Origin of the sequence: Cellvibrio sp. (assembly GCF_046347455.1) — a bacterium.
GTDB lineage: Bacteria > Pseudomonadota > Gammaproteobacteria > Pseudomonadales > Cellvibrionaceae > Cellvibrio.
In genome coordinates this window covers 288,357-346,027 of the sequence record NZ_JAXMGC010000003.1, presented here as the reverse complement: position 1 = coordinate 346,027, position 57,671 = coordinate 288,357, and the positions used below count along the sequence as shown (strand labels likewise).

Annotated in this window: 42 protein-coding genes and 1 tRNA gene (2 of these 43 cut by a window edge); 15 read left to right on the top strand and 28 right to left on the bottom strand. The window is 44.8% G+C overall.

Translation table 11 applies throughout. The features are described from left to right. Window positions 1–1,692 carry the 3' portion of a bifunctional aconitate hydratase 2/2-methylisocitrate dehydratase gene (gene acnB / locus U1F02_RS08020; protein WP_409989847.1) on the top strand. 927 nt of this gene lie to the left of the window's left edge, so 1,692 of the gene's 2,619 nt are visible here — the last part of the coding sequence; its start codon lies beyond the left edge, outside the window; the stop codon is at window positions 1,690–1,692. A gap of 62 nt (window positions 1,693–1,754) precedes the next feature. Here the strand turns inward: acnB and U1F02_RS08015 are convergent, their stop codons facing one another. The 3 genes from U1F02_RS08015 to U1F02_RS08005 all read right to left on the bottom strand — a co-directional run bounded on the left by U1F02_RS08015 (window position 1,755) and on the right by U1F02_RS08005 (window position 7,376). After that, on the bottom strand, window positions 1,755–4,931 hold the full coding sequence (locus tag U1F02_RS08015) for a flagellin (protein WP_409989846.1): 3,177 nt from the start codon (window positions 4,929–4,931) through the stop codon (window positions 1,755–1,757). A 115-nt stretch (window positions 4,932–5,046) separates the two neighbouring features. Continuing rightward, window positions 5,047–7,161 (bottom strand): flagellar filament capping protein FliD, encoded by a 2,115-nt coding sequence (gene fliD / locus U1F02_RS08010; protein WP_409989845.1) that lies wholly within the window; start codon window positions 7,159–7,161, stop codon window positions 5,047–5,049. A 62-nt stretch (window positions 7,162–7,223) separates the two neighbouring features. Next, complete coding sequence (locus U1F02_RS08005) at window positions 7,224–7,376, bottom strand: hypothetical protein (protein ID WP_409989844.1); 153 nt, start codon at window positions 7,374–7,376, stop codon at window positions 7,224–7,226. A 155-nt stretch (window positions 7,377–7,531) separates the two neighbouring features. Between U1F02_RS08005 and mprF the strand changes: the two genes are divergently transcribed. Both mprF and U1F02_RS07995 read left to right on the top strand, forming a co-directional pair. Continuing rightward, window positions 7,532–10,099, top strand: coding sequence for a bifunctional lysylphosphatidylglycerol flippase/synthetase MprF (gene mprF / locus U1F02_RS08000; RefSeq protein WP_409989843.1), 2,568 nt, complete (start codon window positions 7,532–7,534; stop codon window positions 10,097–10,099). A 29-nt stretch (window positions 10,100–10,128) separates the two neighbouring features. Further along, window positions 10,129–11,538: a virulence factor family protein gene (locus tag U1F02_RS07995; protein ID WP_409989842.1), complete on the top strand. Its 1,410-nt coding sequence runs from the start codon at window positions 10,129–10,131 to the stop codon at window positions 11,536–11,538. Here the strand turns inward: U1F02_RS07995 and U1F02_RS07990 are convergent, their stop codons facing one another. Next, window positions 11,539–14,211: a CHASE domain-containing protein gene (locus tag U1F02_RS07990; RefSeq protein WP_409989841.1), complete on the bottom strand. Its 2,673-nt coding sequence runs from the start codon at window positions 14,209–14,211 to the stop codon at window positions 11,539–11,541. Window positions 14,212–14,345: 134 nt separating this feature from the next. Beyond that, window positions 14,346–16,931: a flagellin gene (locus U1F02_RS07985; protein ID WP_409989840.1), complete on the bottom strand. Its 2,586-nt coding sequence runs from the start codon at window positions 16,929–16,931 to the stop codon at window positions 14,346–14,348. A gap of 502 nt (window positions 16,932–17,433) precedes the next feature. On the opposite strand from U1F02_RS07985, the gene U1F02_RS07980 reads away from it, so the two are divergent. Next, window positions 17,434–17,586 (top strand): hypothetical protein, encoded by a 153-nt coding sequence (locus tag U1F02_RS07980; protein WP_409989839.1) that lies wholly within the window; start codon window positions 17,434–17,436, stop codon window positions 17,584–17,586. A 60-nt stretch (window positions 17,587–17,646) separates the two neighbouring features. On the opposite strand, the gene U1F02_RS07975 is transcribed toward U1F02_RS07980, so the two are convergent. The 14 genes from U1F02_RS07975 to flgB form a co-directional block, all read right to left on the bottom strand. After that, on the bottom strand, window positions 17,647–18,021 hold the full coding sequence (locus U1F02_RS07975; RefSeq protein ID WP_409989838.1) for a flagellar protein FlaG: 375 nt from the start codon (window positions 18,019–18,021) through the stop codon (window positions 17,647–17,649). A gap of 57 nt (window positions 18,022–18,078) precedes the next feature. After that, window positions 18,079–20,445 (bottom strand): flagellin, encoded by a 2,367-nt coding sequence (locus U1F02_RS07970; protein WP_409989837.1) that lies wholly within the window; start codon window positions 20,443–20,445, stop codon window positions 18,079–18,081. Between the two features lie 223 nt (window positions 20,446–20,668). Next, entirely contained in the window at window positions 20,669–20,995 is a 327-nt protein-coding gene (gene fliT, locus U1F02_RS07965) for a flagellar protein FliT (RefSeq protein WP_409989836.1), read from the bottom strand. A gap of 90 nt (window positions 20,996–21,085) precedes the next feature. Beyond that, window positions 21,086–23,077 (bottom strand): flagellar hook-associated protein FlgL, encoded by a 1,992-nt coding sequence (gene flgL / locus U1F02_RS07960; RefSeq protein ID WP_409989835.1) that lies wholly within the window; start codon window positions 23,075–23,077, stop codon window positions 21,086–21,088. Between the two features lie 58 nt (window positions 23,078–23,135). Next, window positions 23,136–25,931 (bottom strand): flagellar hook-associated protein FlgK, encoded by a 2,796-nt coding sequence (flgK, locus tag U1F02_RS07955; protein ID WP_409989834.1) that lies wholly within the window; start codon window positions 25,929–25,931, stop codon window positions 23,136–23,138. Next, window positions 25,928–26,935, bottom strand: coding sequence for a flagellar assembly peptidoglycan hydrolase FlgJ (gene flgJ / locus U1F02_RS07950; protein ID WP_409989833.1), 1,008 nt, complete (start codon window positions 26,933–26,935; stop codon window positions 25,928–25,930). The genes flgK and flgJ overlap by 4 nt, the downstream gene beginning before the upstream one ends. Beyond that, a complete protein-coding gene (locus U1F02_RS07945) occupies window positions 26,936–28,060 on the bottom strand; it encodes a flagellar basal body P-ring protein FlgI (RefSeq protein WP_409989832.1) in 1,125 nt (374 codons plus the stop codon). A 50-nt stretch (window positions 28,061–28,110) separates the two neighbouring features. Then, a complete protein-coding gene (gene flgH, locus U1F02_RS07940; RefSeq protein ID WP_409989831.1) occupies window positions 28,111–28,815 on the bottom strand; it encodes a flagellar basal body L-ring protein FlgH in 705 nt (234 codons plus the stop codon). A 20-nt stretch (window positions 28,816–28,835) separates the two neighbouring features. Continuing rightward, entirely contained in the window at window positions 28,836–29,624 is a 789-nt protein-coding gene (gene flgG / locus U1F02_RS07935; protein ID WP_409989830.1) for a flagellar basal-body rod protein FlgG, read from the bottom strand. Window positions 29,625–29,662: 38 nt separating this feature from the next. After that, window positions 29,663–30,406, bottom strand: a complete 744-nt coding sequence (gene flgF, locus U1F02_RS07930) for a flagellar basal-body rod protein FlgF (protein ID WP_409989829.1) — start codon at window positions 30,404–30,406, stop codon at window positions 29,663–29,665. Window positions 30,407–30,736: 330 nt separating this feature from the next. Further along, window positions 30,737–33,163, bottom strand: coding sequence for a flagellar hook-basal body complex protein (locus U1F02_RS07925; protein ID WP_409989828.1), 2,427 nt, complete (start codon window positions 33,161–33,163; stop codon window positions 30,737–30,739). A 91-nt stretch (window positions 33,164–33,254) separates the two neighbouring features. Further along, entirely contained in the window at window positions 33,255–33,974 is a 720-nt protein-coding gene (locus U1F02_RS07920) for a flagellar hook assembly protein FlgD (RefSeq protein ID WP_409989827.1), read from the bottom strand. A gap of 71 nt (window positions 33,975–34,045) precedes the next feature. Then, the gene (gene flgC, locus U1F02_RS07915; RefSeq protein ID WP_409989826.1) at window positions 34,046–34,492 is read right to left on the bottom strand and encodes a flagellar basal body rod protein FlgC; all 447 of its coding nucleotides are present in this window, start codon (window positions 34,490–34,492) and stop codon (window positions 34,046–34,048) included. A gap of 61 nt (window positions 34,493–34,553) precedes the next feature. After that, window positions 34,554–34,955, bottom strand: a complete 402-nt coding sequence (gene flgB / locus U1F02_RS07910; protein ID WP_409989825.1) for a flagellar basal body rod protein FlgB — start codon at window positions 34,953–34,955, stop codon at window positions 34,554–34,556. Between the two features lie 328 nt (window positions 34,956–35,283). Between flgB and U1F02_RS07905 the strand changes: the two genes are divergently transcribed. Continuing rightward, complete coding sequence (locus U1F02_RS07905) at window positions 35,284–35,676, top strand: VOC family protein (protein ID WP_409989824.1); 393 nt, start codon at window positions 35,284–35,286, stop codon at window positions 35,674–35,676. 56 nt (window positions 35,677–35,732) lie between these two features. Here the strand turns inward: U1F02_RS07905 and U1F02_RS07900 are convergent, their stop codons facing one another. Together U1F02_RS07900 and U1F02_RS07895 are read right to left on the bottom strand one after the other, a co-directional pair. Further along, a complete protein-coding gene (locus tag U1F02_RS07900) occupies window positions 35,733–36,614 on the bottom strand; it encodes a CheR family methyltransferase (RefSeq protein WP_409989823.1) in 882 nt (293 codons plus the stop codon). A 46-nt stretch (window positions 36,615–36,660) separates the two neighbouring features. Then, window positions 36,661–37,614: a chemotaxis protein CheV gene (locus U1F02_RS07895; protein ID WP_409989822.1), complete on the bottom strand. Its 954-nt coding sequence runs from the start codon at window positions 37,612–37,614 to the stop codon at window positions 36,661–36,663. A gap of 357 nt (window positions 37,615–37,971) precedes the next feature. On the opposite strand from U1F02_RS07895, the gene flgA reads away from it, so the two are divergent. The 8 genes from flgA to U1F02_RS07855 all read left to right on the top strand — a co-directional run bounded on the left by flgA (window position 37,972) and on the right by U1F02_RS07855 (window position 46,226). After that, window positions 37,972–38,616, top strand: coding sequence for a flagellar basal body P-ring formation chaperone FlgA (gene flgA, locus U1F02_RS07890; protein WP_409989821.1), 645 nt, complete (start codon window positions 37,972–37,974; stop codon window positions 38,614–38,616). Between the two features lie 184 nt (window positions 38,617–38,800). Continuing rightward, window positions 38,801–39,115 (top strand): flagellar biosynthesis anti-sigma factor FlgM, encoded by a 315-nt coding sequence (flgM, locus tag U1F02_RS07885; protein WP_409989820.1) that lies wholly within the window; start codon window positions 38,801–38,803, stop codon window positions 39,113–39,115. A gap of 78 nt (window positions 39,116–39,193) precedes the next feature. Further along, window positions 39,194–39,670, top strand: coding sequence for a flagella synthesis protein FlgN (locus U1F02_RS07880; protein ID WP_409989819.1), 477 nt, complete (start codon window positions 39,194–39,196; stop codon window positions 39,668–39,670). A 131-nt stretch (window positions 39,671–39,801) separates the two neighbouring features. Then, a tRNA-Arg gene (locus U1F02_RS07875) sits at window positions 39,802–39,878 on the top strand. A 184-nt stretch (window positions 39,879–40,062) separates the two neighbouring features. Further along, the gene (imuA, locus tag U1F02_RS07870; protein WP_409989818.1) at window positions 40,063–40,806 is read left to right on the top strand and encodes a translesion DNA synthesis-associated protein ImuA; all 744 of its coding nucleotides are present in this window, start codon (window positions 40,063–40,065) and stop codon (window positions 40,804–40,806) included. Beyond that, window positions 40,803–42,323 (top strand): Y-family DNA polymerase, encoded by a 1,521-nt coding sequence (locus tag U1F02_RS07865; RefSeq protein WP_409989817.1) that lies wholly within the window; start codon window positions 40,803–40,805, stop codon window positions 42,321–42,323. Before imuA ends, U1F02_RS07865 begins: the two co-directional genes overlap by 4 nt. A gap of 14 nt (window positions 42,324–42,337) precedes the next feature. Continuing rightward, complete coding sequence (locus U1F02_RS07860) at window positions 42,338–45,433, top strand: error-prone DNA polymerase (protein ID WP_409989816.1); 3,096 nt, start codon at window positions 42,338–42,340, stop codon at window positions 45,431–45,433. A 79-nt stretch (window positions 45,434–45,512) separates the two neighbouring features. Further along, window positions 45,513–46,226, top strand: a complete 714-nt coding sequence (locus U1F02_RS07855) for a 16S rRNA (uracil(1498)-N(3))-methyltransferase (RefSeq protein WP_409989815.1) — start codon at window positions 45,513–45,515, stop codon at window positions 46,224–46,226. Here the strand turns inward: U1F02_RS07855 and U1F02_RS07850 are convergent. Further along, entirely contained in the window at window positions 46,223–48,688 is a 2,466-nt protein-coding gene (locus U1F02_RS07850) for a putative bifunctional diguanylate cyclase/phosphodiesterase (RefSeq protein WP_409989814.1), read from the bottom strand. The two genes, U1F02_RS07855 and U1F02_RS07850, sit on opposite strands and share 4 nt — an antisense overlap. A 433-nt stretch (window positions 48,689–49,121) precedes the next feature. Between U1F02_RS07850 and U1F02_RS07845 the strand changes: the two genes are divergently transcribed. Next, window positions 49,122–51,161 (top strand): transglycosylase SLT domain-containing protein, encoded by a 2,040-nt coding sequence (locus U1F02_RS07845; protein WP_409989813.1) that lies wholly within the window; start codon window positions 49,122–49,124, stop codon window positions 51,159–51,161. Between the two features lie 37 nt (window positions 51,162–51,198). Here the strand turns inward: U1F02_RS07845 and U1F02_RS07840 are convergent, their stop codons facing one another. Beyond that, on the bottom strand, window positions 51,199–52,140 hold the full coding sequence (locus U1F02_RS07840) for a chemotaxis protein CheV (RefSeq protein WP_409989812.1): 942 nt from the start codon (window positions 52,138–52,140) through the stop codon (window positions 51,199–51,201). Window positions 52,141–52,315: 175 nt separating this feature from the next. Between U1F02_RS07840 and U1F02_RS07835 the strand changes: the two genes are divergently transcribed. After that, complete coding sequence (locus U1F02_RS07835) at window positions 52,316–53,551, top strand: EAL and HDOD domain-containing protein (RefSeq protein WP_409989811.1); 1,236 nt, start codon at window positions 52,316–52,318, stop codon at window positions 53,549–53,551. On the opposite strand, the gene U1F02_RS07830 is transcribed toward U1F02_RS07835, so the two are convergent. From U1F02_RS07830 to U1F02_RS07810, 5 genes are all read right to left on the bottom strand, one after another. After that, window positions 53,552–53,803 (bottom strand): glutaredoxin family protein, encoded by a 252-nt coding sequence (locus U1F02_RS07830; RefSeq protein WP_409989810.1) that lies wholly within the window; start codon window positions 53,801–53,803, stop codon window positions 53,552–53,554. Between the two features lie 9 nt (window positions 53,804–53,812). After that, window positions 53,813–54,670 carry an FHA domain-containing protein gene (locus U1F02_RS07825; protein WP_409989809.1) on the bottom strand — a complete coding sequence of 286 codons (858 nt, stop codon included), beginning with the start codon at window positions 54,668–54,670 and terminating at the stop codon, window positions 53,813–53,815. 163 nt (window positions 54,671–54,833) lie between these two features. Next, window positions 54,834–55,526, bottom strand: a complete 693-nt coding sequence (locus tag U1F02_RS07820; RefSeq protein WP_409989808.1) for a sensor histidine kinase — start codon at window positions 55,524–55,526, stop codon at window positions 54,834–54,836. 51 nt (window positions 55,527–55,577) lie between these two features. Beyond that, window positions 55,578–57,212, bottom strand: coding sequence for a response regulator (locus U1F02_RS07815; protein WP_409989807.1), 1,635 nt, complete (start codon window positions 57,210–57,212; stop codon window positions 55,578–55,580). Window positions 57,213–57,342: 130 nt separating this feature from the next. Continuing rightward, a protein-coding gene (locus U1F02_RS07810; RefSeq protein ID WP_409989806.1) for a GGDEF domain-containing protein crosses the window boundary here: on the bottom strand, window positions 57,343–57,671 show its final stretch. 1,489 nt of this gene lie beyond the right edge of the window; 329 of the gene's 1,818 nt are visible here — the last part of the coding sequence; its start codon lies beyond the right edge, outside the window — the gene reads right to left on this strand; the stop codon is at window positions 57,343–57,345.

Genomic DNA, 57,671 nt, shown 5'->3' with positions numbered 1-57,671 from the left:
CGCCCCTATGAAGGCAAAATCCTGAACGCGGAAACTGGCGCCGTGATTTCTGAATTCAGCTTGAAATCTGACGTGCTGTTGGATGAAGTACAAGCTGGCGGCCGTATTCCGTTGATCGTTGGCCGTGGTTTGACCACTAAAGCACGCGCTTCTTTGGGCTTGCCACCAAGCACTCTCTTTCGCTTGCCACAAGCTCCGGCTGATACCGGCAAAGGTTACACCTTGGCTCAAAAAATGGTTGGTAAGGCGTGCGGCGTGACAGGTATTCGCCCAGGCACCTACTGCGAACCCTACATGACTACTGTTGGCTCTCAAGATACGACTGGCCCAATGACTCGCGACGAGTTGAAAGACTTGGCATGCCTTGGCTTCTCTGCCGACCTGACCATGCAGTCTTTCTGTCACACCGCTGCTTATCCAAAACCAGTGGACATTGAAACCCAACATACCTTGCCTGACTTTATCATGACGCGCGGCGGTGTTTCTCTGCGCCCAGGCGACGGCATCATCCACTCATGGTTGAACCGTATGTTGTTGCCAGACACCGTTGGTACTGGTGGTGACTCTCATACCCGTTTCCCAATTGGTATTTCTTTCCCAGCGGGTTCTGGTCTTGTAGCTTTCGCGGCTGCAACGGGCGTTATGCCATTGGATATGCCTGAATCAGTTCTCGTTCGCTTCAAAGGCGAATTGCAACCCGGTGTTACCCTGCGCGATTTGGTAAACGCGATTCCGCTTTATGCCATCAAAGCTGGTTTGTTGACTGTTGAGAAAAAAGGCAAGAAGAACATTTTCTCTGGCCGCATCCTCGAAGTAGAAGGCTTACCAAACCTGAAAGTAGAACAAGCGTTTGAAATCTCTGACGCATCTGCAGAGCGCTCTGCGGCGGGTTGCACTATCAAGTTAGACAAGGCTCCAATCATCGAATACATGACCTCCAACATCACCATGTTGCGCTGGATGATCGAACAAGGCTACGGCGATGTTCGCACCCTTGAGCGTCGCGCGCGCAAAATGGAAGAGTGGATTGCGAACCCTGTGTTGATGGAAGCTGATGCTGACGCTGAATACGCTGCAGTTATCGACATCGACCTCGCGGACATTAAAGAACCAATCCTCGCCTGCCCTAACGACCCGGACGATGTGAAAGTGTTGTCTGACGTCCAAGGCGCGAAGATTGACGAAGTGTTTATCGGTTCGTGCATGACCAACATCGGCCACTTCCGTGCTGCCGGTAAGCTGTTGAACACGACTAAAGACGCTCTCTCTACCCGCTTATGGATTGCCCCACCCACCAAGATGGATCAACACCAACTCGTTGAAGAAGGCTACTACAGCATATTTGGCACCAAAGGCGCTCGAACTGAAATGCCAGGCTGCTCATTGTGTATGGGGAACCAAGCACGTGTAGCGAAGAACTCTACGGTGGTTTCTACCTCAACCCGTAACTTCCCAAACCGTTTAGGTGAAGGTGCGGATGTGTATTTGGCATCAGCGGAATTGGCGGCAGTAGCCGCTATTCTCGGCAAGTTGCCAACACCGGAAGAGTATTTAAGCTACGCGAATAAGTTGAACAGCATGAGCAGCGATATTTATCGTTATTTGAATTTCAACGAGATTCAAAGCTATCAAGAAGCTGCGAATGAAGGTAAGCGAATTGCTGCTGTAGAAATTCAAACTGTAGCGATCTAAAACGGTTTGAAGATTGAAAAAAACCCGCTTCGGCGGGTTTTTTTATGTTTTGGATTTATTAATTATCGCAACAGTGAAAGCACTTGTTGTGGCCGCTGATTAGCTTGCGCCAACATGGCCTGGGAGGCTTGTTGTATTACCGTTGAACGGCTTAATTTTGCAGTTTCTTGCGCAAAATCTGTATCTACGATTCTAGAAAGTGCAGCCAAGGTTTTTTCAGAAATATTACTCAAGTTAGCGACTGTAAAATCAAGACGATTATTAATTGCACCTAAATTTGATCTCGTTTCATTGATTGTTTTTAGCGCGTTATCAACTGTACCAATCGCTTTTTGCGCACTCTCTAATGTCATCACATTCAAACCGCTTAACGAGCTTCCATTCATATTTTGTGTTTGCAAATTCATTTGCATTAAACCCGTGGCGGCCTTTCCATTGTCAGTCACCGTCAGCCGAATCGCTTCACCAGATAAAGAAGTAAGTTGTATTCTCGAATTGACTTGTATGCTTTCGTCCGTCAAGAGATTGTTGTTCGTAGTATCCGATAAATCTGCACCGCTTGATGCCAAGCTCACACTCAGACCTAAAGCATGTAAGGTTTTTAGACCTTTTGTATTACCTAAAGCGATATTAAATGCAGACGATCCCGATAAAACTATACTCCCGTTATCATCTATTTTTGCATGAACGCCTGTTTGCGCCTCACGCGAATTTAATTCAGACATCATCGTTGCGGAATTAGTGATGTCAGTAAAATTAATTTCAATTCCTTTAATTTTGACGGAGCCGGTTGTTCCGCTATCAGCAATCAAACCGAGCGCAGTATAAAAACCCGTTGAATCAGAGAGATTAATTGCTCCCTCCGAATACAAATGAAACAACCCATTATCATCTACGTATGCTGTAACTCCGGTAGCGCCGGCAGCATTGTTAATATTGGCAGCTATTGTCTGTAGGTTATCGCCGGCTGTTATCGCAATGCCAAGACCATTTATCCCAATGACGCCCGTAGCCGGCGCTGTAACACTAGCGTTAGCAGCACGAATCTCTTTCGTAGCACCACCATTAAACCTGCTGGTTAATGTTGCTGTTAAGTCTGCTCTAACAGACGTTTTCTCTGTTAATTTATTGATCGCATCAACTTTAGCCTGCAAACCCAAACCAGATGCAACGGCGCCAACATCTATACCATTAATTGTTAAATCATTGACCGCAAGAGCATTAGCTTGGTTAGACACCGAAACAGCGTGACCTACGACAGTGTCATTCGAGGATTCAAGAAAACCAAGATTTTCCAAAATGGTGTCCGAACCAGCAGCACCTTTTGAAATGATAATGGGATCACCATTCTTGGATTTTAGAACCAGCTGAGCGTCAGCAGTTATGGTTCCACCGCCATATGCGGCGGGGATGACTAGATTGAAATTAATAGGAGCTTGATTCGTCGTATTAGGCATAACAGTAAGCTTATTTTTGGCAGGCAAACCATAATCCGATCCACCAATAGAGCCCGTGTCCACCTCATCACCAGCAGTAAAATTCAGCTGGGTAGTCATAAAAGAAAAGCCGTTAGCTGATATATCTGCGTTTAAGGCAGCGAGATTTGCATAACTCGTATCACCAGATCCATTCAAGCTTGTTATGGCAGCATCCAACGACATTCCTAATTTTAACTTATCGAACAACAACTTAATTCCCGCCGTATTTCCGCTCGCTGTCACTATGTCTTTATGCAACATTTTTACCGCGGCATAACCGGCGCTGTAGCCAATGGCAGATGGAGAGCCAACTGCTTGTGCTGCAGTGAAAGCCGCTTGAAATTCACCGATGGTATCCAACGCCCCCGATGCTATGTCAGCTTCAACACGTTCATCTGCGCCATGTATAAACTCAGCAACACCTTCAGTAAACCACCCAGGTAATGTCGCCATTTGAATATTGTTTGCCGGACTTAACATTACCGCATGAACCATTTCGTGTAATAACACGCGATCAGCGTAAAACGAATTTCCTGCGTCAGGGCCCGACGGCAAGAAGGAACTGAAATTAACAAAATCGTCCAAGTCAATGTTTAACGAAAAGTCGCTGGGATCTATATAAGCCAGAGAACCACCAGCACCTTCATGCACCAGATCCAATAGCAAATCGGAGCCGTCACCCGATATCCCAAAATAATTTGCAATTATATTTTCAGCTTCAGCAATCCAACTGCCTTGTAATGTTTGTACAATTGCTGAAATATCAGGATCTGGATTACCCGCCAGACTAATGCCTGATGCAACACCACCTGAACTATCCACCACTGTGAATGTAGCCAAACTGCTGCTACTCAGTTCAAGCTTTCCGTCAGCCCCTATGGCTGCTTGTATCAAATTGCCGGTCTTTTCATTGATCCTGGCAACTAGCTCTTCCATATTATTTGTATTGCTGACGGAGTAAGTTACCGAGTCTCCTTGAAGGGTAACTGCCGTTATACTTAGTGATTGAGCGCCGCTCAAAATACCAGTACCCACATCTTCTGCTTGTGTTACCACCATCGCGGATGCTTCTATGTCCGCAAAGGACGTATTTATAGATGTAAGTAAATCCGAAACCTTTGTACCAACTGGCGCAGGGTCAATCGCCTTTCCATTGATTTTAATGGCCGATGCTGGAATACCACTCGACAGACTTCCATGACCATCGACACTCATCTGGGCGCCCATGAGATCACCTGAATTACCAGTAATCCCTAAGGATTTAGTATCCATTTTTGGTATTTTGAAACTTACGGTTTGATTGGCTTCCGCACCAACTTGCAAGTCAACCTGCGAGCCACTACCGTCGAGAATTTTTCTACCATTGAATTCTGTATTGTTGGAGACAAAATCAATCTGACTTAGAAGCTGCTTAACTTCGGCGTTCAGAGTTAATCGGTCACCATCGCTGTATATACCGTTCGCCGCTTGAATCGAAATTTCCCGAATACGCTGCAACATATTGGTTGTTTCGTTGAGCGCACCCTCGGCAACTTGAATCATTGAAATGCCATCATTCGCGTTGCGAACAGCTTGATCCAAACCACGGATTTGCGAGGTCATTCGGCCGCTGATAGCCAAACCGGCAGCGTCATCTGCCGCAGAATTAATACGCTTACCCGACGACAATCTGCTTGTCGCCAAATCCAGTTCTGAGCCGGATCGCATGATTTGGCGCTGAGCGCTCATCGATGCGGTATTGGTATTAATAATAAGAGCCATTAGTTAAAACTCTTCGTGTGTGTGTTGAACTCCAAGCTCCTCTTTAGGAAGCTTGAAGGCTCGTATCTATCTATCGACACATGAACGAAAAGCTTTAGGCGAAAGTGAATTATTTTTAGTTATCTGATGATGAGTTGGATAGGGCTTTGAATGCGCCGGTTAAAAACGTGCCCGTAGATTTCAAACTACGAGTAATTGCTTCCATTGCGCTAAACTGAGCCTGTAATCTGGCGCGATAGGATTGGCTTCTCCGATCCAGGGTCGCCATATCTGTTTTAATTTTTTCTACGTCTTTATTAATGCTTGTTTCGCGATTTTTTATTAATCCGTTTGTCTTTAAAAAATTATCAATCATGCCCTTGAATGTACCGGAAAAGCCGCGCGAAAAAGTGATGTTTCCCGATGTGGCGCCTGCGGTTATTTGCATGCTTAATCCCTCCGCCTTAGAGTTCAGAGCAGGCAAAAGCACGTTACCAAATCCGAAAGCAGCCGCACCGTCCACGGTTCCTGCAACATCTGCCCCAGTAGTTCCGGAAGCAACGCTCAAACCTATATCCGCCATATCAGCGCTTGCGGCAGTAATATCGACCTTACTGCTGCTACCGTAAGCCGCAGACGTAAACTCAAGTTTTCCGGTAGAACTATTGAAAGCCACACTTACAGTAATCTTCGACGCAGCGAGATTAGCATCGAGGTTAATGAGTGATTGCAAGTCAGCAGCCAAGGCAGAACCCGACGTATAATTTTTTGCGGGTATGTTTATAGACGCTGTTGCAACACCATCAATTTTTGCAGTGAAACTATAGGTTTTACCTACAGAACCAGTATCCACTGCAATCACATCGCCCGCGGCCCCCGCTATAGCTGCACCTATAAGCTGCCCTTTACTGGGTTGTGTTGTTATGTTTACGGCATAAGTACCAGGTACACTTTTATCTGTATATTTGGTTAGCGCAATTTGTGCGTTACTCGATGAAGTTTTAGGAATAAAGAGATCTCTAACCTCATCAAAATGCTTATCAATCGTGGAGCGAAAACTAGTCTCAGTTGCAGAGTCATCAATTGTTAAGGTACCGTCGGTGCCCAGATCAGTTCTAATACCTAATGCAGAAAATGAGTTAAAACCGCCGCTAACACCAGTAATAGCGGCGCTCATTTGAGTACGAACCTGTTGAACCAAGTTTTTCGCCATAGGATCTTGGCGCAAACTCCCGTACTCGTTTTTCTCTGAATCGAAACCTATGAGCTTCTTGGTATCTGCTAAAAATGTGTTGTACGCAGTTACATAATCTCGTATTGCCTTTTCAGCAATAGATTTGTCTGCCGTGATTCCGATATTGACAGTTTCTGTCGAGGACTTATTGAACAAATCAAACTCAAGCCCTTCGATTACATCAGTGACATGATTGGTTGAACGAGTAACTGTTAATCCATTGACACGGATTACTGCATCTTTACCCTCTTGTTGCTGAGTCAAATTTTTTGTCGAGTTGTTAAAATTAAAGCTCGCTAACCCTGGGGCACCCGCAGCTTCAGTAGCGGTGATTTCAATCTCATTACTCTCACCAGATGGAGCTGTAACAAGTAATTTATAGGCCCCGGCTTGCCCTACAATACTGGCCTTAACACCTACATTTGATTTATTAATAGCATCCCGCAAACCAGCCAGTGAATTATTGCTGTCGTCAATCGTGATAGTCGCTCCGGTCTTCGAACTGTCGACGGTAAAAGCATCGGCAACGGGTGGCGACGCCAAAGGCAACACGTTGCTCCAACTACCAAAACGGATCACCAAGGTACCTTTGCCTATAGGCGCGGTTTGAGATGCAAAACTTCCAGAAGTCACCGACTGAGCTTGCGCGATTTGATCGACGTTCAAACTAAATTCACCAATGGAAGCCTTGGCGTCCAACTTGGTTATACCCAGTAAAGTGGTGGTGGGAACAGATGCAGATTTAGCGTTAAAGGTATCGGGATTACCCAGCAATGACGACGCGCTTTCTAGCTTACTGAATGCGGAACGCAGCAATCCAAAATCGGATATTTGGGTCTGGAGCAAGGATTCTTTTTTAGTCAGGCGATTTGTTTCTGGAAGTTTATTTACATCTACCAGTTGATTGATCAAAGCAGAGGTATTGATGCCCGACCCCGATCCCAAGGCACTAATGATGGAGGACCCAGTGCTGGCATTGCTCACCGTGGAGGGGGTTGTGCTTGAAACTGATGCCATAATGATTACTCCAAAAACAATTTCGCTATCAAGTTAGCGGCAAGTGTTGAATAAACTTTAGCCTAAATAACGTTCAATAGTGGATCTTTACAATTGATTAATCGTAACCGGATTTGCTCGCCGCGGTTCCCTTTTGCCGCTGCAGTACGCGTGAGCGGCAAGTGCATGCCGTAGCTACTGCCCAGCTGAATGCTATAACGCACAAAGAACGGCATTTCACCCACTTTAGTGGATGCTATGCACAGACCGCACCAATCAACTCAAGCCCCCGGTAATAAAGATTAAATATGCTTTTTGCACACCGTAGACTAGCGCCTTGGTGATATTATTCGCCACCGAAACAACCCTCTCACTACCCCAAAGATTTAACATGCCGCTAAACACAGATTTGCTAAAAAAGTTAACACCTTTTATCAGCTTGGTACTCTTTGGTATTGCCGCCTATAGCGTGCATCACCAAATTGCGAACTATGGCTGGAGCAATCTATGGGTGGATCTTTTGGCCACCCCATCGCAAACGCTCGAAGCCATGTTTTTTATGAGCGTTTTTGGCTACATCACCTTAAGTTTTTGTGAATGGATTGCCATTCGTTATACCAACGAAAAAATTAATTATCGTTTGATTCTGCTTGGGTCATTTTTAAGTAATGCCATTAGCCATAACGTGGGCGCCTCACCGATTACCGGTGGCGCCATACGCTATCGTTTTTATAGTGAATGGGGTTTGAGTAACGGAGCAATCGCAAAGGTAACCCTGTTTGGTACGCTGAGTTATTTTTTAGCGGCGTTCACTTTGTTAGTAATCGCCTATTTGTTTCAAGCTGGTTCAGTGCCCGTTGAGTCTGCGATTGCACAAAACACCATTCATCTTTTGTTAGTCATTGGCATAGTGTTTATTGTTTGCTGGATCGGCATATCTTTTTTTAGCGGAAAAGAATTTCGTGTAAGCTCGTTTGCCATTTCTCCACCCAAACCGGCTCTTGCGCTTCAACAAATCGTTATGGGCGCAATTGATCTCAGCATAGCGGCTATTGTGTTCTATATACCGCTACTTAATTTTATGGACATCAGCTTCAGTGAGTTCTTGGTTTATTACGTTGTTGCGCAATTATTTGGCTTGATTAGTCAGGTGCCCGGCGGAATTGGCGTTTTTGAAAGTAGCTTTATGTTCCTTGCAGGCGATCGATTTCCGCCAGAACAATTATTATCGGCGCTGATTATTTACCGAATTGTGTATTACATCATTCCGCTAATATTTGCTGGATTATTAATCGCTGGCTACGAAACCAAAAGTCACCGTTTTGTTTACACGCTTAAACTCCATTATCTGTTCAAGCTAATCTACCTTGCGACACCTAAAATATTTTCTGTGCTTCTACTCCTTGGCGGATGCATTTTGCTGGCATCCGGCGCAACGCCGGGCATTCAAGAGCGGCTAGACTGGCTGCAGTTTTTCATACCCCTGCCGCTGATTGAATTCTCGCACTTGATAAATAGCCTCGTTGGTTTGGGGATGATTTTTCTTTCGCGTGCGGTAAGCATTAAATTGGATTCGGCTTACTACGCAACCATTATTTTATTATGCATTGGCATGGTTGCATCGCTCGCGAAAGGGTGGGATTTTGAAGAGGCATCCATTCTGGGCTTGATGCTAGTTACCTTTGTTCCAGCACGTAAGCACTTTTACCGCAAATCTGCTTTATTGCAGTTGGAAATCCCCTTCTCACAATTTTTAATTGGTGCTGCGATTGTGGGCTTGTCCACATGGCTGGGATTTTTTTCTTACAAAGATGTGGCCTATTCCAACGAACTCTGGTGGCAATTTTCTTTAGACAGAACCGGCGATGCATCGCGTTTTTTACGTTCACTGTTTGTGATTTCAGTGGTATGCGGCGGCGTACTTATCTACCGTTTGCTGAGCAAAACCACAATTGATTTAACCTTGCCAACCAAAGAAGACTTGGATATAGCCACCAAAATTGTCCACGACTCCAATACTACCGATCACCACTTGGTATTGACCGGCGACAAATATATTTTGTGGAGCGAAACAAAAAAGAGCTTTTTAATGTTTGGTGTAACTAACAAATTTTGGATTGCAATGGGCGACCCCGTAGGCGACCCCACAGAATTTGAAAGTTTGGTATGGCGCTTTCGCGAAGAGGCAGACAAAGTTGCCGCTCAAGTTGCGTTTTATGAAATTGGCATTCAACAAATCCCGCTCTACCTGGATTTGGGTTTAAGCCTCATTAAATTAGGCCAGCAAGCGTTAATTCCGCTCAATTCATTCGGACTTGAAGGTAAAAAGCGACAAAATTTCCGCAGTGCTATTAACAAATACCAACGTGAAGGTTTTAGCTTTGAAATTGTTTATTCTCACCAAGTAGAAGCAATACTGCCTAATTTAAAACGTATTTCCGATGCATGGTTAGAAGAAAAAAATGCAAAGGAAAAACGTTTTTCCCTAGGTTTTTTTAACGAAGAATATCTACGGCACTGCGAGCTGGCAGTTGTTAAAAAAGATGGCGAAATCTATGCATTTTGTAATTTGTGGGCACTGAATAACCGTCGCCAAATCTCTATTGACCTGATGCGCTATTTGCCCGGAACTCCCAACGGAATTATGGAATATTTAAATATTAGCCTTGCACTCTGGGCCAAAGAGCAAGGCTTTACCTACTTCTGCTTGGGCATGGCGCCCTTATCGGGATTGGAAAACCATGAGCTAGCTCCGCTGTGGCACAAAGTGGGCAATACGATTTTTCGTAACGGCAGCGATTTTTATAATTTTGAGGGCGTCTATTTTTACAAAGATAAATTTAACCCTGAATGGCAACCGGTTTATTTAGCAGCACCACCGGGCCTACAAACTGCTTCAGCGCTCTTGGCCGCTACCACGCTTATTTCCGGCGGAGTAAAAGGCATTTTCTCCAAATAACATACTGTATTAGCTCAGAGTTTTATTCGATGCGTTTAAAAACCAAACTAGCTCTTTCACTGTTGACCTCTGTCGTTATAATCGCCGGCACATTCCTTTTGTTTACCCAAAAAAATAAGCACCCTGTCGACAACACAATTAAAACAGACCACGTAAAAATCGGTAACGAAAACATTCCGGTCTATCGCGCAACTCGCCCGGAAAAAGGTTTAATTATTTATATTGCCGACAAACGTCAAAGCGACCAAACAACTAAATACGCAAAGCAATTCGCTGCGCTAAGTTACTATGTGGCAATGATTGATAACGAAGCCCTCTTGCGTTCAGAACCCGACGGCGCAGGCTGTCTCAACCTTGCTAAAAAATTAGCGGACGTAAAAACCGTGCTACAGCAACATTACAAGCTGGATGAGGATGAATACCCAATACTCGTCGGAACTGATCAAAGCTCATCAACCGTGTATGCCACTTTAGCTCAGACAAAAAGCCACGAATTTCATGCGGCCGTTAGTGTTAATCTCACCACAGAACTCAAATCTCACACCGAGCTGTGCGAAAAAGATACTTTTACACACTCTTCAGACCAAGGCACGGTTTTAAAATCTATCGATCGTCTTCCAACCAGTTTTTACGTATTTCAAACAAAAGATTTCTTTCCGGAAGCAAAGCAATTTTCAGAACATATTTCTAACCTTAAATTCACCTTAGCTGAGGGACCAACCCAAAACGCTGCGGCCGAGGCTATTCAAATTTTGCAATGGCTCGACCCCCGCTTGGCAGACCAAATTTCATCAGACGCAAGCGACAGCGACCTCCCCTTAATTGAAATCCCTGCAGTGACTTCAAGCGAAAATCAAATTCCTTCTGATTCATTAGTTGTGCTTTTAACGGGCGATGGCGGCTGGGCAGAAATTGATAAAAGCTTGGCAAAAATTTTGGCTGAAAAAAATGTACCGACTGTTGCGCTGGATTCTTTGAGCTACTTTTGGAAATCTCGCACACCCGAAGAAACAGCAACTGATATAGAAAACATCATCGCGGACTACTTACAGAAATGGAACAAAAAACGCGTCATTTTAGTGGGTTATTCCTTCGGTGCAGATGTACTTCCTTTTGTGGTCAACCGTTTAAATGATGAAACTCGTCAAAAAATTTCGCTGGTCGCCTTGCTCGGCATGGGTAAAACTGCTGCGTTTGAGTTTCGTTTATCCAGCTGGATGAATGCCGATACTCACGCCAGCCGTTTACCCATAACACCAGAGATTAAAAAAATGAACGTAAATGCTATTTGCATTTACGGCATAAAAGATGATGCAGCTAATTGCTTACCCAACGTCGAGTTCGGTGTAAAAGCTATTAGCATGCCTGGCGACCACCACTTTGACGAAAAATACGATGAGCTGGTAAAACACATTTTGGAAAACGCACAGAGCAAATAATTAGTTATGCTTTTCTTCAGTTTTTATTGGGAAACTAAAGAAAAAAGTTGAGCCTTTATCAACTTCTGTGGTGTAGTCAATAGTTCCGCCCATTCGTTCTACTATTACTCGCGAAATACTCAGCCCCAGCCCAGTACCGTCCCTTTTTCGTGTATCTGAGCTGTCGGCCTGCGCAAATTTTTGGAAAATTTTGCTACGAAATTCCTCCGGAATGCCAGTTCCAAAATCCTTAACATAGACACTAATATGCTGGTTTTTTGCATCAGCAAAAATTTCCACTACTCCATCCATATGTGAAAATTTCACGGCATTTGAAATTAAATTAGACATAACCTGCAAAAACCGATCTCGGTCAACTTGTATTTCCATCCTCCTATTTGCAAACGCACCGACATTCAATTCAAGCTTTACGCCGTATTTCAAAGCGTAACCCACATTTTGATCTATAGCCTGGGCTAAAAGCTCGCAAGTGTCGTACGGGCGTATATCCAGCGGCAAATTACCAAGCTCAAGTTTTTCCATATCCAACAGATCATTCACAAGACGCCCTAAACGTTCAGCGTTATTTTTTGCAATAATCAATAGATCCATTGCTTTATCAGGTACTGCGGGTACGGCACCGCCAACCAAAAGCCCCAAAGCACCAGTGATGGATGTTAAGGGTGTACGCAACTCGTGACTTACCGTTGATACGAATTCATTTTTTAAGTTATCTACTTTTTTTCGCGCTGTTATATCGTGAATAAGGCATATATAAATTCTACGATCCGGTAAGTCCACTTTACTTACACCAATTTCAACAGGGATAGATTTGTTGTCATTGGTAATCCCTTGAGTTTCAAAAGCTTTCCACACCAAATGATTGCCGGAGCGTTGGTATTCGCCGTTGGGCGCAACTAAAAGATCCGCGAGCACAGGAATAAAATTCTTTGCAGATCTCCCCATCATTTCTTGTTCTGTTGATTTGAATAAGCGACATGCGGCTGGATTAGTTCTTTCTATATCGCCCAATTCATTGATAATGATAATGGCCTCTACCGCTTCATCGACAATAGATTCTAGCTCCAGTGTGCGACGCTCAACTAATGAGCTAATGTATTGGGTACGCCCTGTTACTAATAATAAAAATCCACCCAACATGCTTGCGAAAAGCAGCCCACCGACCAATACGTACCACGATTGGCCGTTAAGCTGTTTGTCGATAAATTGCTGCGTTGGCGTCACACTTAACCGCAAGGTTCTTCCACCTATCACCTCTTCAAAATTCCAAACAAACAATTTTGAAACGGCTGAAACAGGGCGAGCGTCCTCGTACAAGCTAACAGATTTTGACTCTGTGACGTCAGTCAGCGAAATTGAAAAATCAGCCTCCGGAAATTTATTATGGATGAGATCAATTTGGCGGTTAACGGTTATTAGCGCAGTAACGTATCCGCGCAAAAGTTGGTCACGCATCTCGCGTGTTTTGGGAACATCAAGCGATTTATACACAGGCATAAAAATAAGATAACTTAGCTCGCCCCCCGAAGACTGAACCAAATGCAGCGGTTCCGTCATTGCAGGCTGCCCCGTTTGATCGGCCGTTCTCAAAGCACGTCTACGAATTTCTTCTGACTCGATGTTAAACCCATGGGCTTTTGAGTTTTTGGAATGCGGTTCTATGTGAGTTACAACGACGTATTGCTTTCGCTCCGGCGCATTAATGAGGTTATGATTTACATCAGTTTCTTTAATTGAAAAATCAGTAAACCCCTGAGCAACAAGGGATTGCTCATAGTCTCGGCGTTCGTAATCATAAACCTTTTGATTCCATGACAAGGCATTTATGCCGCTTTCAAAACGCAATAACTCAACCGTGAACAATCTGAAGTCTTCTGCCGTAACTTCGTCTGATGCCAAATACAAACCTTTGAGTGACGTTAGTGCTGAAATTGATGCGTTAAAACCAAAAAACAATTTATCTGCAACTGCTTTGGCATTTTCTTGGTGAGCGCGCTGAATTTTTTGTTGTTCATTGCGGCTCGCATTAAAAAACACCGCTACAATCAACGCACAGCTAATAAGTAAAGGTAGCCCCACCGTTTTAAAACGCCCGCTCCAAAGTGGTCGAGGTTGGGCAAACAAAATTAAAACGAAAGGCGCTGCTATAAGCACGCCTATTGCGTCACCTGTCCACCAAGTTAACCAACTACGAACAGCCTGCGACAAAGGAATTATGTCGTTAAAACACAGGGCCGCAACGCCTAGCGTCGCACTAACGGAACTCGCAACAGGTCCACCCAAAATAAAAAATAAAAAAATACTCCATTCATCGAGCAGACTATTGGGAAAGCCAACGAATTTTCGAATAAGTCTGGAGCCGACCCAGGTAGCAAGACAACTTCCCAATGCAATTTGTGCAGCGACAAAAACAGTGGAGAGATTGAAGCCAGCTCCACTGGTAAAAGCCACACTTGTATTAAGCATAACTGAACCAAGAAACACACCAAGTAACATGGGATTGCCCCACAGCAGAACGGCTGCGAGCGAAATACCAAGCGGAGGAAATATGGCAGATGCAAATCCGGGGGGTAAGGCGAGCAACAACGAAAGGCGACCCGCTAATACGTAAGTAAACGCCAGAAGAACTATCCTGATTGTCAGCATGGGCGTCGAAGCTAGTGCCAGCGGCATAAATCCCTCTCTCTCACTCAAATATCACTAAGCCTAGCCGAAAAATCTAAATCTGAGTACAAGCATTTAGGATTAAACCGCAAAAAAAAACCGCTGAGAGCATCAGCGGTTTCCGTAGCATACCCATTGAAAGATTAGCCTTTAAGCAACGACAGCACTTGTTGCGGACGAGCGTTGGATTGCGCCAACATGGCTGTAGCCGCTTGTTGTAACACTTGCGCCCTGCTCATTGCTGCGGTTTCTGCCGCAAAATCTGCGTCGGTAATACGCGAACGTGATGCGGATGTTTTTTCAGAAACGTTGGCTAGGTTATTGATGGTGAATTCCAAACGGTTGTTAATCGCACCCATTTGTGAACGCACGTCGTTAATGGTATCCAAGGCTTTATCAATAATACCGATTGCTTTCTGAGCACCCGCTTGGGTAGCAATGCTAATGCTATTTAGCGAGCTACCAAAACCAACACCGGCCGATGCTTGGTTTTGCGATTGCAAACCAGTAGCGAGTTTTCCATTAGCCGTAACCTCAAGACTAATGGGTGTGTCATTCAATGAATTCAACGAAATAGACGCCAATACATTCGTTGCTCTCAGCCCACCCATTGGGCCAGCTAGGGTTGTATCGAGCCCAAGGTTTGCCAGGGTTTTTCCACCATTTACATCACCAACATTTATTGAGAATGCGGAATTCGAATTCAAAATTAATTGGCCGAGATCGTTCAATGAGGCAAAGACACCTGTGCTAGCTTGTTGTGCGTTGATTTCGCTAATTACTGTGGTCAAGGACGTTATGTCGGACAAAGAAATTTGTGTGTTATTCAGCACAACACTACCCGTTGCACCTACCGCCGGTGAGTTGTTACCTACGGTTAACCCCACACCGACAGCTGCACCTGCCGTCTCGTTAATGTTGATTTGACCATCGGAATACAGATGCAACTTGGCCGGTACAGCATTATCTTGGAATGCAATAACACCCGTAGAGGCGAACTGCGCGTTAATTTTGGTAATGACTCCGCTCAACGAATCTGTCGCCAGTGTGGCTACGTTAACACCATTGATAATAATGTTGCCTGCTGTTGCGGCAACAAATGCACCGGCTGTCACTTCAGTCGAAAGCTTGTTGCCGTTAAAGTTACTCACGTTTTCTGCTTTGAGACTTGCTATTACACCCGTGGTGTCACTCACTTTGTTGATGTTATCGACTTTACCTTGCAGCGTTGAAGTATTTTCACCGCTAATGGTCTCACCATTAATTTTTAAATCGCCATAAGCCAACGGAGTTGTAGATTCGGGAGCAGTAATATGCTGCCCAAAAATCGAAGCGTTTGATCGCGTCTCTTGGAAGCCCAGAGCTGCCAGTAAAGACGGTGCCTTGGTCGTTGCCGCACTCAAACCTGTTGCCGTTAATGTTGCAGCTGTTCCGCTTATAGTAATATCACGGCCTTTGGTATCAACCAGCTTCAAGCCTCCATTTACACCTGCCGTAACAGTGGCAACCACACCTGTAGTAGCGCTTACCGCATTAATCTTAGTAGCACTAGCCGCGGGCGTATCAGCCGCAACCAAAGCAACGGTTACACCATTTATAACCAGGTTACCGGCACCACCTGCGGTAATTGTGCCTGCCGGGAAATCAGAGCTAGTAACAGTTGTCGGTTGCTGGGCATTTGGTCCTTGCGTAATGACTATGTCCTGTCCATTTTTTGAAGTCAGCGCAATTTGACCATAGCTAGGTGACGTAATTGCACCCAGACCTGCCGCGGCACCGCCTCCTGAAATGGTCATGGTGGCACCGTTTGCATTAGCAAGAGTCACTAAACCCGCTTCCGTTTTTGTGGCCACGATCAAACCACCTGATTGCACATTAATTGCGTCAATCAGTTCGTTCATATTATTCGTATTGTTAATAGTAAATTGACTGGTTGTACCATCGGGGTTGGTCAACTGAACATTGATAGGGTTGGCAGAGGTAGTTACACCTGTTCCAACAGTAGTCGTAGTGACCTCGTTGAAAGCGGTTGCAGTAATACCTTCAACTTTTTCGTTAATATTCGCCAAGAGTTTTTCAAAGGTATCTGGCGGAATCTTTGTTCCGTCGAAGGCGCCAATACTTTGGCCATTAATTAAAATGTCACCGTCTTTAAAGCTGGTAGATGTGATTGCCTGCCCGAGGTGAGTTCCTGTCACATCGCCACCCGTGGTACCCATCCCCAGGGTTTTGGCATCCATCTTCGGAATTTTCATCGTAATGGTCTGACCAGCATCCGCACCAACCTGCAAATTCACTTTACCCAAAGTACCATCGAGTAACTTCTGGCCGTTAAATGAAGTTGAGGTCGCGATCCGGTTCAATTCCGCCGTAAGCTGTTGCACCTCTGCATCGAGAGTTTTACGGTCCGCATCACTATAAATACCGTTACCTGCCTGAATGGATAATTCACGCATACGTTGCAGAATATTGGTTGTTTCCTGCAGCGCGCCTTCGGCGGTTTGAATAAGCGAAATACCATCGTTCGCATTGCGAATTGCCTGATCCAGCCCGCGTACTTGTGAAGTCATGCGGTTGGAAATTGCCAAGCCCGCGGCGTCATCTTTCGCAGAATTGATACGTTGGCCAGACGACAAGCGTTCTGTTGCCTTATCCAATGCGCCACCGGAATTCATCAATTGACGTTGAGAGTTCAGAGACGCAACGTTTGTGTTAATAACTAAAGACATGATTTATCTCCTAAGGATTTTTCCTGCTCAGAGTTTTAACTCTCTGCAACAAGTCAATGATGAAGCCCGCAAGAAACTTGAAAACTTCGCGGCAGATCCCGGCAAGCTCACATGGTTAGTTGCGTCAGGATTTTGTTACTTCTTTGCCTAAGTGACTTTTTGCACAGACTGTGCCAAAAACAATCAAGGAGATTTTTTGAGAATTGTCTTGTAAGGGAATTTGCACAATTTTTTTGACTTTTTCCGCGTTAAATTTGCTGTGAAATCCACATCAAAACTTAGTAAAAAGCTAAACGCTCCAGCCATAAAAACACCAAAGCCGCAAAAAAGCGAAGGGAAAATACCCTTTAAATACAACAGGTTGAGCGACATAGGAAAAAGCCAATCAGTTTAGCGATGATGGGTACGGAATCAAACCTGGCTTATATAAAAACAACTAAATAAAACATCTAAAATCGAATAAACAATATCAACAAACCAAAAAAACAAAACGAGAAAAATAATGAAGACTGAAGGGATATTAGCCAAAAATTTACAAGGAAAAGAAGCGCTGGAATTTTGCCGCTTGGCATTTGAACGGCAACGGATTGCCGCCCCCAATGAATTAACCGGCGGCAAATGCGGCAGCTATAAGCTGAGGGAGAGCTTTAAATAGGTTCTTTCGGCAAAAAAAAAGAGCAGCCTTAGCTGCTCTTACCAAAATCCCGGATTGAATTTAAGCTTGCGCACTGAATAACTGAAAGTTGCCATCAGCATCTTTGCTGTGAGCAAGCTTCAGGAAGGTTTCATCGGGAATTTGACGAATAACTTCCTGAGTAGATCTATCCAATACTTTGACAACTGTTTCACCTGAAGCCTTGTCGTAACTGAAGTGTAAATCGCGCTGTGTCGACTGAATATATTCATTCATTTGCGCTACAGCAGCTTCTACGTGCTCTTGAATATCCTTGACATCATGTTGGGCTTTCTCTGGCTTTGGCATAAAAGTATCGAGACCTGGATTCTTTTTGCCGCTAGCACCAACAGATGAAGCGGATTGTGCTGGCTTTATCTGAGCAATTGAAGATGCGGCTTTTGGGATCTCATTCATAATGCAGCCCTCATTAAAGAATTCACCAGAGGTTTCCCTCTGGTGAGGTTAGCCAACTTATCTCAACAGTGACAACACGTTTTGTGGACGTTGGTTAGCTTGAGCCAACATTGCCGTTGCTGCTTGTTGCAACACAGTTGAACGGCTCAGGTTTGCAGTTTCTGAAGCGAAGTCCGCGTCAACGATACGAGAACGTGCTGCAGTGGTTTTCTCAGAGATACTGGTCAAGTTAGATACAGTAAAGTCAAGACGGTTGTTGATAGAACCTAATTGAGATCTTGTATCGTTGATAGTATCCAAAGCAGTATCAATTGATTTCAGAGCTGCAGTAGCGCCGGCTTTAGTGGAGATAGACAAGTTTGAAATTGCGCTACCTGTTACCGCACTGGCCAAGCTGGTGTTTTGGTTTAACAACTTGGTTGCCGATGCACCAGCAGAAGTAACCTCAACACTGATTGGGGTGCCGCTACCACTCTTCAAATTGATCCTTGGATCAATTACTAGCGTGTCGTTAACCGAATCACTACCGATGGTGTCGCTGGTGAATGTAATACCCAGCGCTTTAGCAGCTTCAAATCCATTAACACCTGATGCCTTCAAAGTAATTGTTGAAGCAGAAGAAAGCTTTAACGCACCATTTTCATCAATCCGAGCCGTTACACCCGTAGTCGCAGTCTGGGCGTTAAATTCATTTACGATCGTATCTGAGTTTTGCAAAGCTGTGAACGAAATAACCTTTCCGTTAACTTCCAGATCACCAGTCGCTTGCGTTGCTTCCGCGACGGTACCTACAGCGATACCCGTATTAGCGACGAAAGTACCAGCGGAAACGGCCAAAGTAATTGATCCTTCACTAAACAGGTTTAATCGGCCGTTTTTATCAATGGATGCCGTTACACCATGTGACGCACTAGTCGAGTTGATTGCAGCAGCAATTGCCGTTTGAGAGTCACCGTCTGCAATTGTTGCTGCAGCAACGCCGTTAATCGTCAAGTTACCGCCGGTTGTAACTGCGGCATTTGACGTAGCCACAAGCTGAGTAGTCGTAGCAGTGGAATCTAATTTCAAAGACTGTGTAGCTTGTGTAAACGCAGTCACCCCGGTGACATCACTTTTTGCATTTATAGCACTTACCTTGGCAGCCAAACCAGCGTTTGCTGCTATCACACCAATATCCGTTCCGTTAATTTTTAAATCACCTGCAGCCAAAGCAGCATTTTGGGCAGTAGAGTCCAACCCGGCGCTGAGCACTTGGCCTGCACCTTCTGTTCTTCTAAAGCCTAAAACCGCCAAGTCTGCATCTGTACCATTGGCACCAGTAGTAATGGTAATTGCTTTACCGTCATTTGATTTTAAAGCGATGCTACCGTTGTAAGTTTCTGTACCGTCTGCACCTGTGTCAGACAAGCCTGTAATAGTACCCAGGCTAGCGCCCGATTGAGCGGCAGCAAAGGGGGCAGCGTTGTCATAGGCTACTGTAATCGAACCGCCAGTTGTATTGGACAAAGACAACTTACCAGCATCATCAAGCGAAGCCACTACACTACCGCCTGTCGCCGCGTTAATTTTTGAAACCAACTCTTTCATATCGGCTGTATTACTTACATCGTAATTTACAGACGCACCACCATCCGCAGAACCTAAGGTGATACGCAATGTTTCAGACGCACTGAGAACACCAGTACCCGCATTCGCTGCTTTCGCGATATTGAATCCAGAAGCAGTCACGCCAGTTACGTTGTCATTAATATCTTTAATTACATCACTTAATTGAGTATCGGTAAGAGTAGCACTACCAATATTGGTAATGGCTTTTAAACCAATGCCATTAATAACGATGTTACCTTGGCCTACATCAGATGAGCCGTTGTATGTAATACGATCACCACTCAAATCTGCGCTGGTAGAGCCTAAGCCAAGGTTTTTACTGTCCATTGCTTTAATGGCGAAAGTAATTGTTTGTCCAGCAGATGCACCCACCTGCAAATCTACTGAACCCAAAGTACCATCCAACAAGTTTCTGCCGTTGAACGATGTGGTTTTAGAAATACGATCCAATTCAGCAATCAGTTGTTTGTTTTCTGCATCGAGAGTTTTACGGTCGCTATCACTGTAAATACCGTTCGAAGACTGTACCGCTAGTTCACGCATACGTTGCAGAATGTTGGTTGATTCTTGCAAGGCACCTTCTGCGGTTTGAATAAGTGACACACCGTCGTTCGCGTTACGAACAGCTTGGTCAAGACCGCGAACCTGTGAAGTCATGCGAGTTGCAATTGCCAAGCCCGCTGCGTCGTCTTTTGCTGAGTTAACGCGCAAGCCAGAAGATAAACGCTCTGTAGCACGATCAAGAGTCATGCCTGAGCCAGACAACTGACGCTGAGCGCTTAATGAAGAGATGTTTGTGTTAATTACTAAGGCCATGATGAATCTCCTAATGGTGATTTCTTCTACAGGACTGATGCTGTAGCAAGTCGGTTAGTGAAGCCTGAACAGATTGCTATCAGCACTTCTGTAAAGGTTATCGCCCGACTTTTCACTTGCTTTAGGAGATTTTTATAAAAAACTTAAAACATTTAATGCACAGATTACGGAAAAACAATAAAGACAGTTATATAAAGAAACTTAAACCATCAAAAACGCCAAATTAACGACCATAGGCATCCATAGCCTTGCCAGCTTGAGCTAGCTGACGTAACTCTGACGCAATTTTTTCGCGCTGCAAACTAGTATGGATATCAAGGTCATCGTTCAAACCCTGAATTTGGCCAATAATGGATTTAGCCGCATCGACCAAATCGGCATCTTGCAGAGCCTTGATATAAACGTTGTCATCCAAAAAAGTGACGTGTTGTTGATATTTGGCGGCGGCAATGTCCATGGCCTCCCAATCTTCAGCTTGCGCGAGCTGCACCAAATCCTTAACGCGATCCAGTATTTCGTAAAGCGGCTTTAAGAGTTCGTTGTTTTCCATTTGGGTTCACCTTGAGATGTTAGGTCTTATAAAGAATGCGGTTTAATATCGGAAAACTCAACCACGATTAGTACTTTCAACAAAACGTGCTTACATATATTTGAATAAATTGAGCTCACTGATTCGAATAAAGCTTTGTTGGGCTGCACTCAATACAAATGTCTGCATTTGCAGGCGAGTTGATGCTTCTGCGTAATCTAAATCTTCTAATTGAGACAAAACAGTTTTACTGTTCAGTTCGATATCTGAATTAAGATTACGGGTGCTTTCCAACATATTCTGCCGAGCCCCCACATCCCCCTGAACAGAAGAAATATTACTGAGTACGTTTTCAAAACTTGCCAATGTTTTTGAAACCAGCTTCGCGAATTCATCCTTACTCGCTTGCGTGGTATCGACACCTTTCATGGCTTCACTGAAACGAGAAACGGTCGTCAACAAAGATTGTTTACCTGTAGACTCAACAATAAATTTATCACCGGGTACGGCCAATACTCCCTGCGACGATTTAACAGGATTACCGCTAACCCCCATAGCTGCCAACACATTTGTACCAGCATTTGAAAGCGATATGACTGAATGATTGACTGACGAAAAACCTTGTGGAGTTGCAATCACACCAAGCTTTGCCAACTCAATTGCATTAGTGCCGTTATTAAATGCGGCTGCAAGGCTTATTGGATCTGTTACGTTTGTAGAAAGTGTTAAGGTGACAGTTTTTCCATTAACACTTACGTCTACCGTTTCAGGCGCGGCTGAAAAATTGAATGTTGATGCACCAGGGTAAGAAAAAGGGATATTGGCGGTTGTTGTACCTGCACCCTGTGTCACTATACCAGTGATATTAGTAATGGCCACTGAAGAACTATTTTTAATCGTGATATTTAACCCGGTTGGTGACGTGAACACTCCAGTATCCGACAAGGTAATACCCAAGTTTTGTAACTTTTTATAATTGGCGGCCGCTGATGAAGTGTTCGCAGGCGGTGTAGTGTAAAAGCTTTTATCAGCTGCGCCCCCCAGGTTGCTTATCAAATCATTAAGCCCAGCTGGAACCGTGCTCACCCCGGAGCTTGTCAGCATGTTTTGATCCAGGGTTAATGTTTCCGTTATACCTCCGACAGTAATATCTAAAAAGCCGGGTGTTACGGAAAAATTCTTGTCTGCCGCAGTGGCTCCTGAAAACGATGCTGCATTCAAAGACAAAGTTGAAGGTATAGCTGGTAGACCAGAAAAAGGAGTTCCTGATATTGAAAACTTTGCACCACTAACTTTGATGTCTTGACCAGACACATACACTTGCTTATCAACCAAAACTTTTCCAGTGGATCGCTCTGTTATCGTGTAATTAGGTGAAGGAGGATTAACAGCCGAATTAGCGTTAAAGGTGACAAGTAAATCCTCCGGAAACAATTTATCGAAAGAGGCTTGATCATATACATCACCCACACTAATCAAGGCGGGTGGCGTTGCTTGGTTAGATGCGCTAGGACGTGTTATAAAAGTATTATGGCTTGCCGGAATATCGACAAATATTCTTTTACCTGAATCGCTAACGGCGACTGTAACTGTGGTTGATGCCTGTACACTTAATTGCCCTTCATCACCCTGATAGGTGTAATTGCCTCCGCCATTATTTACAAAAGGCTGAGTTTCACTTTGAAAGCCTGCAAAAATATATTGACCCGATGCATTGCGTGTATTTTGCAAGTTCATCAATTCACTCAAGCGACTATCCACTTCGGCCGCCATCGCTTTGTAATCTGAAGGAGTTAATACTGCGGTGTTACCCGCATTGACCGCCAATTCTTTCAAACGTTGTACAAGCGAAACCACTGATTGCAAGGTGGTATCTTCTAATGTCAAATTGTTATCGGCAGTATCAATATTTTTTGTAAATTGAGTTGTGCGTGCCAATTCCTGATTCAACATCAAAATAGCCGTAGCGGCGACCGGATCGTCTGCTGGCGACAATACACGCTTACCGCTCGATATTTGTTGATTGGTTTTATCAACAGCAACCTGAGCATCACGCATACCGATATTGGCGACGTTATATATCTGCGAAGTTGATACACGCATAAACTTTTCTCCTCCAAGTACTCACCCTGGAATTAACTCACATTCTTCAAATCGGCAATCAACCCATTGAGCGCAAGAGTGCATCAAACAAATCTTTTGCAACCGTAATCACACGAGCATTCGCCGTATAGAGTTGTTGAAACTGAATCAAATTGGCCGCCTCTTCATCCATATTTACACTTGAAACGCCATCTCTCATGGTTTTGGTTTGCTCTAACAGGCTGCGGCTTGCTTCCGTATTAATTTTTGACAAATTACTTTTGGTTCCCACCTCTTCCACTAAACGTCCATACCCCTGACTAAAACTCATGGTTTTATTTTGCATGGTTGCGTTGGTTTCCAAAGCAGTCATTGCCAAGGCATTGCGGTTATCATTTTTTGAATTCGTATTAAAATTAACGCTGAATGAGTCCCCGGCTTTGGGTTGTCCGGATATTTTTACTTGATACCCGAGGTAAGACGACTTGGCAAAATCAGCAGCACTGGAATCACCCAGTAATTGGCTATCTGTCGGCGATGTCGATAGAGTCACGCCATCTTCTAAAGTAATATCTAAACGTCCACCTACTGTAATAGCACTTTGCTCAACTGTTGGCGTTAGACTTGAATCGACACCAGTCAAACGAACGTTTGGATTTGTAGTACCGTCGTTCACGCTAATGGTATTAAGTGTAGAGTTTGTCGCCGTAAAACGAATATCCAGATCCACACCGGAAGATGCAGTCAATCGAAGTTCTGGTCTTCCAGTTACGGGATTGCTACTACTTTCTGCGCGAATACCCAAAGCTTTTAGGTTTGCATTTGAGTTTATTTGGTCGCGCAAGTAATTATTAAAATTTGTCTCCCCAAGATAAGGCTCTGTGGGTGTGGAATAGTTGGGATCAGGAACACTGGTGTCCAAATTCACACCGTTGTAGCGCAACAAATTTTCACCGTTTAACCTTAACTGCAAAGGTGCAGCCAATGCTGTGGGGTCTATATGGACATCCGTCAGAGTTGCGGTCGTGTAGGCGTGAGCCGTTACACCTTTAATGGTGTTTAATTGCGAAGCTGTTTGCGCCGCCGTGGCGTTTGAGCCAGTCATCATCACTTGAGTGTTAACCAGCCCTGTTGTTTTATCTTGCAATGAAAACGTGTATTGCTCTGCCGGATAACCATTTGTTTGCGCAGCCAAGGCAGAATTCAGCGTTGATGCAGTTCGTCCCACTGGCAATCCTATTCTAGAACCATTACTGATAATACGAGTCTCGCCCTTATTCGTCGTAAAAATTGCGTTTTCACGATTAGGATAAAAAATTTGCTCTGTCATTGCCGGAATCAAAGGCTTTGGATGTGCTGGATCAGAGTTATCTAGAACGTCATATGTTGTATCTGATGTGAAACGAATAATGACAGGTGGAGATAATTTTCCTAAATTTGAAAATGCGGGCAGTAATTGATTGTTGGCGTCATAAAGACTCAACACCTCACCAGCACTAACGGTTCCATTACCCGTATTTGAACTTGCTTTCAGCGTGCGAATAGGAGATGCGAATGCCAACTGATCTGGTGATTTTAGCAATGAGTGAATATCGCGCGCACCGTATCGCGTCGGTTGCAAGGTAAATGTATCACCACCTTGGAAAGAACCACTCTCCAGCGTTAGCTTTAATCCTTCAAATTCGATTGATTGAGGATACCCACCTGACAATATTCCTTGGCTTACAATAGAGTTATCCGAGGCTCGTTTAATACTGTAATTGTTTGTACCGGCTGCAATATCGAATTTGTAGTCGTCAATTGTAATTGCACTTGGATCTTCAATCGTTAAAGATAAAACACGATCATCAGGTTGAGCGTTATTGCCATGAAGAATACGTGTATAGCTGTTAGGGTTTTCATTAATGCCAGAAAACATGGCCTGACCATAACTACCGTTAGAATCCAGACCCTGCGTTTGCACTTTATTGAATGCGTCGCTCATGACTATGGCTATGCGACCCAATTCATTAAGGGACGGTTGCAATACATCTGATTTGAATTTTAATAGGCCACCTAACTGCCCGCCGGTGATTGCATCGCTGATGTCAGACGAAGCCGCATTGGTATTTAAATAAATCTTTCCGCCATTACGCACAGAAAAGCTACTTACATTCGGGCCAACAACCAGAGGTTCGCCGTTACCGATAAAGACATTAATATCGCCTCCGTCTTGTTTCACCAATTGTATGGAGGCGAGTTCTGATAGCTTCCGCAATGCTTCATCGCGTTGATCAAGCAAATCATTTGGCTGACTGCCAGACCCCGACGCGTTTTTCTCCGCTATGGATTGATTCAAATTTGCGACAGATTTTGCCAAACTATTGATTTGGCCCATCACTGTGCCAATTTCATTGTCTACGCTTTTCACTGTGTCAGCCAAACGATCGTAAAGCGTGTTATAGCGCAATGTAAGGCTTTCAGCTTGCGTAATGATCAATTGACGAGCGGGTGACGACGACGGGTCACTCGCGCCGTTTTGCAATGCAGCAAAAAAGCTTTGGAAGCTACCAACCAGTCCCGTTGCAGAATCTGAAAAAAGCTTATCTACTTTGCCGATATTTTGGTTGTACTTATCCAACTGATTAAAATTGGCAGTATCCAAGCGGATTTGCGTATTTAAAAATTCATTTACAACACGCTGAACCGATTCCGGGTTAACACCCGCACCCAAGAAGCCTGCGTTACCAAACTGTTGCTCTGGGCGCGTGGCAAAATTTACCTGCTGGCGGCTATATCCAGCAGTATTCGCATTGGAAATATTATTGCCTGCGGTGCGCAGCGCAACCTGACTAGCTTGTAAGCCGGAAATGGCGTTGGAAAGAATTCCACTCATGATTGTGCCTCGCCATTATTACTCAGTGCACTGGTATCGGTAACCGAACGAATAGAGTCGCTATTCAAGATCCGTTTTATTTTGTCCGCATAATTAGGATCTGTTGCGTAACCTGCTTTTTGTAAAGCATCCGCAAAATTTTCAGAATCTCCGCCAGCAGCTAAGGCTTCTTTATAACGGGGATTATTTTTGATAAGTGATACATAGTCTGCAAAGCTATCGGCGTAGTCGTCGTATTGGCGAAATGCAGCGCGTTCTTGCTGGGTTACACCTTGTTTGTTTTCCAAGGTATTAACACTTACGCTCTTTCCGTTCCAGCTTGTTGCTTTAATATTAAAAATATTAAAGGTGTTATTGCCTTGCGTATCGTGAATTAAATACTTACCCCAACCTGTTTCCAAGGCTGCTTGCGCAAGAATAACATCCGCACCTACATTGAGTTCAGCGGCTGCTTTTTCCGCGTAGGGCTTTAATTTTTCAACAAAATCTTCTGGTGTAGCAGCAATGGCCGTTTTATTTCCAATGCGAGGGTCTTTACTAACAGATGATAATGGCTTTATAGGGGTTACAGATGACCTGAAACTCTTTTCCAATGTCTTCACAGGCTCTGACTGACCTTTTATATCAACAGGTTTGCCATAGGATTTTTGCATTTGCTCGAACATCGCTTTAGCTAAACCTATGCCTTCACCGCTTGTCAGATTGAGCACCATTTGTTGGTCCATCATATCTTGGTGAAATTTCACCTCTTCGCTCGAAAACATATCGCCATCAGAAAAGACGGCGTTAGCTTCGCGCATAGACTTCAACATTTGTTGAACAAACATGGCTTCAAATTTCTTGGCAATCTCTTTCAGCGCGGCCGGGTCGTTGTGACGACCCATTGCTTTTACAGAATTCAATGAGTTTTGATCAAAGAAATTGTCTTTAATCGCTGATGCGCCTCCGGCCAGCGATGTGCCGGCCAGTGCATTTGTCATTGAGGTTTTATCTATAGCAGTCATTTATATCACCACCAATTCGGCTTTGAGTGCACCCGATTGTTTTAGGGCTTCCAAAATCGCCATCAAATCGCTGGGAGATGCACCTACGTTATTGACGGAACGGACTATGTCATCAAGTGATGCACCGGGCGCAAACTTGAACATGGGATTGGTTTTTTCAGACGCACTGACTTTGCTGCTTGGAACCACAACAGTTTGGCCTTCACCCAGCGGATTGGGTTGGCTCACCGTTAAGCTTTCTGCAACCGTAACAGTCAAACTACCGTGTGTAACTGCAACGGGTGATACGCGAACGTTTTTACCAACAACAATCGTGCCGGTGCGCGAATTGATAATAACTTTTGCCGCTTCTTCGCCAGGAGTAACCTCAAGATTTTCCAACATCGCAATAAAATCCACGCGTTGCGCAGGATTTTGCGGTGAATCCACCATCACAGAAACAGAATCTAACGGACGAGCAACATCTGGCCCCAGAAGAGTGTTAATACTTTTTGCCAATTGATTGGCAGTGGTGAAATCAGCGCGATTTAAGTTGAATACAATCGGTTGGCCACCCGCAAAATTAGTTTCGACTGCGCGTTCAACCAAAGCGCCGCCGGGAATACGGCCTGCACTCGGAATATTAACTTTAATACTTGAACCGTCGGCACCTTGTGCACCGAATCCACCCACTACTAAGTTACCTTGAGCTACCGCATATACTTTTCCATCCAAACCTTTTAAAGGTGCAACTAATAAACTTCCACCGCGTAAACTTTTTGCGTTACTAATAGAAGACACAGTCACGTCTAAAGTTTGGCCAGGTTTTGCGAACGCAGGTAGCTCGGCTTGAATCATTACAGCTGCCACGTTTTTCATTTGCATACGCGCCCCTTCTGGTACCGCTATGCCGAATTGTTTCAACATGGAATTAAATGATTGCGTGGTAAAGGGTGATTGTGTTGTTTGGTCACCTGTTCCATCTAATCCAACAACCAAACCGTAACCAATCAATTGGTTTGCGCGCACTCCAGCTACGCTGGCAATGTCTTTAATGCGCTCTGCAGAAGCAGCGAATGAAAATTGAAAAAGCAGACATGCAAATAATATTTTTGCAACGACTGATTTTTGAATAAGTGCTTTCATTGCTACAACCTCAATTAACGATTTTGAAAAACGCGGTAAAACAGTTGTTGTTAGAACGGCCAAATTGGGCTATTGAAGAATTTGGCTAACCAACCCATATTTTGCGAATCAGCCATTGAACCCGTGCCACTATAAGAAATTTTTGCGTTAGCTAAACGTGTGGATAACACAGTGTTGTCTGGCGCAACGTCATCCGGGCGAACAATTCCACTGATGCGAATAAATTCATCACCGCTGTTTAACGTCATCCATTTTTCACCGCGAACAACTAAATTTCCGTTAGGCATAATTTCCGCAACAGTCACTGTGATATTGCCTTGCAGACTGTTGCTTTGATCTGCACCTGAGTTACCACCAAACTTTCTGTTTTGTGCAACGTTGGTACCTAGATTTAATTTGCCCAAAGTCGGATCTGTACCCAAGAGAGTTCCAGCACCACTGTTGAATACTTGGCTATTGTCTTTTTTAACGTTGACGTTCGCGCTCTTTTTGGAAACGGTGCTCTCACTCAGCGTGACCGTAAGAATGTCACCCACAAAATGTGCTTTTCTGTCGCCGAATAAACTTAAACCGTAGGAGTCTTGATACAGCGAACCATCTGTACGTTGCTGCATCGCCTGCGCGGGAGAAACAGTTGGCGCGTAATAAGGATCACCTGGTTTTGGTTTATTGGTCGCACCGCAAGCCGACAACAAAATCGCACAAGCTAAGGCGATAATTGTTTGGGACGATGAGATCAGCACGGTGAGTTTCATAATGTTTTACTCAATGAACATTAAAGATTTTGCGCAATGTTTTGCAGCATTTGATCTGCAGTGGAAACCACTTTGGAATTCATTTCGTAGGCGCGTTGCGTGGTAATCATGTTGACCATTTCTTCAACGATATCCACGTTTGAACTTTCCAATTGGCCTTGCAACAAACTACCCATTCCGTTTTCACCGGGAGCGCCTTGCGTGGGGGTTCCGCTCGCCACTGTTTGCACAAATAAATTTCCGCCAATTGCTTGCAAGCCTGCAGGGTTTACGAAATCTGCAAGTGTGATATTGCCTAATTGCTGTGGTGTAGCTTCAGCACCTTGCGTGTAGGCATTCACGGTACCGTCTTTGCCAATAGTAATTTTGCTGGTGCCTTGCGGAATGGTGATGGCTGGCTCTAACACCAAACCATCGGAATTAACGACCTGCCCTTCTTCGTTCACTTCTAATTGGCCATTGCGCGTATATGCCAAGGTGCCGTCTGCTTGTAACACTTGCAAAAAGCCACGGCCGTTAATCGCCACATCCAAAGGTTGCTCTGTAACTTGCAAATTGCCTTGCGTAAATTGCTTTTGAGTTGCAACAACGCGCGCGCCTGTACCAATTTGTAAACCGGAAGGTAATTTTGAATCTTGCGTTTCTTGCGCGCCGGGTTGACGTTGCACTTGGTAAATCAAATCTTCAAACATGGCGCGGTCACGCTTGAATCCCACAGTGCTGGTATTTGCCAGGTTATTAGAAATAGTGGACAGCTGTTTGTCTTGCGCTGCCAATCCGGTTTTGCTTACGTAAAGTGCAGAAATCATGTTGGAATCCTCGCGAGCTCAGGCTCAGCAATTAATCATTAAGACATTTGTAAAAGTTGCGCAGAGGCAGATGCGTTATCCTCTGTGGTTTTCATTAATTTCAATTGCATATCGTATTGGCGCGCCAAAGACAAAATTTGGGTGAATTCGCTCATGGCGTTTACGTTACTGCCCTCCAATACACCGCTGGCAACACGCACGCTGGCATCGACTGCAGCGGGCAGCCCGTCACGCTGACGAAACAAACCGTCCGGCCCTTTTTCCAAATTTTTAATGTCGGGCTTCACGAGTTTGATACGGTTGGTTTCCACCATGGTTTCGGCTGTTTGACCAAGAGCAATTACAGAAATAGTGCCGTCACTACCTATCTCCATTTTGTCCATGGGCGGCAAACTAATAGGGCCGGAATTACCCATAACCGCCAAACCATTGGCGGTACGGAGGGTTCCGGAGGCATCTATGTTGAGGTTTCCTGCGCGGGTATAGGCTTCACTACCATCGGGTGCTTGGACAGCTATCAGACCCTCACCCAAAATAGCCACATCCATCGGGTTTCCGGTGGTTTGCATAGGGCCCGATTCAAAATCAGCTTGTGGGGATTCAGTCAGCGCATAGGCTCGAGTGGGCTGTCCATCACCGTAGTACACCCCCATACTGCGAGATTGCTCAAAATCCGCCTTAAAGCCGGCGGTATTCAGGTTAGCCATGTTGTTAGCGCGCACAGCTTGGGCGGCCATGTTGTTTTTGGCACCGGTCATGGCGATATAAAGTGCTCTATCCACAATGCGTTCTCCGCAAATTTCTGTTTACAAATCCAGCGCTATTTTTTTGGCAGATTTGTGGTTAAACAAGGTTTTGCAAGAGGGGTGCCAAGTGGGAAATATTAGATAACCCATTGATAAAAAATGAGTTTTTAGAGGATAAAAAGCGGCAGGAAAATGATCAAAGCGGCAAGCGGCAAACAACTTCCGCTGTTTGCCGGTGGAGCAAAAGATTAACCCCCTCCCAACCTCCCCCTTGAAAAAGCGGGGAGGAGCTGATTCCCTACTTACTACAGGTGCAGTTAGCCCCTCCCCCTTTTCAAGGGGGAGGTTGGGAGGGGGTGCAATTTATTATCTCAAGTTAATAATCGTCTGAGTCGTAGCGTTAGCTGTCTCGATGGTTTTGGCGTTGGCCTGATAGTTACGCTGGGCAATAATCAGGTTTACCAACTCCTCCGACAAATCTACGTTAGATTCTTCCAAGGCACCTGAGGTTATATTCCCTAAGGATGATGAACCGGGTGCACCTATGATCGCCTCGCCGGTTTCAAAGGTTTGCGCCCACATGGAGTTACCAACGGGTTTCAGGCCTTCTACGTTATTAAAGTTTGCGAGGGCTACCTGCCCCAGAGTTTGCGCTTCACCGTTGGTAAAGCGGGCAAAGAGAATACCTTTGCTATCTACATCCAAACCGGCCAAACGTCCCGTTGTGTAACCATTTTGATCGAGGTTTTCGACCGAGAAGGAGGAGCCGAACTGGGTAGAACCCGCCAGATCAATGACAAAGTTGGAACTTGATGGCGGTTCAGCAACCGGTGTGGTCCCCCCCTGAAGTACATTCAAAGGAGGCAATGCACCAACAGGGTTACCGTCTGCCCCTATGGGTGTCCAGTTGGAAATAAGCAATGTATCAGTCAAGGCAGTATTTAATGTACCGTCGGCTGAGAAATACAAATCATAAGACGCCATAGTAGGTTTAGTGTTGTCGGGAGACGGTAGACTTGGATCTGGGTCACCTACGTTTTGGCCGTCAATCTGTACAAACATTTTCCAATGGTTAGCGGCAGTGGCATCTGGCTTTTCTTTAACAAAGTAGGAACGCATGATATGGGAATTTCCCAAGCTATCGTAAACAGTGGACGAGGTCGCATGGTTATAGGATTTTGGGTCAGCCGGATCAAAAGCGTTAATCAATACAGGGGTAAAACTAGTTGGTGATAATGGTGAGAACAAATTACCTACTACGGGAGTAGCGCTTTTAATGGAGTAGCCTGATTCCATTACAATCTTCAAGCTGCCACCAACAACAACTGCATTTACGGCGTCAGTAAGTGGAGGCTGAGGAGTACCACCACTTCCGCTTATGGTCACCGAGCCGTATACGCCTGGCACAGCCGGGGCAATTGTTGCGCCCGCAGCATTTTTGTCGCTGAACGAAAAGCTTAAATCGCTCCCTACTTTGGATTCAATTTCCAAATCACCTGCGGCATTAACAACAGCCGCTGTGACGCCCGGCAAGGTAGACGAAGTCAACGCGTTGATTTGAGTTGCCAAGGCTGATGTGGTTAAGGCTGTTAAACGCACGCCGTTAAGAATGAGGTTGCCATTGGTGTTGTCAAAGCCTGCCGCTTGAATGGTGGCTTTAGTAGTAGCTGTAGCGCTAATACCTGCAAGGCCGTTTAATTTGGATGCCGTAGCGGCTGCCGTGGCGCCAGCATCACTCACAAAATTCACACTTGCACCTGTTGGCCCCTGAATGACCAGTGTTTGCGGTAAATAACCGTTAGTCACCTGGGGGACACCGGCGGTGGTTTGAACCATACCTGCCAGGCCTGCCGTCAAGGCGCTTGCAGTGGCTGCCATGGCCACAGCAGGAGGAATAGGCCCTACGGTAATAGTGGAGGCCACACCTTTGGTTGCGTCTCTGAATTCAATATTGCTGCCATTCACAACAGCAGTAAAGTTCACAGGTGTTGCAGAAGCAAAGTTGGCGCTGTTAATTAGGTTTGCCACCTCCTGCAATTTAGTGGCTGTACCCGCATTCAAGTTAATGTCTACACTGCTAGCCACACCCGGGGCTGGTGGAGTTAGTGTTAAACGAAAAGACGTTGGATTGCCACCAACAGTATTAAAATTCAAGGGAGTAGTCAGTACACCTGCTGTTGCAGGCAGAGGGGGCGTCAATGTATAAGTTTGTGTAGTAGCCGCTTTTAAACCTGTTTTTGCTACACCCACTGCGGAACCATCACTAACAAAACTATTGCCCGTTGTTTTCAACACTTTTTCATTTGCGTTCAAGTTGTAAGCAGCTTTAACACCTGTGGTTTGACGTGGAGCTTGTGTATTCACATCCACTTTCAATTTAGTGAGGATTCCACCCACATTGCCGTTTGCATCAGCGGCAAAACCTTGCAGGCTTGCGCCGGTGCTATTAACAATGTTGCCATCTTTATCCAAACCAAACGCACCTGCACGGCTAAATAATTGCCCGTCTTTACCATCCAACACAAAAAAACCTGCGCCGTTTACCGATAAATCCATTGCATTTTGCGTGAACTTTAAGTTGCCTTGGCCAAACGCCTGACGCAAGGTTAAGGTAGTAACACCGCTACCCGGCACCGTAGAACCGCCACCCAACAAAGAACTGGTGTACACATCGCCAAATTCAGCGCGCGAACTTTTAAAACCGATGGTGCCGGCATTTGCAATGTTATTGCCGGTCACACTTAAATCTGTGTTTGCTGCGCGAATACCACTGAGACCTGTGTTAAATGACATGACGTGCTCCTAGTGTTGAGTTGCTAGTGCTAATGCATAGCGGCTAGTCATTAAAAATTTTTTCGTCGTTAAAGAGTTGTGACATCAACCCTTAGTTAAATTGTTTAACCTTGTTAATATCCACGGCGCCATAACCGGCAAGGTTAAGCACTAATTTTCCGTCGGTTCCAACCGTTACGCTGTTAACGTTGGCGCTCATACTGGTTGCCAACTGCTGGGTTTTTCCATCTTGCGTTGCAAGCACTTCAAATTTATAGGCGCCGGGTGATAAAGGTGTTTTCGATGTCCAATCAAGAAGCTGACCATTCACTTCCATGCTCTCACCATCAAAGCGGAAATTCATATCGCCTTTTTCAGCGGAACCGACTGGAATTTGCGCTGCTAATACGCCTTTTGAATCGTATACGTTAACTTTTAATTCGGATGTCGATGCTGGAACAGTAATTGTTCCCGAAATAATTCCACCCTGCGCCAGCGTACTTTCTTTACCTTCTACGCTCACCGAACGACCTACAAGTGAGGAGGCTTGTAATGCCTGATTAGATTGGAAGCTGCTGCTGAAGCTATTGAAATTGGTATTCAATTTTTCCAAGCCTTGAACTGAACTGAACTGTGCTAATTGCGCAACGAATTCAGAGTTGCTTTGAGGTGCAAGTGGATCCTGGTTTTTCATTTGTGTGATCATCAACTGCAAAAATGCATCCTGACCAAGGTCATTGGTTTTTTTAGCAGGCGTTGCCGCTTTATTCTTGTCGATACCATAACCAGTAAGAACATCTGAAGGCGATTTAGTACTTGATACATCACTCATTTAATTCACCCTAATCCACTAACCTGTTATTACACTTTCATCGCCGAACTTTATTACTCGCCGAGTCTAGATTACTGACCCAATGTCAAAACGCGTTGCACCATTTGCTTGGCAGAATTCATCACCTCGACGTTCATTTGAAATGAACGCGACGCAGAAATCATATTGGTCATTTCTTCCACCACATTTACGTTTGGGTAATACACGTAACCATCTTTATCAGCTTTGGGATGTGTTGGCTCATAGCGGCGTTGTAAAGGCGCATCGCTCTCAACAATTCCTAACACTTGCACACCGGCATTGGCATCATCTTCGTTGGCGGCTTTATCTCCACTCAATGCTTGTTGCATGGCTTGCTTGTGCATAGCAGCAAACACAGGTTGGCGGCTGCGATAAACTTGATCGACACTGGAGCTGGCCGATTGCGCGTTAGCCAAGTTGCTTGCGGTTGTATTCAAACGCAAACTTTGTGCGTTCATACCTGTGCCAGCGATGTCAAAAATTGTTCCCAGTGCCATGATGTTTTCTCGCGTTAAAAAATGTTTTTCCAGTGAATTCCGCAATACTTAGTCGCTAGGTTTAGTCGCCACGTATGGCCGTTTTTAAACCTTGAAATTTACTGTTTAAAAATTGAAAGCTCGCCTGAAACGCCAAACTGTTTTTCATGTATTCCGCATGTTCAATTTGATCTTCCACCGTGTTTCCATCGATAGAAGGCTGTTGTGGTGTGCGATATAACAAATCAGGATCTTCACCAAACATAGTGTCGGCAGACATATGACGCTCATTGGTCATTTGCGCGGCGAAATGGTTACTACCAGCGGTTTGTTGATTAAGTAATGCTTTGAAGTCGAGATCGCGCGCCTTGAAGTTTGGGGTATCGATGTTAGCCAGGTTGTTCGCCAAAATACCTGCGCGCTGGCCGCGCAAGCGCAGTGCGCTTTCGTGAATTCCCAAGGCTGATTCGAATGAAATTGACATGGCAGCGTTTCTCTCTAAGCGATCTGGTTAAGCAATCAGGTAAGCAATTTGGTTCTCGGTGATTGCCGATGTACCTTTGTTACAAATTAGATTGCAACGCCTATGCCAATGGCTTAAAAATTTTTATCTCATTGTTTTTATTGATTTTTTTGAAATAAGATCACCTGAAAAAACGGCAAGTTCTCCAGCGGCAAATCAAAAGCGGCAAGGCTTTTCCGCTATGGATTTGCCCCAATCTCTTCCCTTTTGAATAACACTTTATGGCAAAGTGACACTTCGCCAGCGCCCAGATATCGCCACTAAAAATCCATCCACAGAGAAACTCACTATGTCGCTTTTAGCCATACACCATGTTGCGATTATTTGTTCAGACTACGAACGATCAAAACACTTCTACACCCAAACTCTTGGACTTAAGGTGATCGCCGAGGCTTATCGCGCTGAGCGCCAATCTTATAAGCTGGACTTAGCAGTGCCAGATGGCAGCCAACTGGAGCTTTTTTCATTTCCAAACCCACCTTCCCGTCCATCCCGCCCGGAAGCCTGCGGGTTGCGCCATTTAGCATTTGCAGTTGCAGATGTGGAAAAGCAGAAACAGGACTTGGAGCATAAAGGCGTGAATGTCGAACCCATTCGGGTAGATGAATACACAGGAAGGAAATTTACGTTCTTTGCAGACCCGGATGGGTTGCCGCTAGAAATTTATGAGGTTGCGGATTAAAAACGAGAGCTGCTTATGCCGCAGCTCCCAATACGAGATAAATAGTTTTGAGCGGATTAAATAGCTTTGTACAAAATGCCTGGATCGCAGCGCACCATCTCAAACAAATCGGCGGCGCCAGCCAACCCTTCTGAAGAGCCCAAATAAAGAATGCCTTGCGGTTTTAAAGACGCATGTATCTTTTGCAGAATTTGACGCTTTAAATCGGCATTGAAATAGATAAGCACATTACGGCAAAAAACTATGTCGAACTTGCCTAAAGCCGCGTAGGAATCCATCAAATTGATGGGCCGAAAATCTATTCGGTCACGAAGAACAGATTTTACTTTCCAGTTGCCTTGCGGGGTTTTGTCAAAAAAGCGATCCAGACGATCATTCGACAAGCCGCGCATCACCGACAATTTGTCGTACTCGCCTGAACGCGCTTGCTCGAGCACAGTGGTGGATAAATCGGTAGCAACAATTTGTACTTGGCGCGGCAAGGTGCCCATGTTCTTGAGCTTGAACTCTTCGACCATCATGCTGATGGAATAAGGCTCCTGCCCAGAGGAACAGGCCGCAGACCAAATGCGTATGGGTCCAATCATTTTATTGGCTGGCCCCATGAGTTGTGGAAAAAGGCTATTTTTGAGGTGATCGTAGGGGTAAATATCGCGAAACCAAAAGGTTTCGTTGGTAGTCATGGCATCAATCACTTGCTCTTTTAGCTTGCGATTCAGGCCATGCCTTAAATTACGAACCAGCTCGCCAAAATTGGCAATTTTGTGGTCGTCCATTAAGCGGCGCATACGGTTAGTCACAAGGTATTGCTTGTTATCACCCAGCGAAATACCACACGCATCCTCTAAAAACTGTCGAAACTGATCAAATTCAGCTTGGTCAACGTTGCCCTGCGTTGCAAGCTTGGCAAATACATCGTTGGAATCTTTATTAATCATAAATGCCCTTAGAAGTACTACATCGCGTTAAGTGAGCTGGGCTCTATTACTCTTGGTCGGGCAACAAACTTTCGCCCGTAATCGCAAGCACACGATCATTTACGCGGCGCGCCAATTCGTCGGGATGGAACTTCGCCAGAAAGTCATCGGCGCCTACTTTACGCACCATTGCCTCATTAAATACACCGCTCAAGGATGTATGCAGCACTATATGGAGATTCTTTAAATCTGGGTGATTGCGCACTTCAGCCGTGAATGTATAGCCATCCATTTCCGGCATTTCGATGTCACAAATAATCATTACCAACTCAGCGTAAGGGTCTTTGCCTGCTGCCAGAATATCTTTGAGGTATTGCAGCGCTTCCGCACCGTCTTTCTTAATGGTGGTACGGATACCCATGCCCTCAACCACACGCTGAATTTGTTTGCGCGCAATAGTTGAGTCGTCGACGATAAGCACATGTTTTTGAACAACTTTATCGGCAATACCATCCTCAATAACGCCCGCCGAAACTTCTTCTTTCATGGGCGATACTTCAGCCAGGATCTTCTCAACGTCAATAATTTCAACTAAGTGACCTTCAACCTGTGTCACCGCCGTCAAGTAGTGTTCTTTCCCCGCACCCTTTGGTGGCGGGTGAATGTCACCCCAGTTCATATTGACGATGCGCTCGACCGAGCGAACCAAAAAGCCCTGAGCGGTACGGTTGTATTCAGTGATGATGACAAAGCAGTTATCAATGTCGGGCAACTCACGGCGGCCAATAGCGAGGTTCATATCCATAATTGGAATGGTGCCGCCACGGATGTGAGCCACACCGCGTACCACAGAGTTACGGCCAGGAAGCGCATTTAAAGGCGGGCACTGCAAAACCTCTTTCACTTTAAATACGTTAATACCGTACAGCTGCTCGCTGCCCAGTCGAAATAACAATAGCTCCAAACGGTTTTGCCCAACCAATTGCGTACGTTGGTTGACGCTATCCATTACTCCGGCCATGCCACACCTCTTCTTGCAGAATTTACGTTCAAGCTGCACTTATTTTGCAACTTGCCTGAATTTTTATACTGATGCTGTCTTTTTCATTATTCGAGAAAACGGCATAGTCTTTGCTTTTGTCATGCTTAGTAAGCTTTTTCGGCTGAAAGCCGTCACTCTTTAGGTCGATTGCAGACGAAACTCGTTTAAAGCAGCGTCCGCCTTATGAGGATAGGACAAATTATGAGATTTCGTAGTTTTTATAGAATTTTCTTTTTGAAATTCGTTGGTGCCCTAACTAAACAAGGCATTAGCAGGTTTTATAGGGTGGGAATTCTCTTGGTTTGTGCTGGGTCAACCGCTAACTCCCACGCTCAAATGCAAGCATCCATTGAGAATATTAGCCAGATACAAGGCCAGGTTGCCCAATTTTTGACGGATGAGTACACCAAAACCCAAGCAGTGAAAGTGGAAGTTAAAGTTGGCAATTTGGATCAACGATTGCGTTTGGCGCGCTGCGACCAAAAGTTAGCTTTAAACCTGAAAGACCCGCTCAACAGCGGTGGAAACTTAAATGTTCAAGTGGCCTGTAAAGGCGGTACGTCCTGGACGATTTTGGTCCCGGCTCAGGCAAAAGTTTACCGCTCGGTGGCAGTTGCCAGCCGCACCTTGCAGCGTGGCGACGTAGTAACCGAGGCCGATTTGGCGCAGGATGTGAAAGACGTTAGCGAATATCGCTTGGGTTTCGCACTTACTCCTGAAGCTATCGTGGGTAAGGAAATTAAGTTTACGGTAAATAAGGGCGAAGCTTTCCGTAATTCCGCCCTTGATGCGCCAATGGTTATTAAGCGTGGCGATGCCGTCACAGTGGAAGCCGCCGCAGGCGAGATTAGCGTGAAAACCAACGGAACAGCCATAACTGATGGTCGTGTTGGACAACAGATTCGAGTTAAAAACAACCAATCGTCGCGGGTTGTGAATGCCAGAGTTGTGGCAGCAGGCAAAGTTCAAAGCATTATGTAAGCGTGGGGCTTGATGCCAAAGGGTCAAATAGGCCTAAACGCATGAAGACAATGAAGTTAAATCGTAAAAAAACCAAAAATATTGCTAAAGTTCCAAGACAACTGGCCGACAACCCTTCTAGGGAAACTCTGATCGCAGATCATCAGTCTCTTTGAACACATAGCAATCGTTGGGGAACGACATCATGGTTATAGATACAAACAACATCAATTCATCTGGCGGTGCCAACCGCAGCCGAAGTTCGGCCCCTGTGGCACCCTCCAGCCCAAAAGCAGTGGCTGCACCAGCCGCCAAGCCTGAGCCCAGCACTAAAGACAATGTAGTACTGAGTTCAGAGGCACAAAACCTTGTGCGCCTACAAACCAAAATCAGCAACCTACCTGATGTTGACCTTGATCGCGTAGCCGCCATCAAGCAAGCCATCGCCGAAGGTCGCTTTGAGATTAACCCTGAACGCATCGCTGAAAACATGCTTAATCAGGACGAACTTTTGGGCTAACAACTTACTCCCAGCGCTTTTACACCTTGCTCGGCCATCCCCCAACATGGCTGGGCTCACTAAACCAGTGAGGTTGCTATGTCTCTTAATATTCAATTTTTGCGCGACATGCTCGCTCAAGACACCAGTGCTATCCAAGAATTAAAAGGCCTATTGATGAAGGAGCGCGAGCTTCTTGAGCAGCGCCAATTGGATGGCATGCAAGAAATTGTCAGTCAAAAAGATCACCTTCTCGGTAACCTTTCCTACACCGCACGCCAACGTGAACAACTTTTAAGAAGCACCGGTTTAACCACCGATTTAGCGGGTTGGAAAATGTTTTTAGAGCGTGACGCTTTAACGATTAGCTTGATCCCCGCCTGGGAAAGCCTGACTGCTGAGTTCGCTGAGTGCCAAGCCGCTAATGAAGTTAACGGAAAAATGATTAACCGCTCAAAACAAACCTTGTCGCACTTACTCAATCTTATTCGCGGCCAAGTTGCAGCTCCTTCGCTTTACACCCAAAAAGGCGCCACTACTAACTACGGCACCAGCCACACTGTAGCTAAGGCTTAACTGTCAAAAGCTTTGCTATCTTGTTGATAGTAAAGCTTTCTGTTGAACCTTGGTTTATCCCCCAAAAATCCCTACAATGCCCCGCACGTTAAGTTAGGCTCTCGCCTACTATTCTCTTAACGCTCTCTTTTGTCCTCGTAGCTCAGCTGTATAGAGCGTGTGCCTCCTAAGCGCAAGGTCGCAGGTTAGAATCCTGCCGGGGACGCCATCTTAATTAATTCAATAAGTTAGTATCAAAATATAAAGTCCCGCCTGAACTAGTCATTCTTCTTTTACTTATTTAGATAAGTAAGACCATACTTTATTTTCAATCCTCAAAAATTCTAAGCATTTGTTGTCGCCTTTTAGGCCTCCTGCATTATACTGTATATAAAACCAGTATATTGGCATTTATGATGGCAATCGAAATTCCACCCACATCAGAGCTCAGCTTGGAGCAACTGCTCAATCGCAGCGATATTTGGCGCGGCGATTCCTACCGGCCTGCCCCTCAAATAATGCTGGATACAGGTTTTGCCGAACTCAATGGTGCGCTTTTGAATGGAGGCTGGCCGCGATCCACGCTCATCGAAATATGCCAGAAGGGTTTGCAGCAGTTTGAATGGCTATTATTTTTGCCTTCACTAAAAGTTATTGAAGGTTATATCCTTTTACTGAATCCCCCGGGCGAGCCGTTTTGCCAGGCGTTTATTCAGGCGGGCATTGACCTGGAGCGAATTATTGTTGTTCGACCCACAAATAAAGCTGACTTTCTTGCGAGCTTTTCTGAACTTGCTCGCACCCAAGCATGCGAAGCGCTATTCGCTTGGCAACAACAGCAACATTTGAGTTATACCGAATTACGTAAATGCCTTTTGGCCGCTAATGATGGCCCTGGCTTGTGCGTGATGTTTCGGCCGGAAAGTGCCCAGCAACAAAGCTCACCCGCCAGTTTGCGCGTACAGGCACAGCTAACCCAAACTCAAATTCAACTCAATATTTTCAAACAAAAAGGTGTTCTACAGCAGTCTAGCTCACCTATTGGTTTACCTTTACCTCACACATTACAAAGGTTTTTGCCGCATCCATTATTGGATCAACCCGCCGTTGCGCCGAAAAAATCAAATGTGTTTTTACTGAAGCGGAGCAATAAATGAATTCCGCACAAAAACATTCACGTCTGTGGCTAGCACTGCGCTTACAAAAGCTAACGCTTGCGGCTTTAAATATAGATGATGACGAGCAAAAGCCTCTTGTTGTAACGGATAAGCAGCGGGTCATTTATCTTAATAGCACAGCACAAAAAGCCGGTGTGATGGTGGGAACGGATGTGACAACGGCGCAACTGCTCAGCAATTGTGAATCCTATACGCGCGATCGCATAGCAGAAAAAAAAGTCTTAAATGAATTATCTGCGCAGCTTTATCAATTCACACCTTATCTAGAAACCTATGAATGCGAATACCAACCTTATTCGGGTTTGTTGCTTGAAATTTCTAGCTGTTTACTTTTGTTTGAGGGTATGCCAAATCTGGTAACAGCCATTTTTAAAAACCTAAACGATATGGGACATTCGTTTGAATATGGTTTTGCTCACACCTCAAAAGCGGCTTGGTTGTTATCCTTCAGCGAGCAAAACATTATTGGCAATCAAAACAAAGATGGATTTATAGAACAGCTAAAATTGTTGCCGATTCACCTACTGCACGATTTCCCTTCAACAATAGACGCATTGCAGAAAACAGGTTTCAAAACTCTTGGCGATATTGCCAAGCAAATTGATTCACAGAAAATCACCAGCATTAAAAAGCGGTTCGGTGAAAAATTTTCAGAATACCTTTGCGATTTATTTGGTGTTGAACAGAACCTTCAACAAGTTTCCTTGTTCACTAAACCTTTACCCAATTACAAACCAGCAGAGTTTTTCAGCGAGAAAATTCAGTTTGATTACCCAATCACTCAAAATGATCAGCTTTATTATCCTGTTGAATCCTTGTTGCAAAACTTGAGCAACTATTTACGGAAGCACCAGCTCGAATGCCAGCATATTGAATGGACTTTATCCGACATTTATCGCAATAAATTCAGCATTAATGTTCATAGCGACACACCCGAAAGCCATTGGCAGCTCCTCTATGACTTAACACTCATTCAACTGGATAACAGAGAATTACCTTTTGAAGTCGATTCGCTCACACTCTCATGTACCAACACCCAAGCCATTCAAAATAGAAACCAACTGCTTTCCTTTAGCCAAAAAAAAGCTCGCGGAACCACGCGAAACTTCACTATTACTATGGCGAAACTCAAAGCCCGCTTGGGCGAAAAGGCTATTTATAAGCTAAGTTATCAGGATGCCTTATTACCTGAAGAAACCCATTCAAAAATCGCAATCAATGAAGTGCCTAATCAACGATTGCCCACCGTACATAAAAAATCGCCTCGCCCCGCTTGGTTATTATCACCACCAATTTTTATTGAAGAACGCAAACAAAGTTTGTATTGGCGTGGAAAATTAACACTCTTATCTGGCCCGGAACGTATTAATGCGAATTGGTGGGAAAAACCTACTGCACGAGATTATTTTGTCGCGCAGCGGCATGATTACCTAAGACTGTGGATTTTTTTTGATTTACACCAAAAGACATGGCACGTGCACGGAATTTTTGCATAAGAATCAGGTGCATCATGCGTTACGCTCATTTAAACACAACCACTAATTTTACTTTTTTGACAGGTGCATCTCATCCGCCGGAATATATCTATCGCGCTGCTGAATTGGAATATGATGCCCTCGCTATAACCGATGAATGTTCTTTAGCAGGCATCGTTAAAGCCTTTGTTGCCGCTGAAGAATTAAATTTTAAGCTAATCGTAGGTAGCCGTTTCACATTAACGAATGGCATGCAATTAATTGCTATAGCACCCAACCGTATTGCCTATGCCGAATTATCGGGTTTTATTACCCTGGCTCGCCGTCGTGCCAACAAAGGAGAGTACGAAGCACATTTTGATGATTTGCGTTTTCGTTTACAGCATTGCCTGATTATTTGGATTGGACAACTAGCAGAAGATATTATTGAACCAGAAGCCATCATTAACCAGCTTTACAATGCATTTAAAGAGCGCTTATGGATTGGCATAAACCACCAACTTCAAGGTGGCGAGCAAGCGGAATTTGCGCGCTGGATTAGTTTAAGTACACAAAAAAATATTCCTTTGGTGGCATGCGGCTCAGCACTTATGCATGAAAAAAAGCGCAAACCACTACAAGATTTGGTGACGGCTATTCGCCACAATACATCCGTCACCGAAATGGGAACCAAGCTGGAAATTAACAGTGAAGCCTATCTCAAATCATTGGATCAATTAAAAAAACTTTACCCTGAAAGACTGCTGGAACAAACCTGTGTGATTGCGGATTTATGTCAATTTTCAATGACAGAGTTACGCTATCAATACCCTAAAGAATTAGTTCCAGAAAAATTAACGCCTATTATGCATTTGCGCAATCTTGTTGATGAAGGAAAAAGAAAAAGATGGCCGAAGGGAATATCAGCAGAGCATCAGGCAATTCTCAATAAAGAATTAGACCTTATTGAAGAAGTAAAATATGAATACTACTTCTTAACCGTTCACGACATTGTTAATTATGCTCGCGCACAAGGAATTTTATGTCAGGGGCGTGGTTCTGCCGCTAATTCTGTTGTCTGCTATTGTTTGTTTATTACTGAAATTGCCCCAGGCCAAATTAATGTACTTTTTGAACGCTTTATTTCAAAAGAACGCGATGAGCCGCCTGACATAGACGTTGATTTTGAACATTCACGTCGCGAAGAAGTGATTCAATACATTTACCAAAAATATGGCCGTGAACGCGCCGCTATTGCAGCTACTGTTATTACCTATCGTTCGCGCAGTGCTGTTCGGGATGTAGGCAAAGCCTTGGGAATGGAGCAATCATTAGTCGATCACTTAGCAAAATCAATGGCATGGTGGGATCGCAAAGAAGATCTATCAAAGCGAATCGCAACTTCTGGCCTAAATATACACCATAAATTATTGCAACATTTTTTTATTTTAGTAGACCAAATTCGCGGATTTCCTCGCCATCTATCGCAGCACGTGGGTGGATTTGTTATTTCGGAAACCAAAATTAGCGATCTGGTTCCTATTGAAAATGCATCCATGCCAGACCGCACACTTATCCAGTGGGATAAGGAAGATTTGGAAGCAATGCGTTTATTAAAAGTGGATGTACTTGCTTTAGGCATGCTTACAGTATTACGCAAAAGCCTCGACTATATTAATAGCTATGACAACAGAATTGATTCCATTCAAGATATTCCACCTGAAGACACTGCCACTTATCAAATGCTATGCGATGGCGATAGCGTGGGTACATTCCAAGTGGAGTCGCGCGCGCAAATGGCTATGTTGCCGCGCTTACAACCGCGTACTTTTTATGATTTGGTGATTCAAATTGCGATTGTTCGCCCTGGCCCCATTCAAGGAGGAATGGTTCATCCTTATTTGCGCAGGCGAAATAAATTAGAAGAAACCACCTACCCCAAAGAAGAACTCAAAAGCATTTTAGAGTCCACTTATGGCATTCCGATTTTTCAGGAACAAGTTATTCGTATTGCCATGGTTGCCGCAGGTTTTAGTGGTGGTAAAGCAGACCAATTACGACGCGCAATGGCAAGCTGGGGAAAAACCGGCACACTCATGAAGTTTGAAAATAATTTTATTGAAGGTATGTTGGCAAATGATTACGAATTAGATTTTGCACAACGCTTATTTGAACAAATAAAAGGTTTTGGAGGATACGGATTTCCTGAGAGCCATTCAGCAAGCTTTGCATTACTGGCTTACGCTTCTGCCTGGATTAAATGCCATCATCCTGCGGCATTTTATTGCGCACTATTAAACAGCCAGCCTATGGGTTTTTATTCACCATCACAATTAATTCAGGATGCTCGCCGCCACAAAATTCCTATTTTGCCTATAAATATCAATATCAGCTGTTATGAGCACAAGCTGGAAAACGTAAAATCAATTTGGGGAGTGCGTTTGGGATTTTGTGAAATAAAATCTCTGGACAGCAATAAGGCACAGATGATTGAACACTGGCGAAACAGCGAACCTTTTACATCATTAAAAGACTTATCGCGTAGAACACAATTAACTGCTGTTGATTTGCAATATCTTGCATCTGCAGATGCGCTAGGTTCTTTGAGTGGTAATCGACATCAATCACGCTGGGAGGCAGCGGCGATTGAACCTTTTTCTGCATTACTTGAAGATGCCGAATCAAATCATCAAGACGATCTATTAACACCTGCCCCCAGTTTAGAGCAAGACATTCTTACAGACTACGCCACAACCGGTTTCAGTTTACGCCCCCACCCAATGGCCTTATTGCGAAACGAATATCCTTTCAATAAATGCACTCGATACTGCGATTTAAAAAATTTACGTCATGGTGGATTTGTACGGGTCGCCGGGCTTGTTACAGGTCGTCAACGCCCAGATACAGCAAGCGGCACTTTATTCTTAACCTTGGAAGATGAAACAGGAAATATCAATGTAATCGTGTGGAAAGGTACCCAAGAGACGTTTCGGCAGCCCTTACTCACATCCAGATTATTGCTAGTAAAAGGCACAGTGGAAATTAATACGGACAATGTTTCCTTCCCTGTTGTGCATGTTATTGCAGGCCAACTTCACGATTATTCCGCACGGCTGGAAAGCTTTTCATTAAAATCGCGCGATTTTCATTAAGGAGTGACGAGGCTTGTGTGGCTGATTTTAAATAGCAATTATATACTGACCACCCGAATATACAGCCCACAACCCCATTATGAATATCGTACTATTTTCAGAGGCGGATTTTATTGGCGATAATTTAATAGCCATTCGCGATGCACGCCGCTTAGGACATATTTCGCAAATTCACCAAATTAAATTAGGTGAAACACTTAAGGTTGGGTTGTTGAACGGCAATATGGGTTCGGGACTTGTAGTATTTTTTAATGAGGCAGAAATTCAGTTACAAGTGTCACTGACCCAGTCACCGCCAGCTCCTTTACCGGTAACTCTTGTACTGGCATTACCTCGCCCCAAAATGTTGAAACGTACATTGCAGACCATTTCAACCTTAGGCGTGAAGAAAATTTATTTAATCAATTCCTACCGCGTTGAAAAAAGCTATTGGCAAACACCGCTGCTAGAAGCCGACGCCATACACGAGCATTTATTACTTGGATTGGAACAAGGCTGCGATACAATTCTGCCAGAAGTGCATTTAATTAAACGCTTTAAACCATTTGTTGAGGACGATTTGAACACCATAGTGGGTGATACAAAACCGCTCGTCGCACACCCCTACACAGATCTCCCCTGCCCCGCACAAATTGATTATGGGATTACTTTGGCGATTGGTCCCGAGGGCGGCTTTATTCCTTATGAAATTGATTTGCTGCAAAAAAACGCAGGCTTCACCGCAGTGAATTTAGGCGAGAGAATTATGCGGGTTGAAACTGTTGTGCCTTACTTACTGGGCAGGCTTTATTAAGAAACGTCTTCTGCACGGTTTTTAGTATCTGTGCGAAGCAAGTCTTCAAACTTATCAATACTGATGGCGGGGCTAGACAAGTAACCTTGGTAATAATGGCAACCAAATTGACGTAAGATTTTTAGCTGATCTGTTTGCTCCACGCCTTCTGCAACTAATTCCATATCTAACAAACGACCCATGGTAATAATGGTCTCCACTAAAACACGGTCGTTTCGGTCTTCAATAATATCGCGAACAAAACCTTTATCAATTTTTAGTGTACTCACCGGCAAACGTTTCAAATAACTGATGGATGAATAGCCGGTACCAAAATCATCAAGCGAAAAGCTAATACCGTACTCAGACAAAATCGTCATAGTGGTAATCGCTTCGTCGACACGCTGAATAACGATGCCTTCGGTAATTTCCATATCCAATGAATTGGCGGGAATTTTGTGTTTATTCAAGGTTTGAACAACATCATCCACAAACGCGGTGCGACGGAACTGACGTGGGCTGATATTAATACTTAAGCGCGCATTTTCTCGCCACAAACCCAGCTCATGCCAACGCTCCAAGGTTTTGCAGGACTCTTCCAGCACCCACTGTCCCACATCAATAATCATCCCTGAAGTTTCCAACACAGGAATAAAGTCGATGGGTGAAATAGTACCTTTGGTTGGATGTTCCCAACGCAAGAGCGCTTCGGCACCAACAATGCGGCCGGACATTACATCTATTTTGGGTTGGTAATGCAGCTTGAATTGATGCTCTTCCAAAGCTCGGTGTAAATCGCCTTCCATGACCAACTGACGGCTAACTTTATCAGCCATAGCTTCATTGAAGAACTCAATGGAATCACGCCCTTTTTCTTTTACCTGATACATGGCGGTATCGGCATAACGTAACAATTCATGCACGGAATTATTTTTATCGGGATAAACCACCACCCCCACACTACAAGTCACGCGTAATTCCATGTTGTCGTACAAGCACGGCTGGGAAATAACGGTACGAATTTTTTCGCTGATTTCACCCGCACGCAATGCAGCCGTTTCAATATTCTGATCTAGAACAGTGAGTACGACCACAAATTCGTCACCACTCAAGCGAGCCACCAAATCTTCATCGCGAACTGTATTTTGTAAACGAGTTGCAACCTCTTGTAATACGCGGTCGCCTACAGGGTGCCCTAATGAATCGTTAATATTTTTAAATTGATCGAGATCGATAAACAAAACGGCGCCGTAATAACCATGGCGCTCAGCGCGACGCAATTCGTGTTCAAGACGTTCAACCAGCTGCAGCCGATTTGGTAAACCCGTCAATGAATCGTGGTGCGCCATAAACTCCATTTTTGCCTGCGCATGTTTACGATCTGTAATATCAACGGACACAATAAGCGCAACTTTTTCATCATAAAATGCCAAGGGCATGATATGAGTTTGCAAAAATAATTGGCGGCCGGTTGCAGTAATAAAGCGTTCTTCAATCACATCCAACTCTTCGTTGCCGCGAATAACGCGGTAATCGTTTTGCAGCATGGTATCTATATCGAACACAGAATTTTTAAGCAGCTGGCGAACATGCAAGTTACGCATTTGTTCGGGTGTAAAACCCAACTCATCGGCTAGGGCTTTATTTGCGAACAGGTAATAACCGGCGATGTTACGCGCACCAATCATCACAGGGAGGTTATCGATGATTTGCCGTAAATGCTCTTCGCTTTTACGAAGCGCTAATTCCACCGCACGACGCTTAGCGAGAGATAGCTCAACAATATCCAATAAATGATTTGAGTTAACGATAAGCTGTGCCAACTCATCCCGACGTTTGCGCGGCAATAGAGTTAAACGATGAACGCCGGGATGATCGGGATTAATATTATTAATTTCGCGGGATAATTTAACGAGAGGTTTAGTCAGTGTGAAATAAAAAACGAAAAACAATAACAACACTAAGACCATGTTACGCAACACCCCGAAAATGAGGTTGGAGTAAGCACGCGCATAAAATGGAGCGAGCCACTGATCCATATCGACTTTAAAACGAATACTACCCGCGTTACCTTCGGGATAGCCGGGAATAGCCAGAACATCGCTGTATTCGACAATAGGTTCAGAAATTTTTTGCGTAAACCAGCGCGTTGCAGCAGTGTCACGTTTGACGCTCGCCTGCGACAAAATATTGCCTTGCTCGTCTGCAATCACAACCTCATAAATAAAACCGTACTTCAGCAAGCCATTCACAACTTCGTCAGATAGCTCTTCATCCAAGGTTGCAACGGAACGTGCAGCAGGTGGTTTTGCCACCGCAATGACTTGATCGATAAATTTTGCCAGCTCGCGTTGCTGCTCAAAATAATCGAAGGAGGTTTGGATAAAGCTCATTACAAAACTGAGCACAAAGGCCAAGATAATACCTATCTTGGCCAATTGGAAAGAAATGCCATGAATAAACGATGGAGTCTTATCTTGCATGGATGGGTGCTTTCCGCTCTTTGTTTTGTTTCATGGATGAATAGATACGACTCTTAAGGCATTACCGAAGGAAAATCTCGAGCACGGCGCTTCTAGCAGTATAGATTAATCTGGCAGCTTGGTACCAAGAAAACGGGAATTTATCTCAGTTGATTACTAAGCAAACGATCGCATTCAAAAGCACAAGCTAATTATTGGACAATTTATAATCGACCAGATCTCATCGATCAATTTCCATCCAGCTGGCATCAAAGAGAATGCATATGCCATAAAGAGACACGCACTCGGTATAAAGTAAGTTACGGAACGACAACGCTTTTGTTCATTTCCCACGCGTACTAGAATGAGGCCATCTGATCTATTCGCAAGACTGTGCCATCACCATGATTCGCAGAGCTAATAGAAATATCGCCGACATTTTTGAGGTTTAGCAATGCACGTCCGGTTTTCCTATAGCGCACTCGCAAAGAGTTTGCTGCTAGTTTGTTTTATTGCCACTAATGTTCAAGCCGCAACCAAATCCAGTGCGGCGAAAACCACCAAAGCGCCTGCGAAACAAGCGGCCACTAACACAGCTTCCAAGCAAGTGGCAGATGCCCCCGGTTCGCCCGCGCGCAAAGCAGAACGCCTCTATTATGTAGAAGCTCAAGCCGCATTGGATAAAAAGCAGTTTGCCCGTTACAAAGAGCTGCTACCCAAACTAAAGAACTATCCTCTCGTTGCTTACTTAGAGTATCAGGAACTTGGGGAAAGGCTCATGGCGTTGCCCACGAAAGAAGTGGAGCAGTTTTTTAGCCGATACCCGGATGCTTATGTGTCTGAACGTATGCGTCACCGCTGGCTGCGCGCCTTGGCGATCAAAGAATTGTGGACTGAATATCGTCGCTTTTACGACAGCAACCTTACCGATCCAGAACTGGCGTGCCTGAATTTGCGCGCACGACTTGCCACCGGCGATAAAACTGCCCTAAAAGAGGTGGAAGCCCTTTGGAATATCGAAAAGCCTCAATCCACTGCTTGTGACCCAGTCTTTAAAGAATGGAAAAATGCTGGCTATTTAACACCTGCTTTGCTGTGGAGCCGTCATCTAAAAGCCGTTAAAGCGGATGAAATTGCTTTAGCCGCCAGTTTGGCGCAAGAAATGTCTGCAAGCCAGCAAACGCACGCGCTTTTATACGAAAACGTCGCCCAAAATCCACGTTTGATCCTGCAGTCGGAACATTTCAAAAACCAGGCACCAGAAACCCGCCTGAGCATCGCGCTCGGTTTGGAAAAATACGCCCAAATAGATTCAATGGAAGCCGCCGCCCTTTGGAGCACCTACTCCAAGCGCAGCGATTTCACCGAGGACGAACGCCTGAATATCAGTTACACCATAGCGCGTCAGTTGTTGCGTCAGGATCACGGCAAAGAAGCGGAGCAAATTGCCGCTTCAACCCCCAACCTCAGCCGCCCGGACTTAATGGAAGCCTTAATTCGCGAAGCCTTGGTACAAAAGGATTGGGAGAAAGCCTACCGCTGGGTTGTACGATTACCCGCCGATACCAAAAAGACAGAGCGCTGGACCTACTGGCAAGGCCGCATTATGGAACAGCTGAAAATCAAAGAAATCGAGGGCAAGACCGCGAAAGATTTTTACACCCAAGTAGCCAATACACGCAGCTTTTACGGTTTCTTGGCGTCCGATAAATTGGGCATAGCCTACAGTTTGCTCGACAAGCCTTTGGCTATTTCTAAAGAAGTCTTGAACAAGGTGGAAAACAATCCCGGTATTGAACGTGCCCGCGAGTTTTATCTACTGGGAAACTTGGCAGCCGCCAGCCGTGAATGGACTTATACAACAAACCGCTTTCCCACAACCGAGGAAATGGTGGCAGCCGGCCGCATCGCAGATCGCTGGGGCTGGTACCGTCAGGCAATCCAAACCATGCAGGACTCGGATTATTGGGATGAACTCTCTGTGCGCTTCCCTATTCCCTTTAACGAGCACGTGAAAGCGGCAACGCGGCAAACTTCCATAGACCCGCACTATGTCTACGCCATCACCAAGCAAGAAAGCGCATTTAGCGCCGATGCCAAATCACCAGTCGGTGCTATGGGGTTGATGCAGCTCATGCCAGGCACCGCAAAATCAACGGCCAAAAAAGCTGGCTTGGTCTACCGGCCACAGGATTTGTTACTGGCAGAAAAAAATATCGCCTTGGGGAGCCGCTATTTGGAGGAATTGCTCAACGCATTCTCTGGCAACCGCATTCTGGCGACCGCGGCCTATAACGCGGGGCCATCGCGCGTGAAACAATGGTTGAACACAGACGACAATAAACTCGCTTACGACGTGTGGATTGAGACAATCCCCTTTAAGGAAACTCGCTTGTATGTGCAGAACGTATTGTCCTTTGCGCTCATTTACGCGTATCGCACAGGCAATAAACAACCGTTTATTACACCGCAAGAAGCCGCTCGGGATTTGTAACCGATCGCAAAAAAAATGCCCCTTTCGGGGCATTTGTCTATGCGGGATTAATGAGTTGTCGCAGGCGCTTTTGAACCACTTCTGCCAACTCGTCCGGTTGGAATTTTGATAGGAAATCGTTACATCCAACCTTCTCCACCATAGCTTTGTTAAAGCTACCACTTAGAGATGTGTGCAATACGACATACAGATCTTTGAGTGCCGGATCTTTCCTGACTTCCGCCGTAAGGCGATAGCCATCCATTTCAGGCATCTCAGCATCGGTAATCAACATGAAAATTTCGTCGTCGATTTTGCGCCCTTCTTTAATCCACTGCTTAAGCTGATTGAGTGCCTGCAATCCATCTTGTACATACAGCACTTCAATACCCAAATTTTGCAGAGTGGCTTGAACCTGCTTCACAGCTGTTGGCGAGTCATCCGCCATTAGCACTTTAAGTTTGCGTTTGCGAGCCTCGGCAGCTAAATCGGAATCCAGCACCTCACCAGACACTTGAGTGTTGTAAGGAATGATATCCGCCAACACCCGTTCAACATCCAGAATTTCTACTAGCTGGTCATCCAAACGGGTAATGGCTGTTAAAAAGTGGCTGCGACCTGTGCCTTTTGGCGGTGGAAGAATCAGCTCCCAATTCAGGTTAATAATGCGATCAACAGCGCCGATCAGAAATGCCTGCACCGAACGGTTGTACTCCGCCACAATCAAATTGGCGTTCTCGGTATCCACCAAAGGGCCGTTACCTATGGCGGCGCTAAGGTCAATAACCGGAACGGTTTGGCCGCGCAAATGAGCCACGCCTTTAACATGTGGATGGCTATGAGGAACCCCACGCAATGGAGGTAACTTAACCACCTCTTGGACTTTAAATACATTGATCGCAAATAACTGCCGCCCGCGAAGACGAAACATCAAAAGCTCAAGCCGGTTCTCACCGACGAGACGGGTTCGTTGATCAATGGAATCTAATAATTTAGACATTCAATGGCCATAAGTCTGAAAAAGGATGGGCGCTACGCCCTTTACTTCTTGAGAGTATAGGTCAAGAAATCGCGAGCGCTAAAAATATTAGAGCCCAAGCGGAAGGTTCGAAGTTGTATGCGATGCATATCAAGCTACACTTGAACTATAACTATTTGAAGCCATGAAGCTCGCTATGACAGAGTTACTTCCCCTACTTGCCCGTCAACCCATTTTCAATACACAAATGAAAGTGGTGGCCTATGAATTGCTTTGCCGCTCAAGCCAGATCAATCAGGCAAATTTTACGGATGGCGATGCGGCCAGTTCTCAAGTACTGGTCAACGCGTTTACTGAATTATCGATTCAAAATGTGGTAGGTAAAAATCTTGCGTTTATAAACTTTACTCGTAACCTGTTGCAAAACCCGCCCCCCTTTGATCGCAAGCAACTTGTGATAGAAGTTGTTGAAGGACAAAAAGTAGATGCGAGCATGTTGCACGCGCTTAAAGTGCTGCGCGAAAATAATTACACCATTGCACTAGATGATTTTGTCCTAACACCCGACACCGAACACCTGATTCCCTATGCTGATATCGTAAAACTTGATGTCATGCAGCTGAGTACGCCAGAACTTACCAAACATATCCATCATCTCAAGCCTTTCGATATAAAACTCCTCGCAGAAAAAGTTGAAACTTACGAAATGCTGGAATTTTGCAAATCTGCCGGGTTTGATCTATTTCAAGGTTATTTTTTAGCGCGCCCACAAATTATTACCGGACGAAAAATGTCTGAAAACAAACAATCCGTTTTGCAACTTTTATCTGCACTACAAGACCCCGATGTGCCGGTAGAAAAAATTGAACGTATGCTCGCGCGCGATACGATCTTGAGCTTTAAACTTCTGCGCCTGGTCAATTCCGCTGCGTTCGGTTTAGCGCGAAAAATAGATTCTCTAAAGCAAGCCATAATGCTGCTCGGTCTCAATAAAATTAAAAATTGGGTGAATATTCTTGTGATGTCAAACGTGGGAAATAAACCCCATGAGCTCAGCGTCACGGCCTTAACTCGCGCACGCCTGTGCGAATCCATCGCAAAAAAATTAAATGAAACACCAAAAGCCGAGGGTTATTTTACGGTGGGTTTATTATCAACACTGGATGCGTTCATGGATGCACCTATGGCAAGTTTGTTGGAAAGCATTTCGCTGAGCAAACACATACACGATGCTATTCTTCACCGGCAAGGAAGCGAGGGAAAGGTACTTGAAATTGCTACAGCTTATGAAAAAGGAGCTTGGGATAATATTGATTGGGCGTATCTTAAGGAAAATGGAATTTCAGCCGAACACCTTGCAAAAATTTATGTGGATACATTGGAATGGGTAGACAACACAATGAGCGACTTGGGTATTGGCGAGAAAAAATAATTATTGATGTTCAGCTAAACTCGCGAGAAATTCATCCACCTGTTCTGCACTAAACGGCCAATTTAATTCCCGAGAAGAATCGACAGCACCTAATACCGGAATGCGGATGCCGTACCGTTCAATGAGCGTGTCATCTTCAGCAATATCGACTTCAACTAACTGACGCTGATATCGCTGAAGCAAAGGCCACAAAATTTCTTTGGCCTTTTCGCACAGGTGACACCCCAGGGTGGAGTATAAATAAACCTTCACAGCTGGGCGTTAATGTTTATAGAGCAGCGCAGCAATTACAGCTAAAGCAACTACCACAAGCACAATCCAGCCGCGATTGCTTTTCTCGGGCTCGACCTGCTTGTCTTTTTTGCTAAAGCTATGCTGCGTTGGAAACTTATCCTGCGGTGCAGACGATTTGGGCGGTGCTGAACGAGCAGCTGGCGTAGCGGGAACGGGAATTGAGCGTACTGTGGTTTTTGCCATTTCGTCCGCTGGCCCCATAACACCAAAGGTCAAGGCATCAAAACGCAGTTCGTCACCACGTTTTACGCGCGCTTCCATAACTTGTTTGCCGTTCAAAAATGTTCCATTGGCTGAGCCCAAATCTTTTACAAACAGCGCCCCGTCAATGATTTGCAATTGGGCGTGACGACGCGATAAGTGCGCGGCCGCCAAGCTAATATCGCAATCTGCAGAGCGCCCTATAACCGTTGTTTCCTTCAACGGAAACACACGGTTAGCCAAGGCCGTATGATTGGCCTTCAAGGCCCAGCCTGTTGTTTGCACAGAGCGCATTTGTGTTGCATTGGCCGACTCAGCGGAGGTTACTTTTGATTCCCACTTGGGATCTATAACCACGAGTTCGATAGAACCTAAAGTGATCTCGTCGTCCACCTTGAGGGTACAAGCTCCGATAACATCAACTGTATTGACGCGAACAGGTTTGAGAGGTTGCAGATTTTTTAGTGTGAGCGTTTCGTGGGTTACATGGACTTCAAAATGCTTGTCTGCTACGTATGGATCGTCCACTACCAAATCGTTAGTCGCCGAACGTCCTACGGTGATCATGGGCTCCACCAACCACACCGAATTGTACTTATTATTTTTATAACGAATTTTTAGCATAGTTAGACACAACCTAAAACAAAATTTGTAGGCTGGATAATGCTATAGGCTCTCCCCCTTTTCAAGCACCTGCCCCGGGGATTTATGACTGGGTTGCAAAGATGCCCTCTTTTGCAGGATGTTTTATAACTTTTTTACCATTAATACTTCGAGATAAGCTGTTTTAGGGCAAATACAGCTTAAAGCAACCGCCACCTAATGAACTCTCGTTATGTAAACGAATAAAGCCCTGCTGGTTTTTGTTCTTATGCATGAGTGCCACCTTGTTTGCGAACAAAAGGCCCAAATGCGGCCGCCCACCGGCAAAATTCGCTTTAACGTTTGAGAAGGTAGAGGCGTTTAACATGTGTTCGGGGTACCCGGGGCCATCATCTTCAATACTGATGCACAGCCCTTCTGATGTCTGCGCAGCAGATATTTTTAGCTTGGCCTTAGAATAGCGCGCACAATTGACCAGAATATTATTCACTACGCCACCTACCAAATCGCTGTCAAAATATCCCGACAAGGATTCGTCGCAATCCAGCTCCAAATCAATTGAGCGAGTCAGCAATAAAGCGTGGTTTCGAGCGATTTGCTCACTCAATAGATCTAGTACTTGGCATTCTTCGATATAAGCACGCACTCGATCATGATCCAGCCTATAAAGCGACAGGAGCTGTATAAGCTCGCTATTAATCCGTGCAGCTTCATACTCCAAGACTGCATATGACTTGGCATGGATATCGTCTTGCGGTGGATACTTATCCATCACATCTGCCAAGGTATTTAGCAGCATGCCCAAAGAGTTTTTCATGTCGTGCACACTTGAAGCCAACACAAACGAAAAATCCAACGCCTCAATCTCTCGGTTCATATTTTCAACTTAGCTCATCGATAGTTAATATAATAACTTAAATCTTATAAATTAATTGCACTTCGTGGAAACTAACCCGCGAAGCGCATCATTAAGTTGTCGGAAGCGCCTATATTGCGCGTGTTTATCTGGAATAATTTTGCGAATGTAATCCATGGTTTGCTGCATGTTAATAAGCAATTGTTCCTTGTCCGGTTCTTGCTTCGCCTGCTCCATGAGCGCCTGAACCAAATTTAACCTCAGACCTATATGTTGCGGAAAATCTTGTAGCGCGCTGGCAAAACAGTGGACTGCTCGACTAAAGTCGGCCGCTTCATAGAAAGCGATGCCGTTTTTATTAATTTGTGCCACCACGGCTTTGTTTTTTGCACTGCAGGGTTCATCCAGTAGACAATCGATTTTTTGCAGCTGCTCTTCATCGTCTGCAAACTCTTCTAACAAATCTGCAATAATTTTTTCGCCTTCGTCCGTTTTACCTAACTCGCGCAAGGCTCTTACTAACTCAATGCGAAGCTCTAGCTCGACAGTTTCTTCCGCATCCATGGTCTTCTTTGCGCTCAGCAAACAGTCTGCCGCTCGCTTGTCTTCACCTGTCGCCGCATAGAGTTGGGATTCCAAAAGAGAAGCGGCGATTTTGCTATTATTATTTTTTCCAAAACGCAGGGGAATTTCAGCAACAACCTTTAGGGAGTCACGTAAAAATGGGATTGCAAGATTTTTATCCAACTTGGAGAGTTGTATCGCAGTATGGGCAAAGCTTTCGTGAAATTTAATATCATCGTGAATTGAATTTTCACCCAGCTTAACCGCCTTGCGATAAGAATTGGCCGCAACTAATAAATCATTATTTTTAAAACCAACATCACCTAGTGACTGCTGGCGCAAAATCGACAAGGGCGAAACCTCTACTGCTTGTTGTAAGACTTTTTGCTGTCCCTGATAATCACCACGTTCAGACAGCAAATCAGAAAGTAGATCGTAGGCCTTCAAGCATAAAGGATTGAACTGGATAATCTCTTCGAGCCATTGCTGAGCGCTAAGCGAATCACCTTGCATCTTTTTCACCTGCGCCATTCCCAACATGGCCCAATCCAGTTGGCGAACATCTAAAATGTCGCGATAAACACTTTCCGCTTTTTCGTATTCCCCCAAATCTAGCAAGACTCTTCCTAATATTTTTTGACAAGCACTTGCATATCGCCGCGTTGAACTCAATTCAGCTTCGCAAAGTTCTACTACCGTTTCTAGTTGTTTCTCCTTTAAAGCCTTGTAGATGGGAGCAAGAGTGATGCGCTGTTTAAACAGACGATCCAATCGCTGACCTAAGGTTTGGCCTGTGATGGGTTTGGTGAGGTAAGCATCAGGCTCATAATCATAGGCAGCCATAATGATGCTTTTATTTGACTCAGCGGAAACTAACAGAAATAAACTATCGCTACTGGGATTAGGTTTATGTCGTAAAACCTCCAGCACTTGCTGGCCCGTTTTACCTTTACCCAGATTTTGATCGCAAAGAATAATATCGTAGGTTTTGGAGTTGCAGTACTTTAAGGCTTCGTTACCCGAGGAAACTGAATCAACTGCGCCAATACCAAACTCCTGCAACATTTTCGTAAGCGTAATACGAAAGCTTTCAAAATCATCTACTACCAATGCTTGCATTTTAGCGTAGGGGGTTTCAGGCATATTTTTACTCACTTACCTCACTGCCTGCTGCCACAACAAGCTGACCATACCAAAAAATACAGATTAGCCTAAGTCTAGTCGGTTTTGGCCAATTCTCGAGGAACTGAGGAAAGATCGTGGCGGAGATAAGTTAAAGAGAAGGAACTGACGACATATCAGCCTTTGATAGTGTCCTGCGGCGAGATTCAAAAATACAGTTACCACCTAGCTTCTTGGCATTATGCTTAGCATCAGCTAACAACAGTGATACTTGATGATGAGTTGTGCAAGATGTTGAATCGGGCAGTACACAGCCAATAGCCAAAGTCAAAGCTCCAAATCGTTGACGATTGCCGTGGCGATCATAGCTCCAATATTCTTTATGTGCTTGCGGCAGCAGGGTTTCATATGCGCGGGTAAAATCTGCAAAAACAGATTCACATTTCTTTCGCCAATCTTCACTGCGAAAAATAACAATAA

Excerpts from the sequence above, each read along its gene's own strand:
- U1F02_RS07945 (WP_409989832.1), bottom strand. The coding sequence starts at position 28,060 with ATGAAAGCACTTATTCAAAAATCAGTCGTTGCAAAAATATTATTTGCA.
- U1F02_RS07990 (WP_409989841.1), bottom strand. The coding sequence starts at position 14,211 with ATGCCGCTGGCACTAGCTTCGACGCCCATGCTGACAATCAGGATAGTT.
- flgL (WP_409989835.1), bottom strand. The coding sequence starts at position 23,077 with ATGCGTGTATCAACTTCGCAGATATATAACGTCGCCAATATCGGTATG.
- flgB (WP_409989825.1), bottom strand. The coding sequence starts at position 34,955 with ATGTCAATTTCATTCGAATCAGCCTTGGGAATTCACGAAAGCGCACTG.
- flgM (WP_409989820.1), top strand. The coding sequence starts at position 38,801 with ATGGTTATAGATACAAACAACATCAATTCATCTGGCGGTGCCAACCGC.
- U1F02_RS07815 (WP_409989807.1), bottom strand. The coding sequence starts at position 57,212 with ATGCCTGAAACCCCCTACGCTAAAATGCAAGCATTGGTAGTAGATGAT.
- U1F02_RS08015 (WP_409989846.1), bottom strand. The coding sequence starts at position 4,931 with ATGGCTCTTATTATTAATACCAATACCGCATCGATGAGCGCTCAGCGC.
- flgC (WP_409989826.1), bottom strand. The coding sequence starts at position 34,492 with ATGGCACTGGGAACAATTTTTGACATCGCTGGCACAGGTATGAACGCA.
- U1F02_RS07825 (WP_409989809.1), bottom strand. The coding sequence starts at position 54,670 with ATGCTAAAAATTCGTTATAAAAATAATAAGTACAATTCGGTGTGGTTG.
- U1F02_RS07970 (WP_409989837.1), bottom strand. The coding sequence starts at position 20,445 with ATGGCCTTAGTAATTAACACAAACATCTCTTCATTAAGCGCTCAGCGT.
- U1F02_RS07995 (WP_409989842.1), top strand. The coding sequence starts at position 10,129 with ATGCGTTTAAAAACCAAACTAGCTCTTTCACTGTTGACCTCTGTCGTT.
- U1F02_RS07850 (WP_409989814.1), bottom strand. The coding sequence starts at position 48,688 with ATGCAAGATAAGACTCCATCGTTTATTCATGGCATTTCTTTCCAATTG.
- U1F02_RS07820 (WP_409989808.1), bottom strand. The coding sequence starts at position 55,526 with ATGAACCGAGAGATTGAGGCGTTGGATTTTTCGTTTGTGTTGGCTTCA.
- flgA (WP_409989821.1), top strand. The coding sequence starts at position 37,972 with ATGCAAGCATCCATTGAGAATATTAGCCAGATACAAGGCCAGGTTGCC.
- U1F02_RS07865 (WP_409989817.1), top strand. The coding sequence starts at position 40,803 with ATGAATTCCGCACAAAAACATTCACGTCTGTGGCTAGCACTGCGCTTA.
- imuA (WP_409989818.1), top strand. The coding sequence starts at position 40,063 with ATGATGGCAATCGAAATTCCACCCACATCAGAGCTCAGCTTGGAGCAA.
- U1F02_RS07880 (WP_409989819.1), top strand. The coding sequence starts at position 39,194 with ATGTCTCTTAATATTCAATTTTTGCGCGACATGCTCGCTCAAGACACC.
- fliD (WP_409989845.1), bottom strand. The coding sequence starts at position 7,161 with ATGGCATCAGTTTCAAGCACAACCCCCTCCACGGTGAGCAATGCCAGC.
- U1F02_RS07905 (WP_409989824.1), top strand. The coding sequence starts at position 35,284 with ATGTCGCTTTTAGCCATACACCATGTTGCGATTATTTGTTCAGACTAC.
- flgJ (WP_409989833.1), bottom strand. The coding sequence starts at position 26,935 with ATGACTGCTATAGATAAAACCTCAATGACAAATGCACTGGCCGGCACA.
- flgK (WP_409989834.1), bottom strand. The coding sequence starts at position 25,931 with ATGAGTGGAATTCTTTCCAACGCCATTTCCGGCTTACAAGCTAGTCAG.
- flgH (WP_409989831.1), bottom strand. The coding sequence starts at position 28,815 with ATGAAACTCACCGTGCTGATCTCATCGTCCCAAACAATTATCGCCTTA.
- U1F02_RS07840 (WP_409989812.1), bottom strand. The coding sequence starts at position 52,140 with ATGTCTAAATTATTAGATTCCATTGATCAACGAACCCGTCTCGTCGGT.
- flgG (WP_409989830.1), bottom strand. The coding sequence starts at position 29,624 with ATGATTTCTGCACTTTACGTAAGCAAAACCGGATTGGCAGCGCAAGAC.
- U1F02_RS07860 (WP_409989816.1), top strand. The coding sequence starts at position 42,338 with ATGCGTTACGCTCATTTAAACACAACCACTAATTTTACTTTTTTGACA.
- U1F02_RS07855 (WP_409989815.1), top strand. The coding sequence starts at position 45,513 with ATGAATATCGTACTATTTTCAGAGGCGGATTTTATTGGCGATAATTTA.
- U1F02_RS07980 (WP_409989839.1), top strand. The coding sequence starts at position 17,434 with ATGAAGACTGAAGGGATATTAGCCAAAAATTTACAAGGAAAAGAAGCG.
- U1F02_RS07835 (WP_409989811.1), top strand. The coding sequence starts at position 52,316 with ATGACAGAGTTACTTCCCCTACTTGCCCGTCAACCCATTTTCAATACA.
- mprF (WP_409989843.1), top strand. The coding sequence starts at position 7,532 with ATGCCGCTAAACACAGATTTGCTAAAAAAGTTAACACCTTTTATCAGC.
- U1F02_RS08005 (WP_409989844.1), bottom strand. The coding sequence starts at position 7,376 with ATGCCGTTCTTTGTGCGTTATAGCATTCAGCTGGGCAGTAGCTACGGC.
- U1F02_RS07845 (WP_409989813.1), top strand. The coding sequence starts at position 49,122 with ATGCACGTCCGGTTTTCCTATAGCGCACTCGCAAAGAGTTTGCTGCTA.
- U1F02_RS07985 (WP_409989840.1), bottom strand. The coding sequence starts at position 16,931 with ATGTCTTTAGTTATTAACACAAACGTTGCGTCTCTGAACTCTCAACGT.
- U1F02_RS07975 (WP_409989838.1), bottom strand. The coding sequence starts at position 18,021 with ATGAATGAGATCCCAAAAGCCGCATCTTCAATTGCTCAGATAAAGCCA.
- U1F02_RS07920 (WP_409989827.1), bottom strand. The coding sequence starts at position 33,974 with ATGAGTGATGTATCAAGTACTAAATCGCCTTCAGATGTTCTTACTGGT.
- U1F02_RS07895 (WP_409989822.1), bottom strand. The coding sequence starts at position 37,614 with ATGGCCGGAGTAATGGATAGCGTCAACCAACGTACGCAATTGGTTGGG.
- U1F02_RS07900 (WP_409989823.1), bottom strand. The coding sequence starts at position 36,614 with ATGATTAATAAAGATTCCAACGATGTATTTGCCAAGCTTGCAACGCAG.
- fliT (WP_409989836.1), bottom strand. The coding sequence starts at position 20,995 with ATGGAAAACAACGAACTCTTAAAGCCGCTTTACGAAATACTGGATCGC.
- U1F02_RS07925 (WP_409989828.1), bottom strand. The coding sequence starts at position 33,163 with ATGTCATTTAACACAGGTCTCAGTGGTATTCGCGCAGCAAACACAGAT.